Source organism: Actinomadura violacea (genome assembly GCF_017573465.1).
Taxonomy (GTDB): Bacteria; Actinomycetota; Actinomycetes; order Streptosporangiales; family Streptosporangiaceae; genus Spirillospora; species Spirillospora violacea.
The window spans coordinates 54,895-110,880 of record NZ_JAGEPF010000032.1 but is presented as its reverse complement, the minus strand read 5'-3'; the positions used below and the strand labels follow the sequence as shown (position 1 = coordinate 110,880).

At 73.9% G+C, this 55,986-nt stretch carries 54 protein-coding genes (2 of these 54 cut by a window edge); 29 read left to right on the top strand and 25 right to left on the bottom strand.

Features of this window, described 5'->3' with window-relative positions; all coding sequences use genetic code 11:
* Positions 1-226, bottom strand: the 5' end (the start) of a protein-coding gene (yczE, locus tag J4709_RS41735) for a membrane protein YczE (RefSeq protein ID WP_208250425.1). Its footprint begins 368 nt before the window's first position; 226 of the gene's 594 nt are visible here — the first part of the coding sequence; its start codon is at positions 224-226; its stop codon lies beyond the left edge, outside the window.
* Between the two features lie 50 nt (positions 227-276).
* Here yczE and J4709_RS41730 point away from each other — a divergent pair, with 50 nt between their 5' ends.
* On the top strand, positions 277-744 hold the full coding sequence (locus tag J4709_RS41730) for a MarR family winged helix-turn-helix transcriptional regulator (protein WP_208250424.1): 468 nt from the start codon (positions 277-279) through the stop codon (positions 742-744).
* Between the two features lie 189 nt (positions 745-933).
* Here the strand turns inward: J4709_RS41730 and J4709_RS41725 are convergent, their stop codons facing one another.
* On the bottom strand, positions 934-1,254 hold the full coding sequence (locus tag J4709_RS41725; RefSeq protein ID WP_208250419.1) for a hypothetical protein: 321 nt from the start codon (positions 1,252-1,254) through the stop codon (positions 934-936).
* A 163-nt stretch (positions 1,255-1,417) separates the two neighbouring features.
* Entirely contained in the window at positions 1,418-2,284 is an 867-nt protein-coding gene (locus J4709_RS41720) for a LysR family transcriptional regulator (RefSeq protein WP_208250417.1), read from the bottom strand.
* Positions 2,285-2,356: 72 nt separating this feature from the next.
* On the opposite strand from J4709_RS41720, the gene J4709_RS41715 reads away from it, so the two are divergent.
* Together J4709_RS41715 and J4709_RS41710 are read left to right on the top strand one after the other, a co-directional pair.
* Positions 2,357-3,001, top strand: coding sequence for a LysE family translocator (locus J4709_RS41715; protein ID WP_208250414.1), 645 nt, complete (start codon positions 2,357-2,359; stop codon positions 2,999-3,001).
* A 229-nt stretch (positions 3,002-3,230) separates the two neighbouring features.
* Positions 3,231-3,635, top strand: coding sequence for a PaaI family thioesterase (locus J4709_RS41710; protein ID WP_208250412.1), 405 nt, complete (start codon positions 3,231-3,233; stop codon positions 3,633-3,635).
* A gap of 40 nt (positions 3,636-3,675) precedes the next feature.
* Here J4709_RS41710 and thyX read toward each other — a convergent pair whose 3' ends face one another.
* Complete coding sequence (gene thyX, locus J4709_RS41705; RefSeq protein ID WP_208250410.1) at positions 3,676-4,473, bottom strand: FAD-dependent thymidylate synthase; 798 nt, start codon at positions 4,471-4,473, stop codon at positions 3,676-3,678.
* 165 nt (positions 4,474-4,638) lie between these two features.
* Between thyX and J4709_RS41700 the strand changes: the two genes are divergently transcribed.
* Together J4709_RS41700 and J4709_RS41695 are read left to right on the top strand one after the other, a co-directional pair.
* Positions 4,639-6,708, top strand: coding sequence for a molybdopterin-containing oxidoreductase family protein (locus tag J4709_RS41700; RefSeq protein WP_208250409.1), 2,070 nt, complete (start codon positions 4,639-4,641; stop codon positions 6,706-6,708).
* A gap of 40 nt (positions 6,709-6,748) precedes the next feature.
* On the top strand, positions 6,749-7,996 hold the full coding sequence (locus J4709_RS41695; protein ID WP_208250408.1) for a DUF1266 domain-containing protein: 1,248 nt from the start codon (positions 6,749-6,751) through the stop codon (positions 7,994-7,996).
* Between the two features lie 12 nt (positions 7,997-8,008).
* On the opposite strand, the gene add is transcribed toward J4709_RS41695, so the two are convergent.
* Positions 8,009-9,040 (bottom strand): adenosine deaminase, encoded by a 1,032-nt coding sequence (gene add, locus J4709_RS41690; protein WP_208250407.1) that lies wholly within the window; start codon positions 9,038-9,040, stop codon positions 8,009-8,011.
* Positions 9,041-9,150: 110 nt separating this feature from the next.
* Between add and J4709_RS41685 the strand changes: the two genes are divergently transcribed.
* The 3 genes from J4709_RS41685 (at position 9,151) to J4709_RS41675 (ending at position 12,250) form a co-directional block, all read left to right on the top strand.
* The gene (locus J4709_RS41685; RefSeq protein ID WP_208250406.1) at positions 9,151-10,116 is read left to right on the top strand and encodes a helix-turn-helix transcriptional regulator; all 966 of its coding nucleotides are present in this window, start codon (positions 9,151-9,153) and stop codon (positions 10,114-10,116) included.
* 150 nt (positions 10,117-10,266) lie between these two features.
* Entirely contained in the window at positions 10,267-11,721 is a 1,455-nt protein-coding gene (locus tag J4709_RS41680) for an MFS transporter (RefSeq protein ID WP_208250405.1), read from the top strand.
* A gap of 49 nt (positions 11,722-11,770) precedes the next feature.
* On the top strand, positions 11,771-12,250 hold the full coding sequence (locus J4709_RS41675; protein WP_208250404.1) for a MarR family winged helix-turn-helix transcriptional regulator: 480 nt from the start codon (positions 11,771-11,773) through the stop codon (positions 12,248-12,250).
* Between the two features lie 69 nt (positions 12,251-12,319).
* Here J4709_RS41675 and J4709_RS41670 read toward each other — a convergent pair whose 3' ends face one another.
* From J4709_RS41670 to J4709_RS41660, 3 genes are all read right to left on the bottom strand, one after another.
* Entirely contained in the window at positions 12,320-13,225 is a 906-nt protein-coding gene (locus J4709_RS41670; protein ID WP_208250403.1) for an SDR family oxidoreductase, read from the bottom strand.
* Between the two features lie 64 nt (positions 13,226-13,289).
* A complete protein-coding gene (locus J4709_RS41665) occupies positions 13,290-13,436 on the bottom strand; it encodes a GPGG-motif small membrane protein (RefSeq protein ID WP_190854010.1) in 147 nt (48 codons plus the stop codon).
* Between the two features lie 297 nt (positions 13,437-13,733).
* A complete protein-coding gene (locus tag J4709_RS41660; RefSeq protein WP_208250400.1) occupies positions 13,734-15,902 on the bottom strand; it encodes an anthranilate synthase component I in 2,169 nt (722 codons plus the stop codon).
* Positions 15,903-16,297: 395 nt separating this feature from the next.
* On the opposite strand from J4709_RS41660, the gene J4709_RS41655 reads away from it, so the two are divergent.
* The 3 genes from J4709_RS41655 to J4709_RS41645 all read left to right on the top strand — a co-directional run bounded on the left by J4709_RS41655 (position 16,298) and on the right by J4709_RS41645 (position 18,842).
* Positions 16,298-16,522 (top strand): DUF3311 domain-containing protein, encoded by a 225-nt coding sequence (locus tag J4709_RS41655; RefSeq protein WP_208250398.1) that lies wholly within the window; start codon positions 16,298-16,300, stop codon positions 16,520-16,522.
* Positions 16,523-16,525: 3 nt separating this feature from the next.
* Positions 16,526-18,136 (top strand): monocarboxylate uptake permease MctP, encoded by a 1,611-nt coding sequence (gene mctP, locus J4709_RS41650; RefSeq protein ID WP_208250396.1) that lies wholly within the window; start codon positions 16,526-16,528, stop codon positions 18,134-18,136.
* Positions 18,137-18,329: 193 nt separating this feature from the next.
* Positions 18,330-18,842 (top strand): hypothetical protein, encoded by a 513-nt coding sequence (locus tag J4709_RS41645; protein WP_208250394.1) that lies wholly within the window; start codon positions 18,330-18,332, stop codon positions 18,840-18,842.
* Positions 18,843-18,870: 28 nt separating this feature from the next.
* Here J4709_RS41645 and J4709_RS41640 read toward each other — a convergent pair whose 3' ends face one another.
* Together J4709_RS41640 and J4709_RS41635 are read right to left on the bottom strand one after the other, a co-directional pair.
* Positions 18,871-19,314 carry a phosphomannose isomerase type II C-terminal cupin domain gene (locus J4709_RS41640; RefSeq protein ID WP_307802017.1) on the bottom strand — a complete coding sequence of 148 codons (444 nt, stop codon included), beginning with the start codon at positions 19,312-19,314 and terminating at the stop codon, positions 18,871-18,873.
* Positions 19,311-19,967 carry a TetR family transcriptional regulator gene (locus J4709_RS41635; protein ID WP_208250391.1) on the bottom strand — a complete coding sequence of 219 codons (657 nt, stop codon included), beginning with the start codon at positions 19,965-19,967 and terminating at the stop codon, positions 19,311-19,313. Before J4709_RS41635 ends, J4709_RS41640 begins: the two co-directional genes overlap by 4 nt.
* Before the next feature lie 209 nt (positions 19,968-20,176).
* Here J4709_RS41635 and J4709_RS41630 point away from each other — a divergent pair, with 209 nt between their 5' ends.
* Positions 20,177-21,544, top strand: coding sequence for an amino acid adenylation domain-containing protein (locus tag J4709_RS41630; protein WP_208250389.1), 1,368 nt, complete (start codon positions 20,177-20,179; stop codon positions 21,542-21,544).
* 43 nt (positions 21,545-21,587) lie between these two features.
* On the opposite strand, the gene J4709_RS41625 is transcribed toward J4709_RS41630, so the two are convergent.
* The 3 genes from J4709_RS41625 to J4709_RS41615 all read right to left on the bottom strand — a co-directional run bounded on the left by J4709_RS41625 (position 21,588) and on the right by J4709_RS41615 (position 25,515).
* Positions 21,588-22,817, bottom strand: coding sequence for an acyl-CoA dehydrogenase family protein (locus J4709_RS41625; protein ID WP_208250387.1), 1,230 nt, complete (start codon positions 22,815-22,817; stop codon positions 21,588-21,590).
* 112 nt (positions 22,818-22,929) lie between these two features.
* Positions 22,930-23,913, bottom strand: coding sequence for a glucosyl-3-phosphoglycerate synthase (locus J4709_RS41620; protein ID WP_208250384.1), 984 nt, complete (start codon positions 23,911-23,913; stop codon positions 22,930-22,932).
* A gap of 165 nt (positions 23,914-24,078) precedes the next feature.
* Positions 24,079-25,515 carry a helix-turn-helix domain-containing protein gene (locus J4709_RS41615; protein WP_208250382.1) on the bottom strand — a complete coding sequence of 479 codons (1,437 nt, stop codon included), beginning with the start codon at positions 25,513-25,515 and terminating at the stop codon, positions 24,079-24,081.
* A 150-nt stretch (positions 25,516-25,665) separates the two neighbouring features.
* Between J4709_RS41615 and aceA the strand changes: the two genes are divergently transcribed.
* From aceA to J4709_RS41590, 5 genes are all read left to right on the top strand, one after another.
* Entirely contained in the window at positions 25,666-26,949 is a 1,284-nt protein-coding gene (aceA, locus tag J4709_RS41610; RefSeq protein WP_208250380.1) for an isocitrate lyase, read from the top strand.
* A 178-nt stretch (positions 26,950-27,127) separates the two neighbouring features.
* Complete coding sequence (locus J4709_RS41605; protein WP_208250378.1) at positions 27,128-28,639, top strand: M1 family metallopeptidase; 1,512 nt, start codon at positions 27,128-27,130, stop codon at positions 28,637-28,639.
* Between the two features lie 81 nt (positions 28,640-28,720).
* Entirely contained in the window at positions 28,721-29,509 is a 789-nt protein-coding gene (locus J4709_RS41600; RefSeq protein WP_208250377.1) for an ABC transporter permease, read from the top strand.
* Positions 29,502-30,317: an ABC transporter permease gene (locus J4709_RS41595; RefSeq protein ID WP_307802016.1), complete on the top strand. Its 816-nt coding sequence runs from the start codon at positions 29,502-29,504 to the stop codon at positions 30,315-30,317. The genes J4709_RS41600 and J4709_RS41595 overlap by 8 nt, the downstream gene beginning before the upstream one ends.
* A 5-nt stretch (positions 30,318-30,322) precedes the next feature.
* The gene (locus tag J4709_RS41590) at positions 30,323-31,327 is read left to right on the top strand and encodes an ABC transporter ATP-binding protein (RefSeq protein ID WP_372442224.1); all 1,005 of its coding nucleotides are present in this window, start codon (positions 30,323-30,325) and stop codon (positions 31,325-31,327) included.
* Here the strand turns inward: J4709_RS41590 and J4709_RS41585 are convergent.
* Entirely contained in the window at positions 31,276-31,941 is a 666-nt protein-coding gene (locus J4709_RS41585) for a response regulator (RefSeq protein WP_173091862.1), read from the bottom strand. The two genes, J4709_RS41590 and J4709_RS41585, sit on opposite strands and share 52 nt — an antisense overlap.
* Positions 31,942-31,984: 43 nt before the next feature.
* Positions 31,985-33,604 carry an ATP-binding protein gene (locus J4709_RS41580; RefSeq protein ID WP_208250369.1) on the bottom strand — a complete coding sequence of 540 codons (1,620 nt, stop codon included), beginning with the start codon at positions 33,602-33,604 and terminating at the stop codon, positions 31,985-31,987.
* A 158-nt stretch (positions 33,605-33,762) separates the two neighbouring features.
* Here J4709_RS41580 and J4709_RS41575 point away from each other — a divergent pair, with 158 nt between their 5' ends.
* From J4709_RS41575 to J4709_RS41565, 3 genes are read left to right on the top strand one after another with little or no spacing between them, the layout of a single operon-like run.
* Complete coding sequence (locus tag J4709_RS41575; RefSeq protein WP_208250367.1) at positions 33,763-34,620, top strand: ABC transporter ATP-binding protein; 858 nt, start codon at positions 33,763-33,765, stop codon at positions 34,618-34,620.
* Entirely contained in the window at positions 34,610-35,527 is a 918-nt protein-coding gene (locus J4709_RS41570; protein WP_232384852.1) for an ABC transporter permease, read from the top strand. The genes J4709_RS41575 and J4709_RS41570 overlap by 11 nt, the downstream gene beginning before the upstream one ends.
* A gap of 49 nt (positions 35,528-35,576) precedes the next feature.
* Positions 35,577-36,629, top strand: coding sequence for an ABC transporter substrate-binding protein (locus J4709_RS41565; RefSeq protein WP_208250365.1), 1,053 nt, complete (start codon positions 35,577-35,579; stop codon positions 36,627-36,629).
* Positions 36,630-36,744: 115 nt separating this feature from the next.
* Here the strand turns inward: J4709_RS41565 and J4709_RS41560 are convergent, their stop codons facing one another.
* Entirely contained in the window at positions 36,745-37,218 is a 474-nt protein-coding gene (locus J4709_RS41560; protein ID WP_208250361.1) for a hypothetical protein, read from the bottom strand.
* A gap of 370 nt (positions 37,219-37,588) precedes the next feature.
* Between J4709_RS41560 and J4709_RS41555 the strand changes: the two genes are divergently transcribed.
* The 3 genes from J4709_RS41555 to J4709_RS41545 all read left to right on the top strand — a co-directional run bounded on the left by J4709_RS41555 (position 37,589) and on the right by J4709_RS41545 (position 40,923).
* Complete coding sequence (locus tag J4709_RS41555) at positions 37,589-39,646, top strand: DUF6077 domain-containing protein (protein WP_208250360.1); 2,058 nt, start codon at positions 37,589-37,591, stop codon at positions 39,644-39,646.
* Positions 39,647-39,732: 86 nt separating this feature from the next.
* Positions 39,733-40,362 carry a hypothetical protein gene (locus J4709_RS41550; protein WP_208250359.1) on the top strand — a complete coding sequence of 210 codons (630 nt, stop codon included), beginning with the start codon at positions 39,733-39,735 and terminating at the stop codon, positions 40,360-40,362.
* Positions 40,363-40,368: 6 nt separating this feature from the next.
* Positions 40,369-40,923 carry a hypothetical protein gene (locus J4709_RS41545; protein WP_208250358.1) on the top strand — a complete coding sequence of 185 codons (555 nt, stop codon included), beginning with the start codon at positions 40,369-40,371 and terminating at the stop codon, positions 40,921-40,923.
* Positions 40,924-40,974: 51 nt separating this feature from the next.
* Here J4709_RS41545 and J4709_RS41540 read toward each other — a convergent pair whose 3' ends face one another.
* Positions 40,975-42,402 (bottom strand): alpha/beta hydrolase, encoded by a 1,428-nt coding sequence (locus J4709_RS41540; protein ID WP_208250357.1) that lies wholly within the window; start codon positions 42,400-42,402, stop codon positions 40,975-40,977.
* A gap of 99 nt (positions 42,403-42,501) precedes the next feature.
* Between J4709_RS41540 and J4709_RS41535 the strand changes: the two genes are divergently transcribed.
* The 3 genes from J4709_RS41535 (at position 42,502) to J4709_RS41525 (ending at position 45,749) form a co-directional block, all read left to right on the top strand.
* Complete coding sequence (locus J4709_RS41535) at positions 42,502-43,911, top strand: aldehyde dehydrogenase family protein (protein WP_307802015.1); 1,410 nt, start codon at positions 42,502-42,504, stop codon at positions 43,909-43,911.
* 186 nt (positions 43,912-44,097) lie between these two features.
* The gene (locus J4709_RS41530) at positions 44,098-44,847 is read left to right on the top strand and encodes a hypothetical protein (protein ID WP_208250349.1); all 750 of its coding nucleotides are present in this window, start codon (positions 44,098-44,100) and stop codon (positions 44,845-44,847) included.
* 50 nt (positions 44,848-44,897) lie between these two features.
* Entirely contained in the window at positions 44,898-45,749 is an 852-nt protein-coding gene (locus J4709_RS41525) for a helix-turn-helix domain-containing protein (protein ID WP_208250347.1), read from the top strand.
* Here J4709_RS41525 and J4709_RS41520 read toward each other — a convergent pair.
* The 3 genes from J4709_RS41520 to J4709_RS41510 all read right to left on the bottom strand — a co-directional run bounded on the left by J4709_RS41520 (position 45,746) and on the right by J4709_RS41510 (position 48,197).
* Positions 45,746-46,075 (bottom strand): DMT family transporter, encoded by a 330-nt coding sequence (locus J4709_RS41520; RefSeq protein WP_208250346.1) that lies wholly within the window; start codon positions 46,073-46,075, stop codon positions 45,746-45,748. The genes J4709_RS41525 and J4709_RS41520 overlap by 4 nt on opposite strands.
* A 48-nt stretch (positions 46,076-46,123) precedes the next feature.
* Positions 46,124-46,987 carry an LLM class flavin-dependent oxidoreductase gene (locus tag J4709_RS41515; RefSeq protein WP_208250343.1) on the bottom strand — a complete coding sequence of 288 codons (864 nt, stop codon included), beginning with the start codon at positions 46,985-46,987 and terminating at the stop codon, positions 46,124-46,126.
* A 76-nt stretch (positions 46,988-47,063) separates the two neighbouring features.
* Entirely contained in the window at positions 47,064-48,197 is a 1,134-nt protein-coding gene (locus tag J4709_RS41510) for a helix-turn-helix domain-containing protein (RefSeq protein ID WP_307802014.1), read from the bottom strand.
* A gap of 142 nt (positions 48,198-48,339) precedes the next feature.
* Between J4709_RS41510 and J4709_RS41505 the strand changes: the two genes are divergently transcribed.
* Positions 48,340-49,134, top strand: a complete 795-nt coding sequence (locus tag J4709_RS41505; protein ID WP_208250341.1) for a class II aldolase/adducin family protein — start codon at positions 48,340-48,342, stop codon at positions 49,132-49,134.
* A gap of 81 nt (positions 49,135-49,215) precedes the next feature.
* Here the strand turns inward: J4709_RS41505 and J4709_RS41500 are convergent, their stop codons facing one another.
* Positions 49,216-49,674 carry a MarR family winged helix-turn-helix transcriptional regulator gene (locus J4709_RS41500; RefSeq protein WP_208250339.1) on the bottom strand — a complete coding sequence of 153 codons (459 nt, stop codon included), beginning with the start codon at positions 49,672-49,674 and terminating at the stop codon, positions 49,216-49,218.
* 56 nt (positions 49,675-49,730) lie between these two features.
* Here J4709_RS41500 and J4709_RS41495 point away from each other — a divergent pair, with 56 nt between their 5' ends.
* Positions 49,731-50,132 carry a VOC family protein gene (locus J4709_RS41495; protein WP_208250336.1) on the top strand — a complete coding sequence of 134 codons (402 nt, stop codon included), beginning with the start codon at positions 49,731-49,733 and terminating at the stop codon, positions 50,130-50,132.
* Positions 50,133-50,328: 196 nt separating this feature from the next.
* Here the strand turns inward: J4709_RS41495 and J4709_RS41490 are convergent, their stop codons facing one another.
* Positions 50,329-51,750 (bottom strand): ATP-binding protein, encoded by a 1,422-nt coding sequence (locus J4709_RS41490; protein ID WP_208250334.1) that lies wholly within the window; start codon positions 51,748-51,750, stop codon positions 50,329-50,331.
* Positions 51,747-53,393 (bottom strand): NAD(P)/FAD-dependent oxidoreductase, encoded by a 1,647-nt coding sequence (locus tag J4709_RS41485; RefSeq protein ID WP_232384850.1) that lies wholly within the window; start codon positions 53,391-53,393, stop codon positions 51,747-51,749. Before J4709_RS41485 ends, J4709_RS41490 begins: the two co-directional genes overlap by 4 nt.
* 130 nt (positions 53,394-53,523) lie before the next feature.
* Here J4709_RS41485 and J4709_RS41480 point away from each other — a divergent pair, with 130 nt between their 5' ends.
* Entirely contained in the window at positions 53,524-54,579 is a 1,056-nt protein-coding gene (locus tag J4709_RS41480; RefSeq protein WP_208250324.1) for a Gfo/Idh/MocA family oxidoreductase, read from the top strand.
* A 7-nt stretch (positions 54,580-54,586) separates the two neighbouring features.
* Here the strand turns inward: J4709_RS41480 and J4709_RS41475 are convergent, their stop codons facing one another.
* Both J4709_RS41475 and J4709_RS41470 read right to left on the bottom strand, forming a co-directional pair.
* On the bottom strand, positions 54,587-55,423 hold the full coding sequence (locus J4709_RS41475; protein ID WP_208250314.1) for an endonuclease/exonuclease/phosphatase family protein: 837 nt from the start codon (positions 55,421-55,423) through the stop codon (positions 54,587-54,589).
* Between the two features lie 62 nt (positions 55,424-55,485).
* A protein-coding gene (locus J4709_RS41470; RefSeq protein ID WP_307802012.1) for a coiled-coil domain-containing protein crosses the window boundary here: on the bottom strand, positions 55,486-55,986 show its 3' end. It continues 519 nt past the right edge of the window; the window shows 501 of its 1,020 coding nt (coding positions 520-1,020); its start codon lies beyond the right edge, outside the window; its stop codon occupies positions 55,486-55,488.

Sequence of the window (55,986 nt, the reverse complement as noted above, 5' to 3'; positions counted from 1 at the left end):
TGCCGAGGCCGGGCCGCTGGCGCAACGGGACCCAGAGCAGCAGGACGGCGGCCGCGGTGAGGTTGACGACCCAGCCGAGCGGGAGGCCGGTCCGCGCGGCGAGGCCCTGGTGCAGGACGTCCCACGGGTCGAGCCCGAGGTCGGCGCGCACCATCAGCCCGATGCTGACGCCGAAGAGGACGAGCCCGCCGTACAGGTGGCTCAGCCTCCGCCATCTATTTGACATGTCAAGAAACTATGATCCGAGTATGTGATATGTCAAATAGAGTGTTCGGCATGGAAGAACCACGCTGGCTCAACTCCGACGAGGACCGCGCCTGGCGCGGCTACCGGCGCCTGTCACTGCTGCTCGACCGGCAGCTCGCCCGGGACCTGGCCGCCGACTCCAAGCTCTCGGAGGCCGACTACGACGTCCTGTCCAATCTCGGCGAGACGCCGGGCGGGCGGATCAGGCTGACCGATCTGGCCGCGCACATGCGCTGGTCACCGAGCCGCCTGTCGCACCAAGTGGCACGGATGCGGCAACGCGGCCTGGTCACCCGCGAGTCGAGCCCGGACGACGGCCGCGGCTCGGTCATCGTCCTCAGCGACGAAGGCCGACGGACGATCGAGGAGGCCGCGCCGCGGCACGTCGAGTCCGTCCGCCGCCACTTCATCGACCTGCTGACGCCCGCGCAGGTCCAGGCTCTCGCCGCGCTGAGCGACACGGTCGTGGAGCATCTCGTCAAGGCCGAGTCCGAGTGAGCCCTCGCCGGCAGGGGTGCCTGCTCCGTAGCTTTCGCCGTGGCCAGGACCCGGCCGACCTCCTGCCGCCGAGCGCGCTGGCGGTTGGTCACGCCCGGAGGTCGCCCGGGGCTGGGCTGGGAGGGTTTGGGAGCACGGGCGGGAGTGAGCCGGTCGGGTCGCACCGGGCGTTCCCATGGCCGCCGCAGATCACGGGCCAGCCCGCGCGCCAGGCGCAGTCGGGCGTGGGCGGCGAGGATCAGCCAAGTCCAGCGATCGGCGGCCGGCGAGGAACGCAGTCGCGGGCTGGTCCAGCCCAGCGTCTGCTTCAGCAGCCGGAAGGAAGGTGGCCGGCCCGGTCGGTCCGGTGAAGCGCAGGCTGATCGCGAGGCGTTCCAGCGCGGACACCGGCAGCGCGAAGGGGTCGCTCACGAGCTCCTTCCCGGGAGGGATCACCGCCGTGGACGCATGGGCGAAGGTGACCCGGGTGATCGTCATGCGGATCCGGGTGCCGCCGAGCCCGACCCGCACGACCTGCCGGACGGTGTGGTCGGCGAATCCCCCTCGTCGACCGGTTCACGCCGGAGTCCTCGTCGCCCCCGACCGGAGGCTGCACGGCGGCGCCCCAGGCGCTCGTCCACCGCATGACGGCGAGCCGCACTCTTTCAGGTTCGGCCGGCCCTGCCACAGCGGTTCACACCGCCTGGCCTAGGGCGGCGAGCAGCGCCGCGGTCGCCGGCGGGTCGGGCGGTTCGCCATAGGTGGCCGCATACACCCGCCGGGTCGCCGCCGGGACCTCGGTGGCCTCGACGCCGGCGCCGCGATGAGCCCGCAGCGCGAGACCCGGCACGGTGGTGACGCCCAGTCCGGCCGCCACCAGGGACTGCATCACCACCATGTCGTCGGTGCTGTAGGCGATCTCCGGGGTGAACCCCGCCCGGGCGCACAGCTCCAGCAGGTGGCCGCGGCACCGTTCGCATCCGGCGATCCAGCGTGCGTCACGATGCGCCGCCAGGGTCCCGTCTCCGGACGGACCACGGGTTACCAGGAACGTGGGGTCGTCGAGCAGGTGGTGGAGCCGGACGCCCGGCTCCTCCGACGGCGACTCGTCGTAGCGGAACACGACCGCGACGTCGACCCTGCCGGCGCGCAGCAACCGCAGCGCCTTGGGCGGGTGCGTGTCGGTGAGGTCCAGCTCAAGGCCCGGATGGGCGCGGGCGAGCGCCGTCGCGGCCGCCGGGATCAGGGTGCTCATCGCCGACGAGAAGCCGGCGAGCCTGACCCTGCCGGCGCTCAGGCCGACGTGGGCGGACAGCTCCGCCGCGGCCGCGTCGACCCGGCCGAGGATCTCCATGGCGCGTTCGGCGAGCAGTTCGCCGGCCGGGGTGAGCCGGACGCCGCGTCCGACGCGCTGCAGCAGCGCCGCCCCGGTCTCCGCCTCCAGCCGGGCGATGTGGTGGCTCACCGACGGCTGCGTGCAGTGCAGGTCCTTGGCCGCCGCGGTGACGGAACCGGTCCGGGCGACGGCGACGAGCACGCGCAGGCGGACGAGGTCCAACATATTCATCCTGTCTATGGATTCCCACGATCATAGGCATTGGACGCCATGACTCGGGAGCCGCAGGCTGGACGCATGGAGACCTCGATCCCCGCCTTCGCCCTCGCGGCGCTCGTCCTGATCATGATTCCGGGGCCGGACCAGGCCCTCATCACCCGCAGCACGCTCGTCGGAGGCCGCGCGGCCGGGCTGCTGACGATGCTCGGCGGCGCGACCGGGCTCGCGGTGCACGCGGGCGCCGCCGCGGTCGGCCTGTCCGCGCTGCTGCTCGCCTCGGCGAAGGCGTTCACCGCGCTGAAGACCGTCGGAGCCGCCTACCTGCTGTGGATGGCCGTGCAGACCCTGCGCTCGGCCGCCCGTTCACGCCGCGAACCCGAGGAGGCGCCGGCCCGGCGGGCACGGCAGCGGCCGGCGAGCGCGCTGCGGCAGGGCTTCCTGAGCAACGCGCTCAACCCGAAGGTGGCGCTGTTCTTCGTGACGTTCCTGCCGCAGTTCCTGTCCGTCGGGTCGACGGCGAGCGCCGCGCACCAGCGCACGCTGCTGCTGTCGGCCGTGTTCGCGCTGCTCTACCTCGGCTGGTTCACCCTGTACGTCGCCGCCGTCGACGGCTTCGGGCGCCTGCTGCGCCGCCCCCGCGTGAAGGCGGCGATCGAGCGCGTCACGGGCGTGCTGCTGATCGCGTTCGCGGTCAGGCTCGCAACCGCCCACCAGTCCACCTGACCGGCCGGCCAGGAGTGGTCCTCCGTATGGGGGGCCGCGTCACTATCAGGAAGACCACCGGCTTCAACCGAGGGACGCGCGGGAAACGGAAGTCAAAGATGGTCGCGGATGTTCTGTGTGCTGGGTGAGGTCGGACGTCTCCGCTTTACCTGTCAGGTAATGGACGGGGCGCGCGGGGGATCGTGAGGGTGGGGCGGGTAGGTTCTCGCAGCCGTGCTAGGAGGCTTCCATGACCACCGGGATCACCCCCGACCAGATCGCCGACGCCATGCCGTTCGCCCGGGCGCTCGGCGTGGAGATCGACGCGGCCGACCCGGAGGAGGTGACGGGCCACCTCGACTGGGCGGCGGACCGCTGCACCGCCGGTGGGCTGATGCACGGCGGGGCGCTGATGGCGCTCGCCGACACCCTCGGCGCGGCGTGCGCCTTCCTCAACCTGCCGCCGGGCGCGTCCACGACGACGCTGGAGTCCAAGACCAACTTCTTCAGGGGGGTGAAGGACGGCAGCGTGCGGGGCGTGTCGCATCCGCTGCACGCCGGGCGGACGTCGATCGTGGTGCAGACCGATCTTTATGACGGCACCGGCCGCCGCGTCGCCCAGGTCACGCAGACGCAGGCGGTCCTGCAAGCATGAGCCTTCCCGGGCGGGGCCGCGGCCGGCGCTCAGCCGGGCGTCAGACCTTGCGCCACTTGGGGACCCAGGCGCCGTCCTCGATCTCGTAGTCGCCGAACAGGTCGGGCGCCTCCGCGCGCATGAGCTCGCCGATCTTGCCGAAGAGCAGGCGGATCTCCTCCTCGGCGCCGGGCGCGGTCCGGTTCTCCAGGGTGTGCCGCAGGCTGCGGACGTTCGCCGTCCAGACCAGGCCGGTTCCGAGGCCCTCGGGGGCGAAGCGGCGCATGAAGGAGGTCTTGTGCTTCTTCTCCTTGAAGGGGACGCCCTCCTCGTCCAGCCCGAAGTGCTCGGTCATCCAGCCCTGGAACTCCTCCATCTGCTCCAGCATCGCGGTGGCGCGCTTCATCAGCTCGGGGTCCTCGCGGGCCCACTCGGGGAACCAGAAGGGGATGTCCTGGAGCCGGACGTAGCGCAGCGACTCCTGCGAGATCGCGACGCCGGGCCGGTGCCGGACGAGCTCGTGGGTCAGGACGCGGCTGACGTTGTGCAGGACGAAGCTGAAGCTGACGTGCTCCAGGACCGACCCGTGCAGGCTCCGGAGGATGTTCTCCAGGTAGGCGGACGAGTCGGTGCGGACCTTGGTCACGTTCGGGTTGAGGCCGGGCTCCCAGGAGCGGTAGCAGAGCCGGCCGGCGAACTCGGCGAGGTTCTGGGGGTCGTTCAGCTCGTCGTCGAGGTCGCCGCGGTCGAGGCGCTCCAGCCAGCTCTCGCCGCCGACGTCCCGCAGGTACCGGGCCACCTCGTCGTAGTCCAGCTCGGGCCGCGCTACGAGGAACACCTCTGGCTCGACGCTCTTCACTTCGTTTTCCCCCCACCGGGCCGGTTCCGTCGCCCTATAGGAAACCACCCCGCCGGGGCGGCCGCGACCCGGGTGCCGGGGAGCGCGTGTAATGGATGTCCTGGGACGACGCTCATGTGGTTATGTCGGACACTGGAGAGGTTTCACCTGCTAGGGGGTTCGAAGATGGTCGACGCGGCGCGGTCCGGGCTGAAGGTGCTGGGGGCGTGCCCGTTGGACTGCCCCGACGGGTGCTCGTGGGTGGTGACCGTCCGGGACGGGAAGGCCGTGCGGCTGCGCGGCAACCCCGATCACCCGTACACGCGCGGGGCGCTGTGCACCAAGGTGAACCGGTGGCTGGAGCGGGCGGAGCAGCCGGACCGGATCCTGTACCCGATGCGGCGCGTCGGCGCGAAGGGCGAGGGCCGGTTCGAGCGGATCAGCTGGGACGAGGCGCTGGACGAGATCGCCGGGCGGCTGCGCGGCGTGATCGCCGAGCACGGCGGCGAGGCGGTCTGGCCCTACTGGGGGACGGGCACGCTCGGCTACCTGCAGGGCTGCGAGGGCTTCGGCGGGCGCCGGTTCTTCAACGCGCTGGGCGCGTCGGCGCATGCGGTGGACATCTGCTCGGCGGCGGGGGCCGCAGGGCTGAAGGCGACGATCGGGTCCGCGGGCGGCATGGATCCGCAGGATCTTGCGCACGCGAAGCTGGTCCTGCTGTGGGGGACGAATCCGCTGACCAGCGGGCACCACGTGTGGAAGTTCGTCCAGGACGCGCGCAAGGCCGGGGCGCACCTGGTGGCGATCGACCCGGTCCGGACGCGGACGGCGCAGCAGGCCGACGAGCACCTGGCGCCGCTGCCCGGCACGGACGCGGCGCTCGCGCTCGGGCTGCTGAACGTGATCGTCGGGCTCGGCGCGCAGGACGAGGAGTTCCTGCGGAACCACACGCAGGGCTGGGAGGAGTTCCGAGAGCGGATCGCGGAGTTCCCGCCGGAGCGGGCCGCGGAGATCACGGGCGTCCCGGTGGCGGACATCGTCGCGCTGGGCGAGCGGATCGCCTGCACCCGTCCGACCGCCATCCGCGCCACGCAGGGCATCCAGCGGCATGCGGGCGGTGGGGCGACGCTGCGCGTGCTGGCGGGCATCCCGGCGGTCACCGGGGACTGGCGGCGGCACGGCGGCGGCCTCGCGTTCTCGACGTCGGGGCACATCAAGCTGAACAAGGCGGCGCTCTACCGCGACGACCTGCGCCCGGGCCCGGTGCGGACGCTGTCGATGGCCCGGCTCGGCGAGGGGCTGCTGGACGTCCAGGACCCGCCGGTCAAGGCGCTGTTCGTCATCGCGGCGAACCCCGCGGGCAGCACACCGCACCAGAACAAGGTGCGGCGCGGCCTCGCGCGCGAGGACCTGTTCACGGTGGTGCTGGAGCAGTTCCCGACCGACACCGTGGACTACGCCGACATCGTGCTGCCGGCGACGGCGCAGCACGAGCACGCCGACCTGCACGAGGGCTACGGCCACCTGCACCTGACCTGGAACGAGCCGGCGGTGGCGCCGCCCGGCGAGTGCCTGCCGACGTCGGAGACGTTCCGGCGGCTGGCGCGCAGGATGGGCATCGAGGAGCCGGCCGTGTACGACTCCGACGAGCAGCTCGCCGAGCAGCTCCTCGCCTCGGACCATCCGTGGATGGCGGGCGTCACGCTGGACCGGCTCCGCAAGGAGGGGTTCGCCCGGCTGGCGGTGCCGGACCCGTTCGTCCCGTACGCGGACGGGTTCCCGACACCGTCGGGGCGGCTGGAGTTCCGTTCGGCGCGGGCGGCGGGGGCCGGAGCGGACCCGCTGGCCGGATACGTCCCGCCGGCCGAGGTCGCGGATCCGGAGCGGGCACGGCTTTACCCGCTCGCGCTGATCTCGGCGGCGTCGCACGAGTTCCTCAACACCCAGTTCGGCAACAACCCGGAGCTGCGGCGCCGCGCCGGCGAGCTGACCGTCCGGGTGCATCCGGACGACGCGGCGTCCCGCGGCCTCGCCGACGGGCAGCGGGTGCGGGTCGCGAACGAGCGCGGCTCCTTTGAGGCCGTCCTGCAGGTGTCCGACCAGGTCAGGCCCGGTGTCGCGGCGACGACGAAGGGGCACTGGCCGCGGTTCGCGGGCGGCTCGAACGCGAACGCGGTGGTGGACGAGCGCGCCACCGACCTCGGCGGCGGCCCGGTGTTCCACGACACCCGCGTGGAGATCAGCGCGACCGGCTGACCGGCGTCCCGATACGGTATGCGCCGTATCGGAGGGATCGATGACGTTTCAGGCCATGCTCGACCGGGCCCGCAAGTACGAGCGGCAGGGCCGCCCGGAGGAGGCCGCGGGGGCGTACGCGTCCGCGGCGCAGGACGCCGAGGCGCGCGGGGACCGGGCGTCGTCCGTCGCCGTCCGGGCCCGGCAGGCGCGCGCGCTGGCCGCGGCCGGGCGGGTGGACGAGGCGCTGCGGGTCCTGGACGGCGCCGAGCGGGCGGCCGCGGCGCTGCCCGGCGGGCCGGAGGTCCGCGCGACGCTGGACGGGCAGGCCGCGCACGTCCTGGCTGCGGCCGGGCGGACGGGCGACGCGGCGCGCCGGGCGTGGGGCGCGATGGCGGCCTTCCGGTCCGTCCAGGACCACAAGCGCGCCGACGTCGCGGGCGTGCACGCGGCGCGGCTGATCGTGAAGGACGCGGGTCCGCGCGCCGCGCTCGGCCCGCTGCGGGACCTGCTGGCGGCGATGCCGCCGGGCGGCGACGGGCACCGGCAGGTGGCCGCGCTGCTCGCGGACGCCGAGCGCCGTCCCGACCGCGACCACGACGTCCTCGTCACCGATCCCGACAACGCCGCGTGGGGGCGGCTCGCGGCGGCCCTCGCGGTCGGCGCGCACCTCGCGGTCGGGAACGGCGTGCCGTGGAACACGCTGTCCACCCCGGACGGCGCCCGCGACGACCGCGTCCTGCTGGAACGCGACTGGGGGATCACCGACGCCGCGGGCTGGCGCGAGCAGATCGACCGGCTGCTGGACGCCGAGAACAGCGACCCGGCGATCCAGATGGTGCTCGACCAGCGCGGCCGCGGCACCGACCCCCAGGCGTGGCGGGCGGCGATCGTCGCCTGGTGCCGCGAACGCGACATCTCCGACGAGACGGTCGAGCAGGTCGTCGCGCTGTCGGAGCTGGTCCGGCGGTACGAGGCGCGGTTCCGCGCGGACGGCCTGCTGGCGCCGGACGGCCGCGTCGAGAGCGTGTACGGCTACGACTTCGGCCGCGCGGTGAACATGGCGCGCTGGGGCCTGAACGCGGGCTACTGCGACGCCGAGGAGGCCGAGAAGTGCGTCCTGGTCGCCGGCCACCGCGCCAACCAGGTCTACGGGTCGTGGACGTCGTTCTCGTCGGGGTACGTCCTCGGCCGGATGCTGCGCTTCGACGAGGGCGAGTTCGGCGAGTGGTACGACCGGTCCCTCGCCGGGCACCGCATCCTCGCCGACGACCCGGCGAGCCCCTGGCGCCGCATGGCCTGGGGTTAGCCGCCCGGCCCGCTAGCCCTGCAGCAGCGCGTCGATCTCGGCCGTGACGGCGCGGCGCCCGGCCTCGTCGAGGGACGAGGCGGTGACGGCGTTGCGGGCGAGGGCGGCCAGGTCGGCGCGGCCGAGCCCGAACACCTCGGCGGCGACGCGGTACTCGCCGGTCAGCGTGGTGTCGAACATGGGCGGGTCGTCGCTGTTCAGCGTGACGAACAGCCCCTCCTCCAGCATGCGCGGCAGCGGGTGCTCTGCGAGCGAGGCGACCTGCCCGGTCCGCAGGTTGGACGTGGGGCACACCTCCAGCGGGATCTGCGTCTCGCGCAGGTGCGCGGCGAGGCGCGGGTCGTCCAGGCAGCTGGTGCCGTGGCCGATGCGCTCGGCGCCGAGCCCGTCGAGGGCCTCCCAGACCGTCTCCGGGCCGGTCATCTCGCCGGCGTGCGGGAGGCTGCGCAGCCCGGCCGCGCGGGCGGCGCGGAAGGCGTCGCGGAACGCGTCCCGGTGCGGCGGGCGGCACTGCTCGATGCCGCCGAGGCCGAACCCGACGAGCGCCTCGGGCGGGTGGGCGAGCGCGTGGTCGAGGGTGCCGCGGGCGCCGTCGGCGCCGAACTCGCCGGGGATGTCGAAGATGTAGGCGACGCGGATCCCGTGCCGGGCGCGGGCCTCGCGGACGGCGTGGTCGAGCGCCTCGGTGATCTCGGGCATCGGCATGCCGGCGCGCTGGTGGGTGTAGGGGGTGACGGTCAGCTCGACGTAGCGGGCGTTCTGCGCGGCGAGGTCGCGGGCGGTGCCGAGGACGAGGGTCCCGACGTCCTCAGGGGTCCGGACGAGGCTCGACACCGCCTCGTACACCTCGGCGAAGTGCGGGAAGTCGCGGAACTCGTAGAAGGCGCGCAGTTCGCGCTCGTCCACGGGGACGGGGCCGTCGGGGTGGCGGCGGGCCAGTTCGAGGACGGTGGGGACGGAGGCGGAGCCCACGAGGTGGACGTGGAGCTCGACCTTGGGGAGGGCGTCGATGAACGCCTCGATGGGGGAGGTGTCGGTCAGCACGCGGCGAAGCTAACAGCCGTCCGGCCTGCCGGAACAGCGAAATCCGGGCAACCTGCCACAAGATTGTCAGGAACGGCCGGCGGGGCCGCGGTCCCGGCGAGAATGGGGGCATGCGCGCCGCCCGGTTGATCTCGCTCGTCCTGCTCCTGCAGTCGCGGGGGACGATGACGGCGGGCGAGCTGGCCCGGGAGCTGGAGGTGTCGGAGCGGACCGTCTACCGGGACGTGGAGGCGCTGTCGTCGGCCGGGGTGCCGGTCTACGCCGACCAGGGGCGCAACGGCGGGTACCGCCTGGTGGGCGGCTACCGGACGCGGCTGACGGGGCTGAGCCGGGAGGAGGCCGAGGCGCTGTTCCTGTCCGGGCTGCCGGGCCCGGCCGGGGAGATGGGGCTCGGCGACGCGGTCGCGGCCGCCGAGCTGAAGGTCCTCGCGGCCCTGCCGGCCTCGCTGCGGGACGCGCCGGCGCGGGCCGGGCAGCGCTTCCACCTGGACGCCCCCGGCTGGTTCGGCGACGCGGAGACGCCGGCGCTGCTGCCCGATCTCGCGCGCGCGGTGTGGCGGGACGAGACGGTCGTGCTCCGCTACCGCAAGGACCGCGAGGTGAAGCGGACCGTCGACCCGTACGGGCTCGTGCTCAAGAACGGCACCTGGTACCTGGTCGGGCGGGTCGGCGGGCAGCCCCGCACGTACCGGGTCGACCGGGTCACGGCGGTCGAGGAGACCGGCGCGGTGTTCGAGCGGGACGAGGCGTTCGACCTCGCCGGGCACTGGACGGGGCAGGCCGCGGCGTTCGTCCGGTCGATGCTGCGCGAGGAGGTCTCGGTGCGGCTGAGCCCGGCCGGGATGCGGCTGCTGCGGTTCGCGGTGGAGCCGGTCGCCGCGGAGCAGGCCGCCGGGAGCGCCGGCGAGCCCGACGGGCGCGGCTGGCGGGCCACCGTGCTGCCGGTCGAGTCGCTGGAGGTCGCGGCGTCGCAGCTGATGCGGCTGGGGGCGGAGGCCGAGGTGCTCGGCCCGCCGGCGCTGCGTGAGCGCATGGCGGACGCGGCGGCCCGTCTCGCCGCCCTGTACGGCCTCTGACCTGCGCCCTCGCCCCTGATCCGGCGGCCATGACTGTGACCACGGACACATCGGTCGGTAACCGAACATTTCGGTAACCGATGTATCTTTGTGCAGTGGTGACGGTGAGACGTGCCGCGGCGCCGGGAGGCGGTCGCGGCCGGAGGTGACGTGGGCGCTCAACTGACGGAACGGCCGGTCCTGCGGCGGCTGCCCGCCGTGCTCGTGCAGGAGCGGCCGCGGCCGGACCGGGTGCGCGAGCATCCCCGCGCCTGGTGGCTCGCGGTCGCCACGGTCTGCTTCGGCGCGTTCATGGGCCAGCTCGACGCCAGCGTCGTCACCCTCACCTACGGCAGCCTGCGCTCGGGGTTCGGCGCCTCGCTGGCGGCCGTCGAATGGGTGTCGCTGGCCTACCTGCTCACTCTGGTCGCCTTGCTGATCCCGGTCGGCCGGTTCGCCGACGCGCGCGGCCGCAAGCTGCTCTACCTGCACGGGTTCGGCGTGTTCACGATCGCGTCGGCGGCATGCGGGCTCGCGCCGACGCTGTGGACGCTGATCGCGTTCCGGGTCGTGCAGGCCGCCGGTGCGGCGATGATGCAGGCCAACAGCGTCGCGCTCGTGGTGACCAGCGCGCCGCCCGGCCGGACGCGGGGCGCGCTCGGCGTGCAGGCCGCGGCGCAGGCGCTCGGGCTCGCGCTCGGGCCGACGGTCGGCGGGGCGCTGGTGTCCACGCTGGGCTGGCGCTGGGTGTTCGGCATCAACGTGCCGATCGGGATCATCGCGCTGGTCGCGGGCCACTACCTGCTGCCCCGGACGCGGGAGCGCAACGAGGCCCGCGAGCTGGACCGGGCGGGCGCCGTCCTGCTGACGATCGCGACGACGGCGGGCCTGCTCGGCGTCTCGGCCGCGTCCGGGCTGCCGGTGCCGGCGTGGGGCGTCGCGGCGCTGTTCGCGGCGGCGGTCGCGGCAGGCCGGGCGTTCGCGGTGCGCCAGCGCCGGGCGCCCTCTCCCCTGCTGGACCTCGGGCTGCTGCGGGTCCGCGCGGTGTCGGCCGGGCTCGCCGGCGCGCTCGGCGCCTACCTGGTGCTGTTCGGCCCGCTGGTGCTGGTGCCGATCGCGCTGACCGCGCGCGGCTCGTCGGAGCTGCTGGCGGGGATCGTGCTGACCGCCCTGCCCGCCGGGTTCGGGGCCGGCGCGGTCGGCGGCGAGCCGCTGCTGCGCAAGATGAACGACCGCGGCCGCGGCGTGCTCGGCGCCGGGACGGCGGCGGTGTCCCTGGTCGCGCTGCTGTTCCTGCCTCTGTCCCCCGGCTGGCTGGCCGCGCAGGCGGCCGTCCTCGGGCTCGGGCTCGGCGTGTTCACCCCCGCCAACAACGCGCTCGTCATGAAGGCCATACCGGCGCGGTGGTCGGGAACCGGCGGCGGGCTGGTCAACATGGCGCGCAGCCTCGGGACGGCGCTCGGCGTCGCGCTCGTCACGCTGGCGCTGCATCTCGGACCGGACGGCGGGCGCTTCGACGGGACGCGCTGGGCGATCGCCGTGCTGCTCGCGGCGTCGGCGGTCACGGTCGCCGCCGCCTGGGCGGCGACCGGCGGACGGGCCCGCGCGACCGGGGAGCCGGGCTAGCGCCGGGAGCCCGGCAGGTGCGGCCGGAGGCGGGGCTAGAGTTCTCCGCATGTCCCAGGAGCCGCGCCCCGAGACCGGCACGCCCGCGCGCGCGACGGACGCGCGCCTGCTCACCGAGACCGTGACGCGGCTGCGGCGGGCGCTGCGCGCCTCGATCCGCACCGAGTACCCGTGGGAGACGCTGCCGATGGCGCAGGTCGAGCTGCTGCAGGTGCTCGCCGAGCGCTCCCCCGCCCGGATCGGCGACCTCGCCGCGCGGCAGCGGCTCGCGACCAGCACGGTCAGCGGGCTGGTCGGGCAGATGATCACCGCGGGGCTGGTGGCGCGGGCCGTCGACCCGGCCGACCGGCGGGCGTCCGCGGTCACCCTCACCGACGCCGGGCGCGACCAGCTCGCCGCCTGGGCCCGCGCGCACGAGCGGCGGCTGAACACCGCGCTGGAGGGCCTGGACGAGGCCGACCGCGCCGCCATCGGGGCCGCGCTGCCAGCGCTCGCTCGGCTCACCGACCAGCTCGACGGCCTGCTCTGACCCGCCGCCGGCGGCGCTGAGCTGGCCGTCCCGCCCGGGGGCGCGGGCGGGACGGCGGGGATCGCGGGACTAGCGGTAGCCGGTGAGGTCGGCGGGCCGCCCGTCGGCGAGGTAGCGCCAGCAGTCGGGACGGCTGCCGTCGGCGTCGGTGAAGCCGTAGACCTGCGCGAGGCCGCCGCTGGACAGCGACGCGCCGTTCCAGCGGGCCCGGTCCGGGTCGGCGGCGAGCGCGGCGACGGCCCGTCCGACGAAGGCGGGCGACTCGGAGATCCCGAAGCCGGGCTCCTTGGCGGCGCCGTCGCGCCAGTTCTCCTCGGTGACGCCGAAGTGCTCCAGCATCGCCTCGGACCGCAGCCAGCCGGGCGTGAGCGCGACCGCGGTGGCGCCGTGCGGTGCGATCTCCACGGACTGGGCGAGCGCCATCCGGATGACGGCGCTCTTGGCGAGGTCGTAGAAGAACCCGACCTCCTCCCGGTACCGGGCGTTGTACTCGGCGGTCCCGTCGGTCATCTCGACGACGAGGCCGCCCGGCTCGCGGATCAGCAGGGGAAGCGCGCAGTGGCTGGTGATCGCGTGCGTGTCGATCGCCAGCCGCAGCAGCCGGAGGCCGTCCTGCAAAGACTGCTCCCACAGCGGCTTGCCGAACTCGAACAGGTGGTCGGCGCCCCAGACGTCGTTGACCAGGACGTCCAGCCGCCCGTGCGCGTCCTCGATGCGGCGGACGAGCGCGGTGACCTGCGCGGGGTCGAGATGGTCGACCTGGACGGCGATGCCCTCGCCGCCCGCGGCGGTCACGCGCTCCGCCGTCTCCTCGATGGTCTCGGGACGCCCCATCTCCGACCGGTTCGACCGGGTGGTGCGCCCCGTCACGTACACGGTGGCGCCCGCGGCGCCCAGCTCGGCGGCGATGCCGCGGCCGGCGCCGCGGGTGCCGCCCGCGACGAGTGCGATCGTGTTCTTCGGTTCACGGCTCATGGGGACGATGCTGGCGCGAAAACCTGACAGCGCGCGTCAGTGTTCCGCCGTCCCCCGGCGCGCGTCAGGTGAAGATGCTCACGCCGCCCGGGCCGACGAGCAGGCCGACGACGATGAGGACGATGCCCCAGATCAGCTCGCGCCGGGCGAGGATCACGTAGATGCCGGAGATCACCAGGATCACGGCGATGAGCCACAGGATTGTCATCATGGCGGACGGGATCCCCGCTAAGAACCGGGCAAAACCACCGTCTCGATTCGGTCAACCCGAACCGGGGGTTTCGTGCGGAGGGGGGATCGCTCCCCCCTCCGCCGGGATAACGGCGATCACGCGCGCCGCACGGGGCGGCCCGGTGGCCGGTCGGCACGAGTCTTCCGCGTCCGCCGGGACCGGTCCAGGAACTCCGGGACCATTTCCGGGCGGGCGCGCCGATGCCTCAGGACGAGGACCGGATCCTGCGTCCGGCGGGTTGACATTCGGCCCCGAACGATCCTGGCTGCCGGCGGGTCACCGGGCCCGGCACAGCCGCAGCACGTTCGCCACGATCCGGTGCCCGGCGCCGCCCGCCGCGGTCAGGATCGACTCCGGGTGGAACTGCACCGCCCACCGGCGCCGGGCCGCGTCCTCGACCGCCATCACGACGTCCCCGGTCAGCGCCGTCACCTCGTAGCCCTTCACCCGGTCCGGGGTGGCGTGCAGCGAGTGGTAGCGGGCCGCGGTGAACTCGTCGGCGAGGCCCTCGAACAGCGCTCCCCCGGTCACCTTCACCTGGCCGGGCTTGCCGTGCGACGGCTCGGGCAGCAGGACCAGGTCCCCGCCCGCGTGCTCGACCATCGCCTGCAGGCCGAGGCACACCCCGAAGACCGGCAGGGCCCGCTCGTCCAAGGCGTCCAGCAGCGCGCGGGTCGCGAAGTCGTCCGGACGGCCCGGGCCGGGCGACAGCACCACCAGGTCCGGCGCGTGCTCGTCCAGCATCCGGGCGGGGAACCCGTGCCGCAGCGTGACCACCTCGGCGCCCTGCTGGCGGAAGTAGTCGGCGAGGGTGTTGACGAACGAGTCCTCGTGGTCGACGAGCAGCACCTTCAGCCCCTCGCCCGGCAGGTCCGGCGACGGCGCCGGCTCCTCGGCCGGCGCCCCGGACGCCTGCCGCTGCGACGCCTCCAGCGCCCCGAGCAGCGCGCTGGCCTTCAGGTGCGTCTCGCGCTCCTCCTCGTCGGGGTCGGAGTCGTAGAGCAGCGTCGCGCCGGCCCGCACCGTCGCGACGCCGTCGCGGATCTGCGCGGTCCGCAGCGTCAGCCCCGTGTTCATCGACCCGTCGAACCCGATGCAGCCGACCGCGCCGCCGTACCAGCGGCGCGGCGACTCCTCGTGGTCCTCGATGAACTGCATCGCCCACGCCTTCGGCGCGCCCGTCACCGTCACCGCCCACATGTGGGTCAGGAACGCGTCCAGCGCGTCGAAGCCGGGACGCAGCCGGCCCTCGATGTGGTCGACGGTGTGGATCAGCCGCGAGTACAGCTCGATCTGCCGGCGGCCCAGCACCCGCACGCTGCCCGGCACGCACACCCGCGACTTGTCGTTGCGGTCGACGTCGGTGCACATCGTCAGCTCGGACTCGTCCTTGGCCGACGACAGGATCGCGCGGATCTGGTCGGCGTCCTCCAGCGCGTCCTCGCCGCGCCTGATCGTCCCGGCGATCGGGCAGGTCTCCACCCGGTCGCCGGTGACCCGGACGAACATCTCCGGCGACGCGCCGACGAGGTACTCGCCGTCGCCGAGGTTGAACATGAACTCGTACGGCGCCGGGTTGGTCTCGCGGAGCCGCTCGAAGAACACCGCGGGCGCGTCGCAGCGCCCGTACATGGCGTGGCCCGGCGTCACCTCGAACAGGTCGCCGCGGACGAACTTGTCCTTGGCGTCCCGCACCATCTGCGCGTACACGCCCGGCACCGGCTGCGGCGGCAGGTCGCGGCCCCGCGCCGGGACGGGCGTCGGCTCAGTCGCGCGCGGCAGGCCGGCCGTGCTCGCGCCGCCCACCTCGAACTCGTAGGACATGCGGTGCGAGGTCTCGCGCTTGCGGTCCACGACGACCATCTCGTCGGCCAGGTGCAGGACGAGGTCGCGCTGGTCGGCGGGCCGCTCCAGCCGCGTGCGCAGCGGCTCGAACTGCAGCGACAGGTCGTACCCGAACGCCCCGTACAGACCGAGGTGCGGGTCGTCGCACCGGAACAGGTCGATCACCGCGCGCAGCGCCGTGAAGACGGTGGGCTGGCGGCTGCGCTCCTCCTCGGTGAAGAACTCCTCGGTCGGCGGGACGAAGAGCTCGAACGCCTCCGGACCGTCCGCGCGGACCTCGCCGGCCGGGCGCAGCGCCCCCGCCACCGCCGGAAGGACCACGCGCCCCCGGTCGTTGAGCACGCGGACGGACACGTTCCGGCCGCGCGCGACGATCTCCAGGCACGGGTCGACGTAGGCCATGTGCCAGCGGCTGTAGCGGCCCGGATACTCCATGCCCGAGCTGAGCACGCCGCCGCGCCGCTCCCCCACCGCGGCGACGAGGGCGTTCAGCACGCCGGACTTGCGCTCGGAATCCACCGGGACGGCGGTACGGGTCACCCGTACGCCCCCGGCCGTGACGAACTCGCTGGTCAGCGGCTGCTGTGAGACGGTCTCCACCGCGGTGGCCCCTCGTTTTCGGGCCCTGCGACCGGCGGACGACGAAAAGCGACCGCCGATGAGGGCGGTCGCCTGGTCTGGGACATGCACGAACCGGCGCCGCCTCAGCGGCGCCACCACCACCGGCGGGTCGCGGTTCGCATACGGGGAGGCTACCAGTGTCCGCCCCGGCGCGGGGACCGCCGCCGGACGCGCGACCCGCCCCGCCGCCGCGGTCAAGGACCGTCTCCCCCCGCTGAGCTGGGCGTCCACAGGGTGGAACGATCCAGCCAAGTCGTGCCGGAGCCGATATCGGGCCGTTACCGCCGGTGGATAGCCTTTCCCGGCTTCACCCCTGGCAGGGTCCGTCTCGCGATCCGGGCGGACCGCGTGCCGCACGCACGAGGAGGATCCCTTTGGCCTCGCAAGACCCACCGGAGCCGGCGCGGCGCTCCGACCGCAGCCCGTGGAACTGGCTGCTGATCGTTCCCATCGTCGTCCCGCTGCTGACCTTCCTGTTCAACAGCGACGGGCCGCGACTCGCCGGTTTCCCGGCCTTCTACTGGATGCAGCTCGCCTTCATCCCGCTCGGCGTCGCCTGCACCGTCATCGTGTACCTCATGACGCGGAAGAGGGACTGACCCATGGCGCACGGGCACACGACCGAGATGGTCGTCTTCGTGGCGCTGTTCCTGCTGGTCAGCGGGCTGGGCTTCGTCGCCGCCCGGTGGCGGCGGCCGGACAGCATGCACTCGCTGGACGAGTGGGGCCTCGGCGGCCGCAGCTTCGGCAGCTGGATCACCTGGTTCCTGATCGGCGGCGACCTCTACACCGCCTACACCTTCGTCGCCGTCCCCGCCCTGGTGTTCGGCGCGGGCGCGGCGGGCTTCTACGCCGTCCCCTACACGATCGTCGTCTACCCGCTGGTGTTCCTCGTGCTGATCCGGCTCTGGTCGGTGTCGCACGTGCACGGGTTCGTCACGCCCGCGGACTTCGTCCGGGCCCGGTTCGGCTCGCCGGCGCTGGCGCTGGTCATCGCGATCACCGGCATCGTCGCCACGATGCCCTACATCGCGCTGCAGCTCGTCGGCATCCAGGCCGTGCTGAAGACGATGGGCGTGAACGGGCACTGGCCGCTGATCATCGCGTTCATCGTGCTGGCGGCCTACACCTACCAGTCCGGGCTGCGCGCCCCGGCGCTGATCGCCTTCGTCAAGGACCTGCTGATCTACCTGGTCATCATCGTCGCGGTGCTGTACATCCCGTCCAAGCTGGGCGGCTGGGGGCACGTCTTCGACGCGGCGCAGGCCAAGTTCGCCAAGACGCCGGCGCCGACCGACGGCGTCCTGCTGAACGGCGGCAACCAGCTGAACTACGCGATGCTCGCGCTCGGCTCGGCGCTCGCGCTGTTCCTCTACCCGCACAGCGTCACCGGCGTGCTGGCCAGCAAGAACCGCAACGTGATCAAGCGGAACATGGCGGCGCTGCCGGCCTACAGCTTCGTGCTCGGGCTGATCGCGCTGCTCGGCTTCATGGCGATCGCGGCGGGGGTCAAGCCGGTCGTCACCGACGGCAGCCCGGACACCAACACCGTCGTCCCGCTGCTGTTCGACCACATGTTCCCGGACTGGTTCGCGGGCGTCGCCTACGCCGCCGTCGGCATCGGCGCGCTCGTCCCGGCCGCGATCATGTCGATCGCGGCGGCGAACCTGTTCACCCGCAACATCTACAAGGAGTACCTGCACAGGGGCGCCACGGAGAAGCAGGAGGCGCTGGTCAGCAAGCTGGTGTCGCTGGTCGTCAAGATCGGCGCCGTGCTGTGCATCCTGGTGCTGGACCCGCAGTTCTCGATCGACCTGCAGCTGATCGGCGGCGTCATCATCCTGCAGACGCTGCCGTCGGTCGCGCTCGGGCTGGTCACCCGCTGGTTCCACCGCGGCGCGCTGATCGCCGGCTGGGCCGCGGGCATGGTCGCGGGGCTCTGGATGCTGTACGACATCCCGAACCCGGCCAAGCACAAGGCGCACTTCGGCGGCTCGGCGTTCAAGCTGAGCGACCTCGGCCTGGACACCGAGAAGACCGTCTACGTCGGCATGCTCGCGCTGGCGGTGAACCTGGTCGTCACCGTCGTGGCGACGCTGGTCTTCCGCGCGGTCAAGCTGAAGGACGGCGAGGACGCCACCCGCGCGGCCGACTACCTGGCCGACGAGGGCGACCCGAAGGTGAAGGACCTGGAGCTCAGCAGCAGCACCTGATCCCGGCCTTCCGGACACGGTCCCGGCCCGCGGCGCGCCCCCACGCGCGCCGCGGGCCGTTTCCGTTCGCGCTCCGTTCGCGCTCCGTGCGCGCTCCGTACGCGCCGCCCGTCCGGGACGGGCGGGCCAAGAGTCGGCAAAGTCGGCGGGTGCCGCGCCTTGAGCGGTCGCCCGCACGGGCATCATCCGCCATGTGAGAGCCATCGCGCGCGCCGGGGCACTGCCGAGCGCCCTGCTGTGCGGCGGGATCGTGTGCGGCGCGTTCGTGTGCGGTGCCGGGCCGGCGGCGCGCGCCGCGGGCCCCGTCGTCACGCCGGGACGCGCCCGGCCGGGCGAGACCGTGGTGGTGACCGGCACCTGCCCGGCCGGGGACCGGGGCGTGCGCGTCTCCGGCGCCGCGGCCGGCGAGGGCGCGGTGCGGGGCGGCCGGTTCCGCGTCGAGGCGCGGGTGGCCCGGGAGACCGGCCGCCGCCCCGTCACCGCCTGGTGCGTCCCGTCGGGGCGGGCCGAGCGGGCGCCCCTGGAGGTGCGGGGGGCGCGCCGGCCCCGCCCGCACGGCTGGGCCATGCCCGGCGACGACGGGTTCGCCGTGCCGTGGACCTCGGTGGCGCTGGTGCTGGCGGCGGGAGCCGCCGGGGCGGGCGCGGCCGCGCTGGCCCGGTCCCGGTTCCGCAGGACGCGCGGACGCGGCCAGGTGCGGCCGTAGGCCCGGTCAGGCGCGGCCGTAGGCCCGGTCAGGCGCGGCCGTAGGAGTCCTCGAGCCGCTCGATGTCGTCCTCGTCGAAGTGCCCGAACGCGATCTCCATGACCCGCACCGCGGGGCCGTCCGAGCCCAGCCGGTGCGTCTGCCCGGCCCGGATCAGCACCCGCTCGCCGACCTGCGGCAGCGTCCGGCGGCCCGCCACCTCGAACACCGCGCCGGGGTCGAGCGCGACCCACAGCTCGTCGCGGTCGCGGTGCCGCTGCAGGCTGAGCCGCTGCCCCGGCTCCACGTAGATGATCTTGACGGTGGACGGCTCGTTCAGCGTGAACTGCTCGAAGGCGCCCCACGGCCGCCGCTCGGTCAGCACCTCCGGCTCCTGCCGCGCGCCCTGCGGCGCGGGAGCGTCGGTCTGCGCGGGCACGCCGGTCTGCGCGCGGGCGTCGGTCGGCACGGGCACGTCGGTCTGCACGGTCACCTCGGGGATCGCGGGTCGGGGAACATCTGCGGGACGCGGGCGCCGGAGGCGGCCGCCGGGAGCCCGCCGAGGACGAGGTCGGCGAGGCCGTCGACGACGGCCTCGCGCGGCACCTCGTCGGCCTGGTCGAGCCACCAGTCGCCGGCGGTCTGCACCATGCCGACGATCGCGTGGCCCCACACGTAGGCGCGGGTGCGGTCCGCCATCTCGCCCTCGGCGATCATCACCTCGGCCAGTTCCCGGCTCACGTCGCGGATCATCGTGCTCATCGCGCTGTGCGTGGCGGTGTCCTCCGCGCTCGCCCGGTGCATCAGGAAGCGGTAGAGGTTCAGGTTCTTGGAGATCGTCGCCAGGTAGGTGTCGATGGTGGACCGTGTGCGCGCGCGGATCGTGTCGTCCCGGGAGAACTCCTCCCGGATGCCCTCGATCAGCTTGCGCGTGTGCCGCTCGGCGAGGGCCTGGTACAGGCCGCTCTTGTCGCCGAAGTGGCGGTACAGGATCGGCTTGCTGATGCCCGCCTCGGCGGCGATCGCGGCCATCGAGGCCTCGGGCCCCTCGCGCTGGATGACCCGGTCCGCCGCCTCGAGCAGGGCACGCCTGCGGCCGGGATCGCGTCTGGATCCCGGTGCCCTCCGGCCCGCTTCGCCCGTCATGGTGCGATCACCGTAGCCGGACGGGGCGCGCGGGGCGCGCGTGGGTCGGGGTGAGCGCTGGACGGACGGGCATACACCGAACGGTATCCGCGGGTGTTACCCGGTGACAACACCGCCTGGCCTGGGAGTTGTCCGCCGCGCCGCGCCCTTCCCGGCGGGCGGCCGCAGCGGCTACCGTGATCGCAGGCCGGCGTGAGGAGGTCGCGGGGGTGCGAACGCTCTACTCGGTGCGGCTGGAGGGAGTGGCGACGAATCCCGCCGCCCCGGTCGAGTACCTGCTGCTGATCCTGGAGCGCGCCGAACCGCGTATGAGGCACGCGATGCTGCGCCGCGCGGGCGTGCCGGACGAGGTCTACGCGGCCGCCGTCCGCCATCCCGACCCGCACGTCCGGCGCCTGGTCGCCGTGTCGGGCCACGCGCCGATGGAACTGCGCGCGCCGCTCGCCGACGATCCCGACCCGATCGTGCGCCGGGCGCTCGCCGCGATCCCCGAGGCGTGGGAGCCGAGCAAGCCCCTGCCCGCGGACGTCCTCCGGCGGCTGGCCGCCGACCCGGACCCCGGCGTCCGCGACGCCGTGGTCGACCGTGACCTTCCCGATGGCGTCCGCGCGGCGCTCGCGGCCGATCCGGACCCGCGGGTCCGCCGCGGCGCCCTGCTCACCTGGCCGGAACCGCCGGAGGAGATCGTCGACGCGGCGCTGGAGGACCCCGATCCGGGGGTGCGGCGGACGGCGGTCTCGCTCGCCGCCCACCGCCGCCCGGAGGTGGCCGCGCCGCTGCTGGCCGCCGGCGACACCGGCGCCGTGGCCAGCGTCCCGCTGGACTTCGGGCAGGCGGCCGCGCTGTGCCGGGACGGGCGGGACGCCGTCCGCCGGGCCGTCGCCGCGAACCCGAGCCTGCCGCCCGACCTCGTCGCCGCCCTGGCGGACGACCCCGAGCACGAGGTGCGGCTCGCGGTGTCGCTGCGCCCCGAGCTGACCGAGGAGCAGCGCGCGGCGATCGACTACCGCGTCGGTCCCGACGACCGCCTCAGGCCGCCGGACTGGTTCTGGAACCGGCTGGACGACCTGGACCTGATGCGGCGGTACGCCACGTCCGCGCACAACGGTCTGCGCCGGTTCGCGGCCTACAGCCCGCACCTGCCGCCCGACCTGGTCGCGCGGCTGGCTGACGACGAGGACTTCGTCGTGCGGCTGCTGCTGTCGGAGAAGCATCCCGATCCACCCGGTGAACTGCTGCTGTCGGTCGCTCTGGAGGCGCATTTCGTCACCCGGATGGACCGCACCGAGCACCCGAACTTCCCGCGCGCGGGCCTCGCCCGGCTCGCGGAGTCGGACGATCCCGTCGCGCGGAGGCTGGCGCTGCGCGACCCCGAGCTGCCGGCGCGGGTCGTCGAGCGGCTGAGCCGGGACGAGGAGCCGGGCGTGCGCTGGGCGGCGGCGCGCGACGCCCGGCTGCCCGAGGCCCGGCTGCTGGAGCTGCTCGACGACCCGGACGCGGCCGGGAGCGCGGCGCGCAACCCCGGCCTGCCCGTGCCGGCGATGAAGCGGATCCTCTACGACGCCGCGATCATCTAGCGCCGCCGCGATCGTCTGGGCGCCGCCGCCCGCGAGAGGCCTGCTAGCGGACCGGCAGGCCGGTGACGGTGCGGCCGATCACCAGGCGCTGGATCTCGCTGGTGCCCTCGAAGATCGTGAAGATCTTGGAGTCGCGGTGCATCCGCTCCACCGGGTACTCGCGGGTGTAGCCGTTGCCGCCGAGGATCTGGATCGCCTCCTCGGTGACGTACACCGACATCTCGCTGGCCATGAGCTTGGCCATCGAGCCCTCGGCGTTCTGGAAGTCCTTGCCGTTGCGCGCCATCCAGGCGGCCCGCCACACCATCAGGCGGGCGGCGTCCAGCCGGGTCTTCATGTCGGCGAGCTTGAAGGCGATGGCCTGGAAGTCGCCGATCTTCTTGCCGAACTGCTCGCGCTCCTGCGCGTACTGCAGGGCGTAGTCGTAGGCGGCGCGGCCGACGCCGAGGGCCATCGCGCCGACGGACGGGCGGGTGGTCTCGAACGTCTTCATCGCGGCCTGGCCCTTGGAGCTCTTGCCCTCGCGGGTCCGCGCGATGCGCTCGTCGAACTTCTCCTTGCCACCGACGATCAGGTGGCTCGGGACGCGCACGTTGTCGAGGATGACCTCGGCGGTGTGCGAGGCGCGGATGCCGTGCTTCTTGAACTTCTGGCCCTGCTTGAGGCCGGGGGTGTTCGGCGGGACGATGAAGCTGGCCTGGCCGCGGCTGCCGAACTCGGGGTAGACCGAGGCGACGACGACGTGGACGTCGGCGATGCCGCCGTTGGTCGCCCAGGTCTTGGTGCCGTTCAGCACCCACTCGTCCTTGGCCTCGTCGAAGACGGCGCGGGCCCGGATGGAGCCGACGTCGCTGCCCGCGTCGGGCTCGGAGGCGCAGAACGCGCCGAGCTTGACGTCGTCGGTGGTGCCGAACATCTGCGGCACCCACTCGGTGACCTGCTCGGGGGTGCCGACGGCGGCCACGGACGCGGCGGCGAGGCCGGTGCCGACGATGGACAGGGCGATGCCGGCGTCGCCCCAGAACAGCTCCTCGAAGGCCACCGGGATGCCGAGGCCGGTCGGCTCCAGCCACTGGGTGGCGAAGAAGTCCAGCGAGTAGATCCCGACCTTGGACGCCTCCTGGATCAGCGGCCAGGGGGTCTCCTCCCGCTCGTCCCACTCCTCGGCGGCGGGGCGGATGACGTCCTTGGCGAACTCGTGCACCCAGTCCCTGACCTCGCGCACGTCCTCGCTGAGCTCCAGCGAGAACGGCGTGGACTCCGCGCTCGTCATGATTATTGACCCTTTCTCCAATATCGCCTGTTACCAACGGTAGCAGCATCACGTGCTACCGCGGGTAACACCGTGGCCGGAGTCACAGCCGAGGCGGCGCGGAGCGCGCGGGTCAGCCGCGGCCGGGCGAGAAGGAGCGCGCGGCGGCGTAGGCGGGCACCTCGATCATCGGCGGGCGCTCCCCCACGGCGACGTCGCTGGTCAGCGCGTCGTGCCCGGCCGCGGACCGGCGGAACCGGGTCAGCGCGGTCGACGGCGCGCCGAGCGGGATCATCCGCCCGTGCCGTTCCAGCCTCGACCACGCGGTCAGCATGATCTGGCCGGACATGGCACCGAGCGCCTCGGTGGACTGGTGCGCGTGCACCCGCCGCCCGAGGTCGACCTGCGCGATCGCGTCCAGCCCCGCGTGCTGGTGGACGTCCAGCAGCAGGCCGAGCTCCACGCCGTAGCCGGTGACGAACGGCAGCCGCTCCAGCAGCGCGCGGCGGCCCGCGTACTCCCCGCCGAGCGGCTGCATCACCCCGGCCAGCCGCGGCCAGTGCATGTTGATCAGCGGGCGGGCGACCAGCTCGGTGACCCGGCCGCCGCCGCCCTCGACCTGCCGCTCCCCGTCGGTCAGCGGGCGGTCGTAGCAGCCCTTCACGTACGCGACGGACGAGTCGGTCAGCAGCGGCCCGAGCAGCCCCGTGACGTAGGAGGAGGTGAACCCGCGCAGGTCGGCGTCCACGAACACGATCAGGTCGCCGGTGGTGGCGGCGAGGGACTTCCACAGCGCCTCGCCCTTGCCGGACATGCGGCCCTCCCCCGGCAGCACCTCGTCCTGCGCGACGACCTCGGCGCCCGCGGCGGCGGCCACGGCGGCGGTCCGGTCGGTGGAGCGGGAGTCCACCACGACGATCTCGTCGACGAGCGGGATCCGCTCCATCAGGTCGGTGCGGACGGCGGCGACGATCGCGCCGACGGTCGCCTCCTCGTCGCGCGCGGGGAGCACGACGCTGATCCCCGTGGCGCCCTTGGCGTCCAGCAGAGCGCGCGCGGGCCAGTCCGCGGCCGTGCTCGTGCGGCGCCGCAACCACGAAGCGACCTCAGGCAGCACGCGCTCTCCCTCCCCTGCGGACGGTCCCGCGACCGGCCCTCACCATGAGGAAACGCCGGACACGTCCAGATCATTCACCGTCCGCCCGGGCCGCGGCCATCCGGCCCGGGGAGCGGGCCCGCGGCGGCGCCCCCACCGCCCCGCGGCGCCCCCGTCATTCCGCCGTCACTCCACGGCGTGCTTGTCGAGGAACTCGTAGACGTCGGCGTCGTCCACGCCGGGGAACGCGCCGGGCGGCAGCACCGACAGGACGTGCGAGTGCGCCCGGGCGGACGGCCAGGCCATCCCCTCCCACCGCTCGGACAGCTCCTTCGGCGGCCGCTGGCAGCAGTCGCCGTCCGGGCACGCGGACTTGACCCGGCGGGTGGTCTCCCGGCCGCGGAACCAGCGCGAGTCCTCGAACCGGACGCCGAGCGTGATGGCGAAGTCGCGCTCGTGGCTCGGGTCGATGTGCGACAGGCACCAGTAGGTGCCCTTCGGGGTGTCGGTGTACTGGTAGTAGACCGAGAAGCGGTCCGCCGCGCCGAACACGTGCCGGCCGGCCCACTCGCGGCACATCCGCTGGCCCTCGATCGCGCCGTCCTCGTCCTGCGGGAACGCCAGGCCGTCGTTGGCGTACGCCTTGTAGATCGTGCCGTTCTCGTCGTTCTTGGTGAAGTGCAGCTGCAGGCCGAGGTGGTGGGTCGCGATGTTGGTGAAGCGGTGCGCGGCCATCTCGTAGGAGACCGAGAAGACGTCGGCGAGGTCCTCGACCGACAGCTCGCGCGCGGCCTTGGCCTCCTGCAGGAACGGCACGACGCTGCGCTCGGGCATCAGGATCGCGGCGCCGAAGTAGTTGGCCTCGACGCGCTGGCGCAGGAAGTCGGCGAAGTCGCGGGGCTGGTCGTGGTCGAGCGCGATGTGCCCGAGGGTCTGCAGCAGGATCGTCCGGGGCGTGTGCATGCCGAGCTGCTCGCGCTCCAGGTAGATGCGCCGGTTGCGCAGGTCGGTGATGGACCGGACGGAGCGCGGCAGGTCCTGGACGTACTGCAGGCTGAACCCGAAGTGGCCGACGAGGGTCATCAGCATGCCCTGCGAGACCGCGCCGCCGCGGTAGCCGACGGCGTCGAGGGTCTGCGCGGCGACCTTCTCGATGTCGGGGAAGTGGTTGCCGCGCTCGTGCATCTGGCGGCGCAGCTCGGCGTTGGCCTTGCGCGCCTCCTCGGGGCTGGCGGTCGGCTTGGTGCGGCTGCGCTTCAGCTCCCCGTACAGGGCGAGGATGTGCTCGATCACCTCGTTCGGCATCCGCTTGCCGACCTTGAGGTGCGACAGCCCGAGCGTGCGGTACAGCGGGTCGCGCTGCGCCTCCTCGAGCTGGATCTCCAGCTGCGCGCGGCGGCTGGGCGGCTGGCGGCGCAGCAGCTCCTCCACCGGGCATTCCAGCGCGGCGGCGAGGGACTGCAGCAGCGACAGCTTGGGCTCGCGCCGGCCGTTCTCCAGCAGGGACAGCTGGGACGGGGCGCGGCCGACGCGCTCGCCGAGGTCCGACAGCGTCATGCCGCGGCTGCGCCGCAGGTGGCGGAGCCGCTGCCCGAAGGTGACGAGGTCTACATCGCTCGTCAAGTTGAGGGGTTCTTCTGGCCGCAAGGTCGTCACGGCTTCATCGTAGCGGAAATTTCGCGATTCTTCTGTTACTCACGAGTTCATTTAGGGGTTGCGGCGCGGGCATAGTCATGACCAAGCACCCAGGGGACGACACGGAAGGGCAAGACAATGAGCGACAGTCGCCTCAAGGGCGCAGCCGAGGAGCTGCAGCGGCAGTGGGAGACCGACGAGCGCTGGAAGGGCGTCGAGCGGACCTACACGGCCGAGGACGTCGTCCGCATCCGCGGGTCGGTCCAGGAGGAGCACACCCTCGCGCGCCTCGGCGCCGAGCGGCTCTGGAAGCTCCTGCACGAGGAGGACTACGTCCACTCCCTCGGCGCGCTCACCGGACTCCAGGCCGTCCAGCAGGTGAAGGCCGGTCTCAAGGCCATCTACCTGTCCGGCTGGCAGGTCGCGGCGGACGCCAACCTGGCGGGCCAGACCTACCCGGACCAGAGCATCTACCCGGCGAACTCGGTCCCGGCCGTCGTGCGCCGGATCAACAACGCGCTGCTGCGCGCCGACCAGGTCCAGTGGGCCGAGGGCGAGGGCGACACGCACTTCCTCGCCCCGATCGTGGCCGACGCCGAGGCCGGCTTCGGCGGCGTGCTGAACGCCTTCGAGCTGATGAAGGGCATGATCGCCGCGGGCGCCGCGGGCGTGCACTGGGAGGACCAGCTGGCCTCCGAGAAGAAGTGCGGCCACCTCGGCGGCAAGGTCCTCATCCCGACCTCGCAGCACATCAAGACCCTCAACACCGCCCGCCTCGCGGCGGACATCTCCAACGTGCCGTCCCTGATCATCGCGCGGACCGACGCCGAGGCCGCGACCCTGATCACGACGGACGTGGACGAGCGCGACCGCGAGTTCATCACCGGCGAGCGCACCGCCGAGGGCTTCTACCGGGTCCGCAACGGCATCGAGCCCTGCATCGCCCGCGCCAAGGCCTACGCGCCGCACTCCGACCTCATCTGGATGGAGACCGGCACCCCGGACCTGGAGCTGGCCCGCAAGTTCGCCGAGGCGGTCAAGGCCGAGTACCCGGACCAGATGCTGGCCTACAACTGCTCGCCGTCCTTCAACTGGAAGGCGCACCTGGACGACGCGACCATCGCCAAGTTCCAGCGCGAGCTCGGCCACATGGGCTTCAAGTTCCAGTTCATCACGCTGGCCGGCTTCCACGCGCTCAACTACGGCATGTTCGACCTGGCCCACGCCTACGCCCGCGAGGGCATGACGGCCTACGTCGACCTGCAGGAGCGCGAGTTCGCGGCGGCCGAGAAGGGCTTCACCGCGGTCAAGCACCAGCGCGAGGCCGGCACCGGCTACTTCGACATGGTGAGCACCGCGATCGCGCCGGACTCGTCCACCACGGCGCTGAAGGGCTCGACCGAGGAGGGCCAGTTCCACTGAGCCGGTCCGGCCTCCGGGCCTGATCCCCCAGAGCAGAAGGCCCCCGCGTCCCTACACCCGCGGGGGCCTTCTGATGTCCGGACCATGATCGGCCAAACGACGGACAAGTCTCGACATAAAGCGATATTGGGAGCATCGTAGGCACGCTTGTGATCACTCAAGGGAGAGGATCCTTCCGATGGCGCAGCGCCACCCCCGCTTCCATCCGTTCCGGGCGACCCCCGGGCGCACGCTCCCGGTCGCCGTCGCCGCCCTCTGCGTCGTCGCTCTCGCCCCGTCCGCGTCCGCCGCGACGCACCACCGCTACACGCCCGGCTCCCAGGGCGTCGGCGACGCCTACTTCCCGCTCGAGGGCAACGGCGGCTACGACGCGCGGAACTACTCGCTCGACCTCACCTACGACCCCCAGTACGACCAGCTCGACGGCGTCGTCACCATGACCGCGCGCGCCACCCAGGACCTGTCGAGCTTCGACCTCGACCTGTCCGGCATGGACGTCCAGCGCGTCAAGGTCGACAAGCACAAGGCCGACTACAAGCGGCGCGGCCAGGAGCTGGTCATCACGCCGCGCAAGGGCCTGCGCAAGGGCAAGACGTTCACCGCCGTCATCACCTACGGCGGCGTCCCGCAGACGATCGTCGGCTCCCCGATCGTGTTCGGCTCCCCCTACGGCTTCCTGCACACCCCGGACGGCGCGTTCGTCGGCGACGAGCCCAACGGCGCGTCCACCTGGTTCCCGGTCAACGACCACCCGAGCGACAAGGCCACCTACGACTTCAAGATCACGGTCCCGAAGGGGCTGACCGTGGTGGCCAACGGCCTGCCCGACGGGCAGCGCAACGAGAACGCGACGTTCAGCCGCCGCTCCGCCGCCACCGCCGCCAGCACCTTCAAGTGGCGCGAGCGCTACCCGATGGCCAGCTACCTCGCCACCATCGACATCGGCAAGTGGGACGTCAAGCAGGGCAGGTCGCCCGGCGGCGTGAACAACTACACCGCCGTCGACCCGGTGCTGCTGAAGGACCAGCCGGACGCGGTGAACTTCTTCTTCGACACCACCAGCGAGGCCACCGACCTGTGGTCGAAGCTGTTCGGCAAGTACGCGTTCGAGACGACGGGCGCCATCGCCGACGACGCCCGCTTCAACGGCCAGCCCCTCGGCTTCTCGCTGGAGACGCAGAGCAAGCCGGTGTACTCGGCCGTCCGCGACACCGAGACGATCGCCCACGAGCTGGCGCACCAGTGGTTCGGCGACGCGGTGTCGCCGGAGCGCTGGAAGGACGTCTGGCTGAACGAGAGCTTCGCGACCTTCGCCGAGTGGTACTGGGCCGAGAAGCAGGGCGGCCGGACCGTCCACGACACGGCCCGCGCGTACTACAACGCCCGCCCGTTCCCGGACAGGGCCGGCCACCCGTACTGGTCCGTCGTGACCGCCGACCCGCAGCGCGACACCATGTTCAACGACCGCGTCTACAGCGGCGGCGGCATGGCGCTGGAGTTCCTCCGCGAGAAGATCGGCGACGACGCCTTCTTCACCACCCTGCGGACCTGGTACGCGCAGCACAAGTACGGCAACGGCAACACCGCGCAGTTCACCGCCCTGGCCCAGAAGGTCTCCGGCCAGGACCTCACGCAGTTCTTCAAGGACTGGCTGTACTCCCCGATCAAGCCGGACCTGCCGCAGGGCTGACCCGCGCTCTTCCGCCGGCCCGGCGGCCACTGTGCGAAATTACGTGGTCGCCGGGCCGGCCCTTGTCTAGGCTTCCGGCAAGTGGGCGTCCTTCCGTGGGTGTGGTGGTACGGGTTCCGCCGCCACGCCGCCTACCCGCTCGGCTCCCTCGCCGAGTCGCTGACCAACACCGCGTTCGCCTTCATCCGCGCCTACGTCCTGCTCGCGCTCTGGCACGCCCGTCCCGCGCTCGGCGGCTACACCCCCGACGACGCCGTCGCCTTCTGCTTCATCACCCAGGCGCTGATCGGCCCGGTGCAGATCTTCGGCGGGATGGACCTCACCGAGCGGATCCGCAACGGCGACGTCGCGATCGACCTGCACCGTCCGGTCGGGCTGCAGGGCTGGTGGCTGGCCGAGGACCTCGGCCGCGCCGCCGGGTCGCTGCTGCTGCGCGCCGGGCCGCCGCTGGCCGCGGGCGCGCTGCTGTTCCGGTTCCCCTGGCCGGGCCCCGTGGGGCTCGCCGGGTTCGCGGCGGCGATCGTGCTGGGGGCACTGGTCAGCTTCGGGATCCGCTACCTGGTGGCGCTCGGCATGTTCTGGCTGCACGACGACCGGGGCCTGAACGCGGTGACGCTGGTGATGTCGCTGTTCTTCTCCGGGATGATCCTGCCGCTCGTGGTGTTCCCCGGCCGGCTCGGCGAGATCGCGCAGGCGCTGCCCTGGTCGGCGCAGATCCAGGTGCCGGCGGACGTGTTCCTCGGCCGACGCACCGGCGCCGGGCTGCTCGGCGCGCTGGCGTTCCAGGCCGGATGGGCCGCCGTGCTGCTCGCCGCCGGACGGCTGCTGACCCGCGCCGCCCGCCGCAAGCTGGTGATCCACGGTGGCTGACCGGGGAGCGCGTCCGGTGCGGACGTACGGGTTGCTGGCGTGGACGTGGCTGCGGGCCGCGGCCCGGTTCCCGGTGTCCATGGCGCTGCTGGCGCTGGCGACCGCCGTCGTCAGCGGGCTGGACGCCGCGGCCGTCCTGGTGCTGTTCTCGCGCGCGCCCCGCATCGCCGGGTTCACCGCGCCGGAGGTGCTGTTCCTGTACGGGACGAGCGCCTTCTCCTTCACGATCTCCGACCTGCTGCTCGGCACCACCGAGCAGCTCGGCGAGCGGGTGCGGCTCGGCACGCTGGACGCGGTGCTGGTGCGGCCGGTGAGCCCGCTGATCCAGATCGCGACCGAGAACTTCTCGCCCCGCCGGTTCGGCAAGCTCGTCCCGGCCGTGGCGGTCCTCGCGCTCGTGCTGCCGCGGCTGGACGTGCCGTGGACGCCGGGCCGGGCCGCGATGGTCCCGCTGATGATCGCGTCCGGGACGGCGCTCTTCGCGGGGCTGTGGGTGCTGACGGCGGCCGTGCAGTTCGTGCTGGTCGACAGCCACGGCGCCACCAAGTCCCTCACCTACGGCGGCGCGTTCCTGACGCAGTACCCGATGACGATGTTCGGCCGCGAGTTCGTGCGCGGGGTGACCTTCGTCGTGCCGCTCGCGTTCGTGAACTGGCAGCCCGCGCTGTACGTCCTGGACCGGCCGGACCCGCTGGGCCTGCCGGCCGCGGCCCGGTTCGCCTCCCCCGCCGTCGCCGCCGTGCTGTGCGGCGCGGCGGCCCTGGCGTGGCGGACGGGGATCCGGCACTACCGATCGACGGGGAGCTGAGAGCGATGGCGGAGACCGGCGCCGAGCCGATGATCCAGGCGGAGGACGTCGTCAAGTCGTTCACGGTCCGCGGGCGCGCGGGCGGCCGGCGGCGCGCCCGGACGTCCCTGCGCGCCGTGGACGGGGTGTCGTTCACGGTCGCGCCCGGCGAGTTCGTCGGCTACCTCGGGCCGAACGGCGCCGGCAAGTCGACCACGATCAAGATGCTGACCGGGATCCTCACCGCCTCGTCCGGCACGCTGCGGGTGTGCGGCCTGGACCCCTCGCGCCGCCGGACGGCCCTCGCCCGCCGGATCGGCGTCGTGTTCGGGCAGCGGACGACGCTGTGGTGGGACCTGCCGCTGCGCGACAGCCTCGCCCTCGTCCGGCGGCTGTACCGGGTCGACGCGGCGGCGCACCGGGCGCGGCTGGCCGAGCTGACCGCGCTGCTGGAGCTGGAGCCGTTCCTGCACACGCCGGTGCGGCAGCTCAGCCTCGGCCAGCGGATGCGCGGCGACCTCGCCGCCGCGCTGCTGCACGACCCGGAGCTGCTGGTGCTGGACGAGCCGACGATCGGGCTGGACGTGGTGAGCAAGACGACCGTCCGCGACTTCCTGGAGCGGACCAACGCCGAGCGCGGCACCACGATCCTGCTGACCACCCACGACCTCGGCGACATCGAGCGGCTCTGCCGCCGCGTGCTGATCATCGACCGCGGCCGGCTCGCCTACGACGGCGGGCTGGACGAGCTGCGCCGCACCGTCGACGCCGACCGGACGCTGGTGGTCGAGCTGGCCGAGCCCGCGCCGCCGATCGTGCTCGGGGAGATCGCGGCCGAGCGGGTCGAGGGGGCGCGGCAGTGGCTGCGGGTCCCGCGCGGGGAGAACGCGGCCGCGCTGGTCGCGGCGCTCGCGCAGCGCCACGAGGTCCGCGACATCTCGCTGCGCGAGGCCGGCATCGAGGACGTCCTCGCCGGGCTCTACCGCGGCGACCACGCGTACTGGTGCTCGGGACGGCCCGTCGCACCGTAGCGCAGCGTCACCACGACCCGGCCGGCCTCCGCGAGCCCGGCGAGGTAGCGCTGCGCGGTCGCGCGGGAGATCCCGACCAGGTCGGCGACCTCGGCCGCCGAGCGCGGCTCGTCCGCCGCCCGCAGCGCCTCGGTGATCAGCCGCGTCGTCACCGGCGACCGGCCCTTCGGCGCGGCCGGCTCGGCGTGCAGCGGCGCGTACAGGGTGCGCAGCGCGCCGTCGAGCGCCGCCTGCGACAGCTCGCTCCCGCCGGCCAGCGCCGCCCGGTAGCGGGCGTAGGCGGCGAGCCGCTCGCCGAGCGCGGCGGCGGTGAACGGCTTGATCAGGTAGTGCAGCGCGCCGCCCGCGAGCGCCTCCCGGACGACGCCGGGGTCCGCCGCCGCCGTCGCCATGATCACGTCCGCGGACAGCTCGGGCAGCAGCGCCAGGCCCGGCTCGTCGGGCAGGTAGACGTCCAGCAGCACCAGGTCGGGCGCCAGCTCGGCGGCCATCGAGCGGGCCTCCGCGGCGGTGTGCGCGAGGCCCGTGACGGCGAAGCCGGGCAGGCCCGCCACGAATCCGGCGTGCACCTGCGCGACCCGGAAGTCGTCGTCCACCACCAGCACGCCGATCACCGCGCCGCCCCCTTCGCCCGCACCGCGGCGCCTCCGCGCCCGATCACCGCGGCGCCTCCGCGCCGAGGACCCCGGGCAGGCGGGCGACCGCGACCGCGCCCGTCCCGTCCCCGCCGGGGTCGACGAAAGCGACGTCGCCGTCGCGGGCGCGGGCCGTGCGGCGCGCGAGCCCGAGGCCGAGCCCACGCGAGCGCCCGCCCGCCGCCTCCCGGGTGGACACGCCGTCGTCGAACACCGCCTCGCGCAGCCCCTCCGGCAGCCCGTCGCCCGAGTCGGCGACGGTGACGTGCAGGTCGCCGCCGTCGCCGAGCAGCTCCACCTCGACCCGCGCCGGGCGCCGCCCGCCCAGCCGCGCCGCCTCGACGGCGTTGTCGACGAGGTTGCCGACCACCGTCGTCACGTCCAGCGGCTCGGCGACCCGGCCGGGCACGTAGCTCGCCGCGCCGATGTCCAGCCGGACGCCCTTCTCCGCGGCGACGGCCGACTTGGCCGCCAGGAACGCCCGCAGGTAGGGGTCGGTGAGCGGGTCGGGCAGCTCCTCCGCGGCGGGCAGCCGGCCCACCTCGTCGTCCATCAGCGCGCCGAGGTAGCCGGCGGCCTCCTCGGCGTGCCCGAGCTGGAGCAGCCCGGACAGCGTGTGCAGCCGGTTGGCGTACTCGTGCCGCTGCGCGCGCAGCGCGTCGAACAGGGTGCTGACCGAGTCCAGCTCGCGGGCCAGGGTCTCCAGGTCGGTGCGGTCGCGCAGGGTGACCACGGCGCCGAGGTCGCGGCCGTCGCGGCGGACCTCCCGCCGGTTCACCACCAGCACCCGCTCCCCGGCGGTGACGAACAGGTTCGCGGCCTCGCGGCGGCCGGTCAGCACGTCCCGCAGCGTCCCCTCCGGGACGAGCCCGGCCGCGGCCGCGCCGCGCTCGGGGGCGGCGCCGAGGAGCCGGGACGCCTCGTCGTTGCAGACCGCGACGCGGCCCGCGGTGTCGACCGCCACCACGCCCTCGCCGACCCCGTGCAGGACCGCCTCCCGCTCCTGCACCAGCTCGGCCAGCTCGTAGGGCTCCAGGCCGAGCGTCTGGCGCTTCAGCCGGCGGCCGATCGCGGCGGAGGCCAGCACGCCGAGCAGCACGGCGCCGGCGATGAACAGCGTGAGGTCGCGCAGCAGGTGATCGAGTTCCTGGTCGATCGCGCCGGCGTCGAAACCGACGCTGACCTCGCCGAGCACGCCGCCCTGCGGCCCGTACAGCGGGACCTTGCCGCGCGCCGACAGGCCGAGCGTGCCGCGCTCGACGTTGACGACCTCGTGCCCGGCGAGCGCCTCCGACGGGTCGGTGCTGACCCGCCGGCCGACCTCGCCCAGCGTCGGGTGCGAGTACCGGATGCCGCGCCGGTCGGTCACCACGACGAACAGCGCGCCGGTGCGGATCCGGACGCGCTCGGCGCGCTCCTGCACGACGTGCCCGGGGTCGCCGGCGGCGACCGCGGCGTCGATCTGCGGGTCGACGGCGACGGCGCGCGCGACGGTGAGGGCCCGCTGGCCGTACTGGTCGCGCAGCTCGCCGTCCAGCATCCAGGCGACCAGCCCGTAGCCGAGGCAGGCCACGACGACGACCACGCCCACCTGCAGGATCAGGACCTGCCGGGCGAAGGGGATGCGGGGCCGGACGGACATGACCCGCACCGTACGTCACGCCGGGCCCTGCCGCCCAGACCCCGGCGAGCAAAATGAGCAGAAGCACGGAATACGCGCTCAACGTGGGAATTCGCGGCTTGCGAGCACATCGCGGGCAAGGGTTCCGGTGACGGGGGCCACATCCCTACGGTTCCGCCATGCCCAAGCGAGCAACCACCCCCGAGAACGCGGACGACGGCCGCGTGAACACGGGCGATCCCGTCATCGAGCTGCGGGGCGCGACCAAGCGCTTCCGCTCGTCCGGCGGCGGCGTGCACACCGCCGTCCGCGACCTGAACATGACCGTCCGGCCCGGCGAGTTCGTCGCCGTGGTCGGCCCGACCGGCTGCGGGAAGTCCACGACCCTGTCCCTGGTGTCCGGCCTGGAGCCGGCGTCGGAGGGCGACGCCCTCGTGCACGGCCGGCCCGTCGACGGCATCCCCGACGGCGTCGGCTACATGTTCCAGACCGACGCGGTGCTGCCGTGGCGGACCGTCCTGGACAACGTCGCGACCGGCCCCCGCTACCGCGGCGCAGGCAAGCGCGAGGCCCGCGAGCGGGCCCGCGAATGGGTCGAGCGGGTCGGCCTCGCCGGCTTCGAGGGCTACTTCCCGCACCAGCTGTCCGGCGGCATGCGCAAGCGCGTCGCGCTCGCCCAGACCCTGGTGAACGAGCCGTCGGTGCTGCTGATGGACGAGCCGTTCTCGGCACTGGACGTGCAGACGCGCGGCCTCATGCAGGACGAGCTGCTGCGGCTGTGGTCGGGGTCGGGCGCGGCGGTCGTGTTCGTCACCCACGACCTGGAGGAGGCGCTCGTCCTCGCCGACCGGGTCGTGGTGATGACGGCCGGCCCGGCCACGATCAAGAGCACGTTCGCGGTGCCGCTGGAGCGGCCGCGCGACGCCGAGGAGGTCCGGCTCACCGCCGAGTTCCTGGACGTCTACCGCGAGGTGTGGGAGTCGCTGCGCGAAGAGGTCCAGATCACCAGGGAGAGGGGCGCCGGCAATGCCGCGTGAATCGGAGACCGCGCAGGCCGCCCGGCCCGCCGCCGCCGGGAAGGCCGTCCGGCCCGCCGGGGCGCCCGGCGCCGCCGACGACTCGGCCGCGATCGCGCGGATGCGCTCGGCCGGCCTGCGCCGCAGGCTCGGCGTCAACGGCGTCCGCGTGCTGCTGGTCGCGGCGTGGCTCGGCTCGTGGGAGCTGGCCGCCCGCAACTGGATCGACCCGTTCTACTACTCGATGCCGTCGAAGATCTGGGACCGGCTGGCGGGCTGGTTCACCGACGGCACCTCGCAGGGCTCGATCTGGGAGCAGATCTCCTACACCCTGCAGGAGGCGGTGGCGGGCTTCGTGCTCGGCGCGGCGGGCGGCGTGGTGCTCGGCATCGTGCTCGGCCGCAGCCGCTACCTGTCGGACGTGTGCGCGCCGTTCATCAAGGCGGTGAACGCGATCCCGCGGATCATCCTGGCCTCGCTGTTCGTGATCTGGTTCGGGCTCGGCATGGAGTCCAAGATCGCGACCGCGTTCGTGCTGGTGTTCTTCGCGGTGTTCTTCAACGCCTTCCAGGGCGCCCGCGAGGTCGACCGGAACCTGGTGAACAACGCCCGGATCCTCGGCGCCGGCCGGATGCAGGTGCTGTGGACGATCGTGGTGCCGAGCGCCACCTCGTGGATCCTCGCCTCGCTGCACTCGGCGTTCGGGTTCGCGATCATCGGCGCGATCGTCGGCGAGTACAGCGGCGCCGACAAGGGCCTCGGCCTGCTCATCAACCACTCCCAGGGCACCTTCGACTCGGCCGGCATCTACGCCGGAATGATCATCATCACGGTGCTGGCGCTGCTCGCCGAGTGGCTGCTCACCGTGGTCGAGGGCCGGCTGCTGCGCTGGCGCCCGCCGGCCGCCGGAGCCGACCCGCAGATCTGACCCGCGGCCTGATCCCACCCCCACCCCCCGCACGACCAGGAGAACCACCATGCGCACCACCCCGATCCGCGTGACCGCCGCCGCGGTCGCCGCCCTCACCGCCCTGTCCGTCTCGGCCTGCCGCGACTCGCGCGGCGGCGGGGACGGCGGCGGCAAGGACGGCGGCACCGTCAAGATCATGGTCGGCGGCATCGACAAGGTCATCTACCTGCCCGCCAAGCTCACCGAGCAGCTCGGCTACTTCAAGGAGCAGGGGCTGGACGTCCAGCTGCTCACCGAGCCGGCCGGCGCGCAGGCCGAGAACGTGCTGATCTCCGGCGACGTGCAGGGCGTCGTCGGGTTCTACGACCACACCATCGACCTGCAGACCAAGGGCAAGTGCGTGCAGAGCGTCGTGCAGATGGCCGACGTGCCCGGCGAGGCGGAGATGGTCTCGGCGAAGAAGGCGGGCTCGCTGGCCTCGCCCGCCGCGTTCAAGGGCAAGAAGCTCGGCGTGACCAGCCCGGGCTCGTCCACCGACTTCATCACCCGGGCGCTCGCGGTCCGCAACGGCGTGAAGACCTCCGACTACACCACGGTGAAGGCGGGCGCCGGCCCGACGTTCATCTCGACGCTGGACAACGGCGGCATCGACGCCGGCATGACCACCGACCCGACCATCGCCAAGCTGGTCAGCACCGGCAAGGCGAAGGTCATGGTGGAGATGCGCACCGAGGACGGCACCCGCAAGGCGCTCGGCGGGCTGTACCCGTCCAGCTCGCTGTACATGGACTGCTCGTACGTGAAGTCGCACGGCGAGACGGTGCAGAAGCTCGCGAACGCGTTCGTCAAGACGCTCGGCTGGATCAAGCAGCACAAGCCGGCGGAGATCGCGGCGAAGATGCCGGCCGACTACGCGGGCGGCGACCCGAAGCTGTACGAGAAGGCGATCACCGACTCGATCAGCATGTTCAACGGCGACGGCGTGATGCCCGCCGAGGGCGCGAAGAACGTGCTGGACGTGCTGGCCCAGTTCTCGCCCAACGTGCAGGGCAAGAAGGACCAGGTGGACCTGTCTAAGACCTACACGACCGAGTTCGTCACCAAGGCGAAGCAGTCCTGACGGACGGCGCCCCCGGCCGGGGGCGGTGAACACGGGCCGGATCTCCCTCGGGGGTCCGGCCCGCTTCTCTTGCGGACGACCCCGCAGGTGGGCCGCCCCGCCGGCGCGGGCGGTGTCAGCGGCCCGCGGCGGAGTAGAAGTCCACGTCGGCGGCCTCGTCGTCGCGGCGGCCGGAGCCCCAGCGGCGCGGCGCCCAGGTCGGCATCAGCAGCGCGAAGCCCATCATCGCGTAGACGCCGGAGCCGAGCAGCGTGCGCAGCCCCTCGTCCATGTCGCCCGACGGCGGCACCTTGGACGGCAGGTCCAGGACGCGGCCCGGGTCGAGGAGGAACGCGACCGAGAAGCCGAGCAGCGCGAGCGCGGGCACGAGCGAGACGAGCGGCGACGCCCAGCGGGCCACGATGATCACGCCCATCACCAGGCCGACGGCGGCGAGCAGCGCGAAGGCACCGTAGATGCGGGTGCGGTCGGTGATCTCCTGCCCGGTCCCGTCGAAGGACTGGCCGCCCTGCACGAAGCCCCAGGCGGCGCCGTACGCCAGCGCGGGGGTCAGCAGGACGCCGAGGACGAAGCCGAACGCGTGGCGCACCGCGCATCACATCCCATCGAACGCGCGCCCTTCCGGTACCGGTCCATCAGAACACGTGCACCGTGCACGGCGCAGTAAATCCGGACTTATTGCCCCTCGACGGACGATGACCGGCGAGTCGTCCAGCTTCCCTTCAGCGAACCTCCAGCAATCGGCCGCCCGCGGCCAACCGGCCCAGACGGCCGGGCGTCCTACGCAACAAGATCAAGCCCGCGGGCGCGAGAAGCGATCGCGCCCGTGCGGACAAGTAAGAGGCAAAGGCCGGCAAGCCATCGCTCTCGGGGGACGCATGATCAAGTCAAGGGGGCCCGCCGTCCGCGGGCCCGGCCGCACGGCACCGGCACCGGCACCGGGCCGCGCGGAACGCGGCGTGGACCGGGCGGTCGACGCCGCCGTCCTGCTGTTCGCGGTGTGGACGGTCGTCTACCACGCCGGCCTGGTGCTGCGGCCGCCGACCTGGGCGCTGCTCGCCTGCTGGGCCGCCGTGTCCGCGGCGATAGCGGCCGTGTGGGCGCTGCACCGGCGGCGGAACGGCCGGGGCGGGCGGCCGCTGTGGCCGGAGCCGCCCGCGCCGCGGTCCCCCTCTCCCCCGCGCGCCCTCGCTTTGGTGGCCGTCGTGGCGGGGATCGCGGCGGGCGCTTGCGCGGGCCTGCACACGTCCGGGACCCCGTGGTGGGGCGCGTGGGTGTTCGGCCTGGTCTCCGTCGCCGCGTCCGCCGCCTGCCTGCTGCTCCGCCGGGCCCCCGCGCCACCCGTCCGCGAACGCGGCCAGGACGAGCCCGGCGCGGACGAGCCCGACGGGAACGGGCCGGACGCGCGCGAGCCCGGCGCGGACGAACCCGCCGAACCCCGGACGAGCCGGTGGGGGACGCCGCTCGCGCTCGCCACCGCCGCCGGATTCTCGGCCGCCTCGCTGTTCGTCGTCAACTCCGACGGCGACGACGCCTACTTCGTCTCCCGGTCGGTCGCGACGGCCGCGCTCGGCCGCATCCCGTTCGAGGACGTCATCTTCACCTCGGGGAAGACCGGGCCCGTCGCGGGCGAGCCGCCCGTCTCCTCGATCGAGGTCCTCGCCGGGGCGCTCGCGCGGATCGCCGGCGTCCCGGCGGCGTCCTTCGTCTACTTCGTGCTGCTGCCGGTCGTGACCTTCATCGCGGTGCTGGCCGCGTGGCGGCTGTGCCGCGCCTGGGCGCCGCGCCGCGCCGCCGCGTGCTTCGCGGTCGCGGCGGTGTACCTGCTGTGGTCCGGGCTCGGCCCCGCGTCGCTCGGCTCGTTCCACCTGCTGCGGATGTGGCAGGGCAAGGCCGTGATGGTGTCGGCGCTCGTCCCGCTGCTGTACGTCCACCTCACCCGGTGGGCGGAACGGCGCCGGCGCGGCGACCTGGTGATGCTCGCCGCCTGCGGGGTCGCGGCGACCGGGCTGACCTCCTCGGCCGCGTTCGTCCTGCCGCTGGCCGCCGGCGCCGCGGCGGTCCCGCTGATCGCCTCCGGCCGGGTCCGGACCGGGCTGGGCGCCTGCGTCGCGCCGGTCTATCCCCTCGCGGCGGGCCTGGTGGTGGCGCTCCAGCACCACGACACCAGCGTCACCGGGTTCGTCGGCGACGCCTCCGACGACTTCCGGTGGGTCCTGCTGTACTCCGTGCCGGGCGTGCTCGCGGGCTGCGCGCTGTGGCTGGCGCCGTGGACGGCGCGGCGCGGCGTCCCCGCGCTCATCGGCGCCGGCATCGCCGCGGTGATCAGCCTGCTCCTGCTGCCGGGCGTCCTGCACCTCGCGGCGGACGCGACGGGCGCGGGCCAGGTGCTGTGGCGGACGATGTGGATCGTGCCCGCGCCCGTGCTGATCGGCCTGCTCGCGACCGTGCGGATCCCCCTGCCCGCCGGGGCGCGCGCCGGCGGCGCGGCGGCGCTCGGCGTGCTCGCCGCGGCGCTCCCGGCCGCCGCCCTGGCGGTCGCGATGATCGCGGGCGGGACCCCGGTCTGGTCGGCGAAGGACGGCTCGATCGTCGCGTCCCGCCCGTCCTGGAAGCTGCCCGCCGCGCAGGTCGGGACGGCGCACGCGGTGGTCGAGCTGGCCCGGACCGGCGGCGTGGTGGTGATGCCGGCGGGCTACATGCGGGCGGTGCCGCTGCTCACGGCGCGCGTGCACGCGGCCGACCCCAACACCCACTACCTCCGGAACCTGCCGGTTCCGGCCCGGTTCGTCGACGACCGGCGCGTGCTGACCGCGGCGGTGCGGCGGCCGGGCGGATGGAAGCCGCAGCCCGCCGACGTGCGGGACGCGGTGCGGCGGGCCGGGGTCGTCGTCGCGTGCGCCCGCCCCCGCGACCTGCGGGGACTGGTGCTGCTGGAGCAGGCGGGCCTGACGGGCCGGCGCCGGGTCGGGCACCTGGTCTGCGTCTTCTCCGCGCAAGGCCCCCGCACCCCTTAGGAGGGTTTCTCCTTTAGGACTGTTTCGACCGCGTCTGTCCGGGCATCGGCGCTCCATTCGATCCGACGCACGTTGGAGGACAGACAATGTCGACCGCAGTGATGGTCGTCATCGCCGTGATCATCGTCGCCGCCGTCGCCGCGCTCGCGTTCCTCGCCTGGACGCGGGCGCGGACGCATCGGCTGAAGAGGCGCTTCGGCCCCGAGTACGACCGGGTCGTCCGGCAGCGGGGCGGCCGCGCCGCCGCCGAGCGGGAGCTGCTCGACCGCGAGCGGCGCCACCGCGAGCTGGAGCTGCACGACCTGGACCCGCGGCGCCGCGAGCAGTACCGCGAGCAGTGGGTGCGCGTCCAGGAGCGCTTCGTCGACGCCCCCGAGTCCGCGGTGGAGCAGGCCGACCGCCTGGTCGGCGTCGTGATGGGCGAGCGCGGCTACCCCACCACCGGGTTCGAGGAGAAGGCCGCGCACCTGTCGGTGGAGCACGGCCGCACCCTCGACCACTACCGGCGCGGCCGCGACATCGGCGAGCGCGCCGCCGGCGGGCAGGCCTCCACCGAGGAACTGCGGCAGGCCATGGTGCACTACCGCGCCCTCTTCGAGGACCTGCTGTCGGTGCCCGAGCAGCGCACCGCCCCCGACGCGGACGTCCGGGTCCCCGGCCCGCGCGCCGGCGACCGGGACGACGACCTCGACGACGAGCGGACCGCGAGGAGCTGAGCGCCGATGCAGCACAGCCGACCCGAGCAGGCGGCGCCCCCCGCCGGCGGCACGGACGCGGACGAGCGGGCCCGCGCCGCCGGAACCTCCGACCCGGGCGTGCCCGGCGACCTGCACGTCGCCGGCCCGCCGCCGGCGCAGGCGGCGGCCGAGCCCGCCGAGGACACCTCGCCCGACCCGATCCCGCCCGCCGGGCTGGCCGAGGACGAGGTGGCCACCGGCTTCCCCAGCCCCGGCCCCGGCGGGGCCCGGCCCGGGCTGCGGCCCACGGCCGCCGGCCTCGGCGGCGTCCCGGAGCGGCTTTTCGACCCGGCCGAGGCCGAGCGGTTCCGGGAGCGCTGGCGCGAGGTGCAGTCCGGCTTCGTCGACGACCCCGCCGAGTCCGTCCGCGCGGCCGACGCGCTCGCCGTCGAGGCGGTCGAGGCGCTGAGCCGATCGGTCGCGGCGCACCGCCGCACCCTCTCCGAGGAGACGGCCGCGCACGACGCCCCGGACACCGAGCGGCTCCGCCTCGCGCTGCGCGGGTACCGCGACCTGCTGGACCGTATCTTCGCCGGCTGAACGGAGGGCGCCGGTCAGTGTCCCGCCGGGGACACTGGCCGGCGCCTTGGGTCAGCCGTTGAGGAAGGTGTAGACGGCTTCGCGGCCCTGCGTGCCCCGCTCGCGGTTCTGGATGGAGTGGGAGGCCCCCTTCACCACGACGAGCCGGCCGAGCGGGGCGCGGCGGAGCTCCTCGCGCGCCCATTCGAGCGGCGTCGACAGGTCGTGGTCGCCGTTCAGGAGCAGGATCGGGACGGCGGGGAGCCCGTCCCGGCGGGGCTCGGCGGTGTGCCGGGCCCACGGCCAGTGCAGGCACTCCTGGACGAACCCGTTGCCGATGGCGGTGTCCGCGGTGAACGGCCAGGTGGCGGAGACGGGCAGGGTCCGGCGGACGCGCTGCAGGGCGGCCTCGCGTCCGGCGACCGGCGCCTCGGAGGTGCCCCACGGGAAGTGGCCGTCGCCGCAGATGGTGGCGATGTGGAGGCCGGAGCTGTAGCCGGCGACCGGGTCGCCGCCGGAGTCCATCAGCCGCAGCAGCGCGTCCAGCCGGGCGGGGTCGCCGTGCCTTGCCTGGTGGAACGCGGTGACGACGTCGCCGGAGCCGGCCGGGATGCCGCCCGGGTCGGGGTTCCGGTAGGTGGGGTCGAGGAACTCGTAGCTGACGAGCATGTCCCAGATGAGGACGTGGTCGGAGCGGTGGCGGGCGAGCCAGGCGAGGTCCTGCGCGGGGTCGAACCCGCAGGCGGGCGCGGTCCGGCAGGCGTCGCGCAGCACGCGCGCGGTGGCACGCAGGCCGGTGAGGTACAGCATGTCGTCGTCCTGCGGGTCGACGTGCGGGAGCACCGAGTCGAGGACGACCTTGTCCACGTTGTGCGGGTGGGCGACGGCATAGCTGGCGGCGGTCATGGTGCCGTAGGAGACGCCGTCCAGGACCATCTTGCGGACGCCGAGCGCGCGGCGCAGCAGGTCGAGGTCGCCGACGGTCTGCTCGGTGGTGTAGTAGCTGCGGCTGTCGCCGAGGACGGCGGCGCATTCGTTGACGGCGTCCGGTGTCGGCGGCTCGATGTCGCTGCTGCCGACCTCGGCCTGGAGCTTCGGGCAGTCGATGGCGCCGTACTGGCCGGTGCCGCGCTGGTCGATGGTGACGAACCGGTAGTTCTTCGCCAGTTCGGGGAGCCGCTGCTCGGCCATGCGGGAGATGAAGGGCACGCCGGGCTGGCCGGGCCCGCCGGTCAGGAAGAGCAGGACGCCCTTGGGCGCGCGGACGTTGTCCCCGGTGGCCACCTGGAGCTTGAGCGTCCCCTTCGAGGGATGCCGGTGGTCGAGCGGGACGGTCAGCGTCGAGCAGGTGTAGCCCGGCTGGTCGGCGCACGGGTGGGGGTCGTCCAGCCCGGGCGCTCGGCCGGACGGGGTCGCGCGGGTGGCGGCGGCCGCCGGCGCCCCGCCGGATGCGGCGAGGACGAGGGCGAGGGCGAACACCGCGGTGAGACGTGATCGCATGAGCTGATCATCCGCCACGGGGAGCGCTCGTCAAGAGGGCGCCCCAGGGTGAATACTGAACGTCATTCGGTTAGCCGGCCCCCCGAGCGGAGGAGCAACGTGTCCGAGAACTTCGCGATGACGATCGACGGCGCGGCGGTGGACGCGCCCGCCACCTTCGGAGTGATCAACCCGGCGACCGGCGAGGTGGCCGAACGCGCGCCGGACGCCTCCCGCGACCAGCTGGACGCGGCGATGGCCGCCGCGCAGGCCGCCTACGCCGAGTGGCGGCGCGACGAGTCCGCCCGGCGCAAGGCGCTGCTGGCCGCGGCCGACGTGCTGTTCGCCCGGTCCGAGGAGATCGGCCGCATCCTGACGCTGGAGCAGGGCAAGCCGCTCGCCGACGGGACCATGGAGGTCGTCGGCGCCGGCGTGTGGCTGAAGTACTTCGCCGAGCTGGACCTGCCGCGCGAGGTCATCCAGGACGACGACAACGCCGTGGTCGAGGTCGTCCGCCGCCCGATGGGCGTCGTCGCGGCGATCACCCCGTGGAACTACCCGCTGCTGCTGGCGGTCTGGAAGATCGCGCCCGCGCTGCTGGCCGGGAACACGATGGTGCTCAAGCCGTCCCCGTTCACGCCGCTGTCCAGCCTGAAGCTCGGCGAGGTGCTGCGCGAGGTGCTGCCGCCCGGCGTGCTCAACGTGGTCACCGGCGGCGACGAGCTGGGCGCCTGGATGACCGGGCACGAGGTGCCCCGCAAGATCAGCTTCACCGGCAGCGTGGCCACCGGCAAGCGGGTCGCCGCGGCCGCCGCGCCGGACCTGAAGCGGGTGACGCTGGAGCTCGGCGGCAACGACCCGGCGATCCTGCTGGACGACGCCGACCCGGCGGCGGTCGCGCCGAAGCTGTTCGGCGGCGCCTTCCAGAACAACGGCCAGGTCTGCTCGGCGATCAAGCGCGTGTACGTGCCGGAGGCGCTGTACGGCGACGTCGTCGACGCGCTGGCCGAGCAGGCGAAGGCCGCCAAGGTCGGCAACGGCCTGGAGGAGGGCGTCCAGTACGGGCCGATCAACAACAGGCCGCAGTACGAGCGGGTCAGCGAGCTGGTCGCGGACGCGCTCGCCGGCGGGGCCCGCGCGGCCGCGGGCGGCAGGCCGATCGACGGCCCCGGCTACTTCTTCGAGCCGACGATCCTCGCCGACATCGCCGACGGCGCCCGGATCGTGGACGAGGAGCAGTTCGGCCCCGCGCTGCCGATCATCAAGTACACGGACCTGGACGAGGCGCTCGCCCGCGCGAACGGCACCCACTTCGGGCTGTCCGGCTCGGTGTGGAGCGCCGACGCCGACCGGGCCGCGGACGTCGCGGGGCGGCTGGAGTGCGGCACCGCCTGGGTGAACACCCACCTCGCGCTCGCGCCGCACCAGCCGTTCGGCGGCTTCAAGTGGAGCGGCGTCGGCGTCGAAAACGGCCCGTGGGGCCTGTACGGGTTCACCGAGATGCAGGTGATCCACCGCTCGAAGCACTGAGGGCCCGGCGCGAGGGGGCCGCGGGTCCCCTCGCGCCCGCTCCGCCCTCCGCAGCGACATGTGCGGAAAGTCACGACTTCGAGTCCGGAAAGTGACATCACCACTACTGGCGGTCCGGTGCCGTAATGGCACACTTTCTGAGCGAGACCCGTGGGGACCACCGCACCGCCGACGTGGAGGAGCCGGATGCAGACCTGGGACGTCGTCCGCCAGGACGATCTCGGCAACAGCTTCCATGTGGCCGCGCACGACTCGCGGGTCTCCGCGCTCGCGCAGGTCCTGGCCCTGGAGAGCGGCGTCCCGCACCGGCAGATCTACTGGGTCGAGGGGCCGCCCGGCCCGGCCGTCCGGACCAACCGCGAGCTGTATCTGATCTTCCTGCAGCTCGGCCAGGAGGCCCGCGCCGCGTCCTGGTCGCTGTCGGCGTTCCTGCGCGCGCTGTGGAAGGTGTCGGCTCCGCTGCGCGACAACGAGCGCCTGGAGCCCGACGATGTCGCGGCGATGTTCGCCGCCGCGTCCACCACGCCGCCCGCCGCCTTCGACCCGGCGTGGAGCGCCAAGGACCTGTCGCTGCCCGGCGACGAGCCGGACGGGTACGCCGACTGGGAGCGGGTCGTGCTGTCCCAGCTCGCCGACCTGGAGGAGTTCCTCGCCAGCCCGCCGGGACCGCAGGCCCGGTTCGGCGTCGACGCGCCCCGCCCGCCCGGCTCGGGCGCCCGCGCCACCCCGGCCCGCTGGTACAACTTCGACCCGGCGACGTACCTGGAGTGCGCGGTCGCCGGGAGCCTCGGCGGCTGGGACGCGGCGGACGGCGCGCGGGTGCCGGTGCCGCCCCGGGCCGGGGAGCCGCCCGCCCGCTCCTACGTCCGCGAGATCACCACGATGACCTGGGGCGACCTCGCGCGGATCGCGGTGTGCGGGCAGATGTACGAGTGAACCCGGCCGGCGGCGGCGCGATGTCGGCGGCCGGTGGTAGTAGTGGGGGCATGGAGGACAGGCCGGTCGAGGTCCGCGACCGGGGAGGCTGGCTGGAGGCGACCGGGCGCCCGCATCGCGCGCTGCGCCCGTTCCTGCGCACCTACCAGGGCTATTGGGAGCCGGAGGCGGTGCCGTTCCGGATGCGGACGCTGCCGACCCGCTGCGCCGTCGTCATCGTGAACCTCGGACCGCCGATGCGGCTGGTGACACCCGCCTCCCCCGGCACCGAGTACGGGTCGTTCGTCGCGGGCATGCACGACGGCCACGGTGAGTACACGACGCCGGGCGGGCAGCACGGCGTCCAGCTCGACATCACCCCGCTCGGCGCGTACACGCTGCTCGGCGTGCCGATGGCCCGGCTCACCAACGCGGCCGTCGAGCTGCCCGACCTGCTCGGGCCGGGCGCCGCGGCGCTCGTCGAGCGGCTCGCCGGGACGCCGTCGTGGGCGGCCCGGTTCGACCTGCTGGACGCGTTCCTGCTGCGCCGGCTGGAGATCGGGCCGGTCCCGGACGCGGAGGTCGCGCGGGCGTGGCGGCTGCTGGACGGCAGCGGCGGCGCCGTCGGGGTCGCGCGGCTCGCAGCGGACGTGGGGTGGAGCCGCCGGCACCTCACCCAGCGGTTCACCGAGCAGGCCGGGCTGCCGCCCAAGGTGATGGGCCGGGTGCTGCGCTTCCAGCGGGCCGTCGGGCTGCTGTCGCGCGGCGGCCTCGGGCTCGCCGAGGCCGCCGCGGTCTGCGGCTACTACGACCAGGCGCACCTGAACCGGGAGTTCCGCGCGATGGCGGGCTGCACGCCGTCGCAGCTGCTCGGCGGCCTGCTGGAGCAGCAGCGGACCACCACCGCGGTCGAGCCCGCCTAGCCCCGGCTCACCCCGCCGCCGAGGTTCATCACGATGACGCCGAGGACGATGATCACCGCGCCCGCGATCGTGGCCGGCTTGATCTGCTCGCCGAACAGCACGACGCCGCCGGCGAACGCCCCGATGGTGCCGAGCGCGGACCAGATCGCGTAGACCGGCCCGACGTTCAGGGAGGTGAGCGCCTTCGCCATGAACACGAACGAGATCAGGTATCCGGCGACCACCAGGACGGACGGCCCGAGCTTGCTCATCCCCTCCGAGGCGCGCATCGCCAGCGTGGCGGTGACCTCGAAGGCGATCGCGAAGGCCAGCAGGACGTACGGCATCGGCGCAGTCTAGCCGGGCGCGCCGCGGCCGGACCGGGGCCCCCGGGCTCAGCGGGCGCCCTCCGCGGCGGCGGCCTCGAACACCTTCATGTCGGCCTCCCACGGGGTGCCGGGGCGCGGCCAGTGCAGGGCGATCTCGGTGATGCCGAGCTCGGCGTACCGGCCCGCGAGGTCGGCGAACGCGCCGGCCGACTCCAGCCACGGCTCGTCGCTGAACCCGGTCAGCAGGATCTTCTCCTCCACGTCGCGGCCCTCGGCCTCGCACGCCTCCGCGAGCGCCGCCAGCCGCTCGCGGACCACGTCCTGCGGCTTGCGGCCGTCGGCGTGGCCGCTGGTCACCCAGCCGGAGCCGTACCGGGCGGCGAGCCGCATGCCGCGCGGCCCGTCGCCGGCGATGACGAACGGGACGCGGGGCCGCTGCACGCAGCCGGGGTCCGACACCACGTCCCGCGCGGTGTAGAAGGCGCCCTCGTGGGTGGTCTCGGGGCCGCGCAGCACCCGGTCGAGGAGGTCGACCCAGTCGGCGAACCGGTCGGCGCGCTCGCGGGGCGTCCAGTCGCCGCCGCCGAGGACGCCCGCGTCGGACTGCCGGCGCGTCCCGCCCGCGCCGATCCCGATGGTGAGCCGGCCGCCGCTGACGTGGTCGATCGTCTTGATCGCGTGCGCGGTCGGCACCGGGTGCCGGAAGTTCGGCGAGGTGACCAGCGTGCCGAGCCGGACCCGCGCGGTGACGGCGGCCGCGGCGGCCATCGTGGCGTACGCGTCGTACCAGGGCGTAGTCCCGCGCCAGGCCAGGTGGTCGTACACCCAGGCGTGGTGGAACCCGAGCTCCTCGGCGCGCCGCCACAGCTCGCCCGCCTCGGGCCACGACTGCATCGGCCACATCACCGTGCTGATCCGCGGTGCGGTCACTGCTCCCCCGTTCTCGTTCCGGGACGCCCCGGGCCGGGGCGGCGCTCCCATCCCATCACCCGGCTCGGACGTCCGGTCACGCGCGGGCCGCCGCGAGCCACCGGCGCAGCGCCCACCACCAGTGCGCCGTCCGCTCCACCGCCGCGCCACTGGACGGGTCGAGCAGCGCGCGGCCGGTCAGCTCCTGGAACCGCCGCATCCGGTACTTCACGGTGTTGCCGTGGACGTGCAGCGCTGCGGCGGTCGGCTCGATCCGGCCGCCGTGGTCGAGGTAGGCGAGCGCGGTCTCGGCGAGCTCCCGGTGGAACGGGTCGCCGCGGTCGAGCGCCCCGAGAAGACCGTCCGCGAGAAGACCGCCGAGGTCGGGCTCCGCCTGGGTGACGGTGAGCAGCGCGAGCCCGGCCAGCTCCCGCAGCCCGGCCAGCCCCGCCGCGGCGCCGGCGCGCAGGGCGCGGCGGCCCAGCTCGTACAGCGGTGCGACGCCGCCGGGCCGTGCGGGCGGCGCCGCGACGAGCAGCGGCCCGGTCCGGACGGGCGCGGGCAGCCGCGCCACCAGCGCGGCGAACCGCCCGTCCACCAGCCCGCACAACCCCGGACCGGCCGCGACCAGGCGCGCTTCCAGGCCCGCCGCGACCGCCGGGTCGCTGACGTCGGAGACGACGCAGTGGTACTCGGCGTCCGGATCGAGCGGCGCGAGGACGGGGACGGCCTCGCCGTGCAGGAGCTGCCGCAGCATCTGGACGCGGCCCTCCCGCGTGGTCCGGGCCATCTCCAGCTCGGCGACCCGGTGCGCGTGCACCATCCGGTGGACGAGCGCGGTGTTGATCTCGTCGATGCGGCTGACGCCGTCCAGGAGCAGCGCGTCGGGCACGCCCTGGCGGCGGCCGTCCTCGATGAGCGTGCGGACGAGGTGGGCGCGGCCCGCCTGGAACCCGTCCAGGAACGCCGCGACCGGCACGCCCTGCCGGGCCCGGTCCGAGCCGAGCCGCTCCGCGGCGCGCAGCACGTCCTCGCCGGGGGCGCCGTCCACCAGCGCGGTGAGCACGCCGCGCAGCAGCGCGCGGGTGTGCCGCCGCGTCTCCTCCTCGGGCAGCGCGGCGACCATCTCCGACCGGCCGCGCGCCGCGCGCACCGCGCCCTCCAGCAGCCGCGGGTCGTCGCCGCGCTCGCTCACCAACCGCAGGAACCGGTCGTCCTCGCTGGACTCCACACCGCCATTGTCCACCGCCGTTGTCCCGTACGGACAACGAGCCGGGCGGCGCTTGGGCCGCCTCCCCTAGCGGGCCGCCCGCCGCCTGGTGTTCGCTGGCGGTAGTGCCCAGCGGTGTCCAACGAGCCCGAGGAGTTCGCCGATGTCCGACGACGAGCAGTTCCTGGAGAAGCTGCCCACCGACCTGATCTTCCGGCTGCCGCCCACCTTCGAGAACGTGGAGGACGAGCGCCGGCACCGCAAGGAGCGGCTGGCGGCCGCGCTGCGGATCTTCGGCAAGTTCGGCTTCGAGGAGGGCGTCGCCGGGCACATCACCGCCCGCGACCCCGAGCGCACCGACCACTTCTGGGTCAACCCGTTCGGGATGTCCTTCAAGCACATCAAGGTCAGCGACCTGATCCTCGTCAACCACCAGGGGCAGGTCGTCGAGGGCCGCTACCCGGTGAACGAGGCCGCGTTCGCGATCCACTCGCAGGTGCACCAGGCACGCCCGGACGTCGTCGCCGCCGCGCACAGCCACTCCACGCACGGCCGCGCGATCTCCGCGCTCGGCCAGAAGCTCGAGCCGATCACTCAGGACGTGTGCGCCTTCTACCAGGACCACGGCCTGTTCGACGACTACACCGGCGTCGTCACCGACCTGGAGGAGGGCAAGCGCATCGCCACCGCCCTCGGCGAGTCCAAGGCCGTCATCCTGCGCAACCACGGCCTGCTCACCGTCGGCGACACGGTCGATGCGGCCGCGTGGTGGTTCATCACGATGGAGCGCTCGTGCCAGGTGCAGCTGCTGGCGAAGGCCGCCGGGCAGGTCGTGCCGATCGAGCACGACAACGCCGTCCTCACCCACGAGCAGATCGGCAACGACCTCGTCGGCTGGATCAACTACCAGCCGCTCTACGACCAGATCACCCGCGAGCAGCCCGACCTGTTCGACTAGCCCCCCGGGCATGTGGCGGCCCCGGCGCTCCCCCGTTCGCGCCGGGGCCGCCGCATGCCCGGGGGCCCGTGTCCCGGCGGGTCAGCGGGCCCTCGGGTCGTGGTGCGCCAGCAGGACGCGGGCCATCCGCTCGAACGCGGCCCTGTCCTCGGCGGGCAGCGGGGCCAGCAGCTCGGCGTCCAGCGCCGCGGCGCGGCGGCCGATCTCGTCCAGCTCCGCGCGTCCCTCCGCGGTCGGCTCGACGACGTAGCGGCGCCGGTCCGACGGGTCGCGCTCGCGCCGCACGAACCCGGCCGCCTCCAGCCGGCCGACCACCTCCACCAGGTCGCTCGGGTCGATGCGCAGCCGCTCGCCCAGCTCCCGCTGCGAGGCGGGGGACGCGTCGTCCAGCGCGGACAGCACGGCGAAATGCCACAGGCCGAGGCCGTGCTCGTCCATCAGCCGGCCCATCCGGACGCGTCCGGCCCGTCCCACCTGGGCCAGCACGAACGTGGTGATGCCGAGCAGGCGGGGCGGCAGCGGGCCCGCGGTGTCGTCCATGCCCCTATTGTAGGGTTACACCCATCATTGGTGCACACCCACGAATTGGAGGCGGCATGGACGCGCTCTACCCGCGCCTGCTGGTGGACGACTTCGGCGCCTGCGCCCGGTTCTACGCCGCGGCGCTCGACGAGCTGCTCGGCATCCGGCCCGTCAAGCTGCTGCCCGACGCCGAGTACGCCAACTGGGACTACGAGGGCGAGTGCGTCCTGGTCCTGATGGGGCGCGCCCGCATGGCCGAGACGGCCGGCACCGCGAACCTGCCCGCCCCGTCCGGCCAGGACGGCTCGATGCTGGTGTTCCGGGTGGACGACGTCGACAAGGCCGCCGCCGCGCTCGGCGCTCTCGGCGGCACCGCCGTGACGGAGCCCGCGGACCGTCCGGAATGGGGGCCCGGGCTGCGGGCGGCGCACCTGCGCGACCCCGCCGGCAACCTGCTGGAACTCCAGTCGTACTGACTCCGCGGATCAGGGCCGGCCGGGCACCGAGGAGGGGCGCTCGGAAAGGGCGCTCGGCCCGGCGGAGGGAGGTTCCGCCGGGCCGACCCGGTGTGAGCCCGTGCGGACAGCACATCACGCACGCGGCGGCGCGCGCTTGTCCCTCACCGACGAAAAGGACCGCGCCACCCCGCCGGAAACTGACAGGACGGCGCCGTCAGTCCCCGTTGCGCGACGGCTCCGCCAGCGGCAGCAGCACCTGGAAGCGGGTGTCGCCCGGCAGCGACTCCACCCTGATGTCGCCGCCGTGCCGGTCCGCGACGATCCGCCAGGAGATGTCGAGCCCGAGCCCCGTCCCCTGCCCCACCGGCTTGGTGGTGAAGAACGGCGTGAAGATCCGGTCGATGTTCTCCTCCGGGATGCCGCACCCGGTGTCGGCGATCTCCACCATCGCCTGGTCGTTCACGCGGCTCGTCCGGATCGTGAGCGTGCCCGAGCCCTCCATCGCGTACAGCGCGTTCACGATCAGGTTCGTCCAGACCTGGTTCAGCTCCGCCGCGTACACCGGCACCGCCGGCAGGGACTCATCGTAGACGGTCTTCACCGCCACGCCCGGCCCGAACTTGCGCTTGAGCATCGTCAGCGTGCTGTCGAGCAGCTCGCGCAGGTCGACCCGCTGGTAGGCGGCCCGGTCCAGCTGCGAGTACTGCCGGGCCGAGTCCAGCAGCGCGGTGATCCGGTCCATCGCCTCGGAGATCTCCGCCTGGAGCTGCCCGACCTCCATCACCTCCGCCAGCCACCGGATCGCCGAGGGCAGGTGCTCGCCGGCCGCCTGCGCGACCTCCTCCGCCTGCTCCACCCCGATCCCGGCGGAGACCAGGCCGGGCGCCAGGTCCCAGGCGTCCTCGACGCCGTGCTCGTCCAGCCAGTCGCCCAGCTCGTCCTCGGCGTCGCTGACCTCCAGCGGGCTGCGCCGCGTGCTCGGCGCCGCGGGCAGCGTGGGCCGCAGCGCCACGAGCGCCGCCAGCCGCGTGCAGTCGGCGCCCTGCGCGGCGAGGCCGGCGAGCGTCTTCTGCGCCGCGATCAGCCGGTCCCCCAGCTCGGCGCTCGCCCGCGCCGCCGCCGCGGCCGGGTTGTTCAGCTCGTGGGTGAGCCCCGCGGTGATCGTGCCGAGCGCGGTGAGCCGCTCGCGCTGGTCGACGGCCCGCCGCAGGTTCGTCATCCCGAAGAAGATCCCGGCCAGCAGATGCGTCGCCATCGGGAACCACTTGCGGACGGCCTTGCTGAACTTGCGGGCCGGCAGCACGAACACCCGCGACGGCCGCGTCGCCCGGAGCGTGTGCTGGTACTTCTGCTCGATCTGGTCGTCCAGGTACGCCTGGACGGCGCCGCCATAGGTGCCCGGACGCGACGTCCGGTTGGTCTCGACGGTGTGGTCGCGGACGAGCTGCGACATCGCCATCTCGCCGTCGAGCAGCACGTACAGGAACTCGGCGGGTTCGCCCTGCGCGCAGATCACCCCGTCGGCGGGGATCTCCGCGACCGTCCCGCACAGGGACAGCCATTCCAGCTTCTGGTCGTCGAGGTCCTCGAAGAGGAACAGCGACCGCAGCTCCTCCGGGGACGCGGTGATGCTCATGCCTGCTCCAAGTAGCGGTGGACGAGCGCGACGGCCATCGCGCCGTCGCCGACGGCGGACGCGACCCGCTTCATCGACTCCGAGCGGACATCGCCCGCCGCGAACACGCCGGGAACGCTGGTCTCCAGGTGGTACGGCTGGCGGGCGAGCGGCCACCCGGCCGGGCGGCGCCCGCCGGCGACCAGGTCGGGGCCGGTGACGACGTACCCGCGCTCGTCGCGCTCGACGAAGCCGTCCAGCCAGCCCGTGCCCGGTTCGGCGCCGATGAACACGAACAGCCAGTGCGCGTCGATGGTCTTCTTGCCGCCCGGCCACGCGAACGTGAGGCGCTCCAGCCGGTCGGCGCCCTCCGCGGCGCAGACCGTCTTGCCGGTGTGCACCTCGATGTTGGGCGTCTGCTCGATCTGCTCGATCAGGTAGTGCGACATCGACTTCTCCAGGCCGTCCGCCCGGACGATGATGTGCACCTTCTTGGCGTACTTGGCCAGGTGCACGGCCGCCTGGCCCGCGGAGTTCGCGCCGCCGACGACCGCGACCTCCTCGTCGGCGCAGGATGGCGCCTCGGTGAGCGCCGCGCCGTAGTACACGCCGCGGCCGACGAAGTCGTCCACGCCCTCGGCGTTCAGCCGCCGATACGACACGCCGCTCGCGAGGATGACGGCGTGCGCGGCGATCTCGGAGCCGTCGGCGAGCCGCGCCACCCGCGCCGTGCCGCGCGCCTCCAGCCCGACGACCTCCCCGGCCTGCAGCAGCTCCGCGCCGAACCGGTCGGCCTGCCGGCGGGCCCGGTCGGCGAGCTGCTGGCCGGTCACCCCGTCGGGGAAGCCGAGGTAGTTCTCGATCCGGGAGCTCTGCCCGGCCTGCCCGCCGAGCGCGCGCCGCTCCACCACGACGGTCTTCAGCCCCTCGGACGCCCCGTAGACGGCGGCGCCGAGCCCGGACGGCCCGCCGCCCACCACGATCAGGTCGTAGAAGCCGGTGGACGGGCTGCTCGGCAGCCCGATCGCCGACGCCAGCTCCGCGTCCGACGGCGCGCACAGCGTGTCCCCGCCCGCCGTCACCACCAGCGGCAGCTCCGGCGACCCCGCCGCCGCGATCAGCTCCGCGCCCTCGGGGTCGGTGTCCATCAGCCAGGTGTAGGGCGCCTGGTGGCGGGCCAGGAAGTCGCGGACCTCGTAGCAGCGGGCCGACCAGCGGTGCCCGACGACCCGCAGCTCGGCGGGCCGGGACCGGTCGGTGCGCCGCCACGCGTCCAGCTGCGCGTCGATCACCGGGTAGAACTTCTCCTCCGGCGGGTTCCACGGCTTCAGCAGGTAGTGGTCGAGGTCGACGACGTTGATCGCGCGGATCGCGGCGTCGGTGTCGGCGTAGGCGGTCAGCAGGACCCGGCGCGCGTACGGGAACAGGTCCATGGCCCGTTCCAGGAACTCCACGCCGTTCATCTCGGGCATCCGGTGGTCGGCGAGCAGGACCGCCGTGTCGTCGCCGCGCAGCCGCAGCTCGCTCAGCGCGTCCAGGGCCTGCCGCCCCGACTCGGCCCGGACGATCCGGTACGTCTCGGCGTACCGGCGGCGCAGGTCGCGCGCCACCGCCCGGGACACGCCCGGGTCGTCGTCGACCGTCAGCAGCACTGGTTTGGACAACGCGTCCCCCTCATCCCATGACATCCCCGGGCAAAAGCCTACGTGGCCCGGCCCGCCGCGTCCCCGCCCGCACGGCCCGGCCGCGACCCCGGCGCCCGGCGGCCGGGACCGCATCGGTAATGATCGTCGCATGGACCTGCGAGTTGCGCTGATCGGATACGGCACCGGGGGCGCGGTGTTCCACGCGCCCCTGATCTCCTCGGTGCCGGGGATGCGGCTCGCCGCGGTCGTCACCGGGAACCCGGAGCGGGCGCGCGCCGTCGCCGAGCGCCACCCCGGGACCAGCGTCCTCGCCAGCCCCGACCGGCTGTGGGAGGCCTCCGGCGGCTACGACCTGGTCGTGGTCGCCGCGCCGAACCGGCAGCACGTGCCGCTGGCCCGCACCGCGCTGACCTCGGGCCTCCCGGTCGTCGTGGACAAGCCGGCCGCGGCGACGGCCGCCGACGCCCGCTCCCTCGCCGCCCTGAGCGCCGTCCGGGGGCTGCCGGTCATCCCGTTCCACAACCGGCGCTGGGACGGCGACTACCTGACCGTCCTGCGGCTGGCCGGCTCCGGCGCGCTCGGTGACGTGCTGCGCCTGGAGTCCCGGTTCGAGCGGTGGCGGCCCGAGGTGAAGCCCGGCTGGAAGGAGAGCGCGGACCCGCGCGACGCCGGCGGCATCCTCTACGACCTCGGCTCCCACCTGATCGACCAGGCGATCGCGCTGTTCGGCCGGCCCGAGCGGGTCTACGCCGAGATCGACACGCGCCGCCCCGGCGCCGCGGCGCCCGACGACGCGTTCGTTGCGCTCGAGCACCGCGGCGGGACCCGCTCGCACCTCTGGATGAGCGCGACCGCCGCGCAGCTCGGGCCGCGGTTCCGGGTGCTCGGCGACCGCGCCGCCTACACGGTGCACGGGATGGACGGGCAGGAGGAGGCGCTGCGCGCCGGCCTCGCCCCGAAGGACCCCGGCTACGGCATCGCGCCGCCCGAGTCGTACGGCCGGCTCGGCACGCCGGGCGACGACCGCCCCGAGCCCACCGCACCCGGCGCCTACCAGGAGTTCTACGCGGCGGTGGCGCGCGCGCTGCGCGGCGAGGCGCCCCCGCCCGTCACCCTCAACGACGCGATCGCGGGCCTGGAGGTCATCGAAGCCGCCCTCCGCTCCGCCGGCGAGCACACCGTCGTGAGCACCCGTCCGGAGTGACCGCCGGTCAGTAGCGCAGGTCCGCCAGCACGCCGTAGTGGTCGGAGGCGACGACGCCGTTCACCGGTTCGGCGCCCAGCAGCGCGCAGTGCACGGGATGGCCCGCGCCGCCCGCGCGCGGCCACGCGGCGAAGATGTGGTCGATACGGCGGTCCGGCCACAGGACGGGCCGCGTCCACGGGTTGGCGTTGCTCCAGGTGTGACCGGGCGTCCCGTCTCCGGCCATCTCCCACGCGTCGTAGAAGACGACACCCGGCGCGCCCACCGCGGCACGGCCGGTGAGCATGCGGATCTCGTCGGAGTCGGGGCCGGCGTTGAAGTCGCCCGCGACGACCGCCGGCGCGTCCCGGCCCGCCGTCTCGCGCACGTAGGCGGTGAGGTCGCGGACCTGCTCCTGCCGCTGCCCGCTGTGCCCGAGCTTGTAGCCCAGCGCGACGCCGAACACGTGGACGGCGCCGCGCGGGCCCTGGACCTCGGCGTACACCGCGAGACCGCCGTCGCCGCCGGCCGGGTCGCCGAGCGGACGCTCGCCGGTCCGCCCCTGCGGCCAGCGCGACAGGACCGCGATCCCCGAGCGGGCGCCCGGCGCGGCCCCGGAGCCGGATCCGCCGAAGACCGCGTGCGGGAGGCCGAGCGCCTCACCGAGGCGTGCCGCGAGCGAGTCGCCCTCGTCCTCCCACGCCTCCACCAGGACGAGCACGTCGGGCGCCGCGTCCCGGAGGACCTCGATGATCGCCGCCTCGCGCTCCTCGTACGGGCCGTAGCGGTCCCAGACGTTCCAGGTCGCCACCCGGCACGTCGTCTCGGTCAGCGGCCCGTACGGCTCCTCGATGTCATAGCCCATGCGGCGAGCGTGTCATCGCGCGCGCCGCGCGGCCACCCCGCCGGTCACGGGCCGGGCGCGGGTCAGAGCACGGACACGTGGACGTGGTCGTAGTGGTTCTGGGTGACGCTGCCGCGGTCCTCCATCTGGCGCCATCCGCCGCTGCCGCGCATGTCGTAGATGCGCTGCCGCCAGATCACGTACTTGATGCCGAGCCGGGACGCGTTGTCGATCACGTACTGGGCGACGCGGTCGCCGTGCGCCTTGGCGGAGGCGCTCGGCATCTTGCCGCCGGTGCTCTCCATGAAGTCGCAGGCGGTGCCGGAGCCGTGGTCCTGCGGGTCGCCGGGGCGCGAGCAGCCGATGGTGGGGAACGGCCCGAACTTGCCGTCGATCGCCAGCAGGACCGTCCGCATCCGCGGGGTCATCGAGTTGCCGACGATCGGCGACTTGGTCCCGGAGACGCCGTCGGGCTTGCCGCCGCCCGCCGGGGCCTTCGGCACCTCGGGCTTGTACTTGGCGAGCAGCTTCTTGACGCGGGCCCGCTGGCCCTCCAGGTCGTCGATCTCCTTGCGCACGTCGTC

Excerpts from the sequence above, each read along its gene's own strand:
- J4709_RS41730 (WP_208250424.1), top strand. The coding sequence starts at position 277 with ATGGAAGAACCACGCTGGCTCAACTCCGACGAGGACCGCGCCTGGCGC.
- J4709_RS41720 (WP_208250417.1), bottom strand. The coding sequence starts at position 2,284 with ATGTTGGACCTCGTCCGCCTGCGCGTGCTCGTCGCCGTCGCCCGGACC.
- J4709_RS41715 (WP_208250414.1), top strand. The coding sequence starts at position 2,357 with ATGGAGACCTCGATCCCCGCCTTCGCCCTCGCGGCGCTCGTCCTGATC.
- J4709_RS41710 (WP_208250412.1), top strand. The coding sequence starts at position 3,231 with ATGACCACCGGGATCACCCCCGACCAGATCGCCGACGCCATGCCGTTC.
- J4709_RS41700 (WP_208250409.1), top strand. The coding sequence starts at position 4,639 with ATGGTCGACGCGGCGCGGTCCGGGCTGAAGGTGCTGGGGGCGTGCCCG.
- J4709_RS41695 (WP_208250408.1), top strand. The coding sequence starts at position 6,749 with ATGACGTTTCAGGCCATGCTCGACCGGGCCCGCAAGTACGAGCGGCAG.
- J4709_RS41685 (WP_208250406.1), top strand. The coding sequence starts at position 9,151 with ATGCGCGCCGCCCGGTTGATCTCGCTCGTCCTGCTCCTGCAGTCGCGG.
- J4709_RS41675 (WP_208250404.1), top strand. The coding sequence starts at position 11,771 with ATGTCCCAGGAGCCGCGCCCCGAGACCGGCACGCCCGCGCGCGCGACG.
- J4709_RS41670 (WP_208250403.1), bottom strand. The coding sequence starts at position 13,225 with ATGAGCCGTGAACCGAAGAACACGATCGCACTCGTCGCGGGCGGCACC.
- J4709_RS41665 (WP_190854010.1), bottom strand. The coding sequence starts at position 13,436 with ATGATGACAATCCTGTGGCTCATCGCCGTGATCCTGGTGATCTCCGGC.
- mctP (WP_208250396.1), top strand. The coding sequence starts at position 16,526 with ATGGCGCACGGGCACACGACCGAGATGGTCGTCTTCGTGGCGCTGTTC.
- J4709_RS41635 (WP_208250391.1), bottom strand. The coding sequence starts at position 19,967 with ATGACGGGCGAAGCGGGCCGGAGGGCACCGGGATCCAGACGCGATCCC.
- J4709_RS41625 (WP_208250387.1), bottom strand. The coding sequence starts at position 22,817 with ATGACGAGCGCGGAGTCCACGCCGTTCTCGCTGGAGCTCAGCGAGGAC.
- aceA (WP_208250380.1), top strand. The coding sequence starts at position 25,666 with ATGAGCGACAGTCGCCTCAAGGGCGCAGCCGAGGAGCTGCAGCGGCAG.
- J4709_RS41605 (WP_208250378.1), top strand. The coding sequence starts at position 27,128 with ATGGCGCAGCGCCACCCCCGCTTCCATCCGTTCCGGGCGACCCCCGGG.
- J4709_RS41590 (WP_372442224.1), top strand. The coding sequence starts at position 30,323 with ATGGCGGAGACCGGCGCCGAGCCGATGATCCAGGCGGAGGACGTCGTC.
- J4709_RS41580 (WP_208250369.1), bottom strand. The coding sequence starts at position 33,604 with ATGTCCGTCCGGCCCCGCATCCCCTTCGCCCGGCAGGTCCTGATCCTG.
- J4709_RS41575 (WP_208250367.1), top strand. The coding sequence starts at position 33,763 with ATGCCCAAGCGAGCAACCACCCCCGAGAACGCGGACGACGGCCGCGTG.
- J4709_RS41570 (WP_232384852.1), top strand. The coding sequence starts at position 34,610 with ATGCCGCGTGAATCGGAGACCGCGCAGGCCGCCCGGCCCGCCGCCGCC.
- J4709_RS41565 (WP_208250365.1), top strand. The coding sequence starts at position 35,577 with ATGCGCACCACCCCGATCCGCGTGACCGCCGCCGCGGTCGCCGCCCTC.
- J4709_RS41550 (WP_208250359.1), top strand. The coding sequence starts at position 39,733 with ATGTCGACCGCAGTGATGGTCGTCATCGCCGTGATCATCGTCGCCGCC.
- J4709_RS41545 (WP_208250358.1), top strand. The coding sequence starts at position 40,369 with ATGCAGCACAGCCGACCCGAGCAGGCGGCGCCCCCCGCCGGCGGCACG.
- J4709_RS41540 (WP_208250357.1), bottom strand. The coding sequence starts at position 42,402 with ATGCGATCACGTCTCACCGCGGTGTTCGCCCTCGCCCTCGTCCTCGCC.
- J4709_RS41530 (WP_208250349.1), top strand. The coding sequence starts at position 44,098 with ATGCAGACCTGGGACGTCGTCCGCCAGGACGATCTCGGCAACAGCTTC.
- J4709_RS41525 (WP_208250347.1), top strand. The coding sequence starts at position 44,898 with ATGGAGGACAGGCCGGTCGAGGTCCGCGACCGGGGAGGCTGGCTGGAG.
- J4709_RS41520 (WP_208250346.1), bottom strand. The coding sequence starts at position 46,075 with ATGCCGTACGTCCTGCTGGCCTTCGCGATCGCCTTCGAGGTCACCGCC.
- J4709_RS41505 (WP_208250341.1), top strand. The coding sequence starts at position 48,340 with ATGTCCGACGACGAGCAGTTCCTGGAGAAGCTGCCCACCGACCTGATC.
- J4709_RS41500 (WP_208250339.1), bottom strand. The coding sequence starts at position 49,674 with ATGGACGACACCGCGGGCCCGCTGCCGCCCCGCCTGCTCGGCATCACC.
- J4709_RS41495 (WP_208250336.1), top strand. The coding sequence starts at position 49,731 with ATGGACGCGCTCTACCCGCGCCTGCTGGTGGACGACTTCGGCGCCTGC.
- J4709_RS41490 (WP_208250334.1), bottom strand. The coding sequence starts at position 51,750 with ATGAGCATCACCGCGTCCCCGGAGGAGCTGCGGTCGCTGTTCCTCTTC.
- J4709_RS41480 (WP_208250324.1), top strand. The coding sequence starts at position 53,524 with ATGGACCTGCGAGTTGCGCTGATCGGATACGGCACCGGGGGCGCGGTG.
- J4709_RS41475 (WP_208250314.1), bottom strand. The coding sequence starts at position 55,423 with ATGGGCTATGACATCGAGGAGCCGTACGGGCCGCTGACCGAGACGACG.